This window comes from Rhodococcus sp. BL-253-APC-6A1W (assembly GCF_012843405.1).
In the GTDB taxonomy this organism is placed as follows: Bacteria; Actinomycetota; Actinomycetes; order Mycobacteriales; family Mycobacteriaceae; genus Rhodococcus.
The window spans coordinates 57,403-115,073 of sequence record NZ_JABAFB010000010.1; the positions used below are offsets into that span (position 1 = coordinate 57,403).

The 57,671-nt window shown below is 69.3% G+C and carries 52 protein-coding genes (2 of these 52 only partly in view); 32 read left to right on the forward strand and 20 right to left on the reverse strand.

Annotation, left to right across the window (positions count from 1 at the left end; translation table 11 throughout):
• Positions 1-776: the 3' portion of an aminopeptidase N gene (gene pepN, locus HF877_RS16315; RefSeq protein WP_169622248.1), read on the forward strand. Its footprint begins 1,714 nt before the window's first position; the window shows 776 of its 2,490 coding nt (coding positions 1,715-2,490); its start codon lies off the left edge, out of view; it ends in the stop codon at positions 774-776.
• 92 nt (positions 777-868) lie between these two features.
• Positions 869-1,933, forward strand: a complete 1,065-nt coding sequence (locus HF877_RS16320; RefSeq protein ID WP_169622371.1) for a tyrosine-type recombinase/integrase — start codon at positions 869-871, stop codon at positions 1,931-1,933.
• 45 nt (positions 1,934-1,978) lie between these two features.
• Here the strand turns inward: HF877_RS16320 and HF877_RS16325 are convergent, their stop codons facing one another.
• Complete coding sequence (locus tag HF877_RS16325) at positions 1,979-3,385, reverse strand: PLP-dependent aminotransferase family protein (protein ID WP_169622249.1); 1,407 nt, start codon at positions 3,383-3,385, stop codon at positions 1,979-1,981.
• Between HF877_RS16325 and HF877_RS16330 the strand changes: the two genes are divergently transcribed.
• The 5 genes from HF877_RS16330 to HF877_RS16350 all read left to right on the forward strand — a co-directional run bounded on the left by HF877_RS16330 (position 3,384) and on the right by HF877_RS16350 (position 9,634).
• Positions 3,384-4,376, forward strand: a complete 993-nt coding sequence (locus tag HF877_RS16330) for a DMT family transporter (protein WP_169622250.1) — start codon at positions 3,384-3,386, stop codon at positions 4,374-4,376. The genes HF877_RS16325 and HF877_RS16330 overlap by 2 nt on opposite strands.
• 44 nt (positions 4,377-4,420) lie before the next feature.
• Positions 4,421-4,828, forward strand: a complete 408-nt coding sequence (locus HF877_RS16335; protein ID WP_169622251.1) for a YciI family protein — start codon at positions 4,421-4,423, stop codon at positions 4,826-4,828.
• Between the two features lie 22 nt (positions 4,829-4,850).
• Positions 4,851-6,041, forward strand: coding sequence for a DUF6596 domain-containing protein (locus HF877_RS16340; protein ID WP_169622252.1), 1,191 nt, complete (start codon positions 4,851-4,853; stop codon positions 6,039-6,041).
• An 84-nt stretch (positions 6,042-6,125) separates the two neighbouring features.
• Positions 6,126-7,100, forward strand: coding sequence for a pirin family protein (locus HF877_RS16345; protein WP_169622253.1), 975 nt, complete (start codon positions 6,126-6,128; stop codon positions 7,098-7,100).
• Positions 7,101-7,210: 110 nt separating this feature from the next.
• Positions 7,211-9,634, forward strand: a complete 2,424-nt coding sequence (locus tag HF877_RS16350) for a phosphoketolase family protein (protein ID WP_169622254.1) — start codon at positions 7,211-7,213, stop codon at positions 9,632-9,634.
• A 22-nt stretch (positions 9,635-9,656) separates the two neighbouring features.
• Here the strand turns inward: HF877_RS16350 and HF877_RS16355 are convergent, their stop codons facing one another.
• The 4 genes from HF877_RS16355 to HF877_RS16370 all read right to left on the reverse strand — a co-directional run bounded on the left by HF877_RS16355 (position 9,657) and on the right by HF877_RS16370 (position 15,012).
• Positions 9,657-10,463: an HAD-IA family hydrolase gene (locus tag HF877_RS16355; protein WP_169622255.1), complete on the reverse strand. Its 807-nt coding sequence runs from the start codon at positions 10,461-10,463 to the stop codon at positions 9,657-9,659.
• A 19-nt stretch (positions 10,464-10,482) separates the two neighbouring features.
• Complete coding sequence (locus HF877_RS16360; protein ID WP_169622256.1) at positions 10,483-12,936, reverse strand: glycoside hydrolase family 65 protein; 2,454 nt, start codon at positions 12,934-12,936, stop codon at positions 10,483-10,485.
• A 35-nt stretch (positions 12,937-12,971) separates the two neighbouring features.
• Complete coding sequence (gene otsB, locus HF877_RS16365; protein ID WP_169622257.1) at positions 12,972-13,787, reverse strand: trehalose-phosphatase; 816 nt, start codon at positions 13,785-13,787, stop codon at positions 12,972-12,974.
• A 142-nt stretch (positions 13,788-13,929) separates the two neighbouring features.
• Positions 13,930-15,012 (reverse strand): helix-turn-helix domain-containing protein, encoded by a 1,083-nt coding sequence (locus HF877_RS16370; protein WP_346765210.1) that lies wholly within the window; start codon positions 15,010-15,012, stop codon positions 13,930-13,932.
• Positions 15,013-15,124: 112 nt separating this feature from the next.
• Here HF877_RS16370 and HF877_RS16375 point away from each other — a divergent pair, with 112 nt between their 5' ends.
• Positions 15,125-15,586, forward strand: a complete 462-nt coding sequence (locus HF877_RS16375; RefSeq protein WP_169622258.1) for a 6,7-dimethyl-8-ribityllumazine synthase — start codon at positions 15,125-15,127, stop codon at positions 15,584-15,586.
• 26 nt (positions 15,587-15,612) lie between these two features.
• On the opposite strand, the gene HF877_RS16380 is transcribed toward HF877_RS16375, so the two are convergent.
• Positions 15,613-16,527 (reverse strand): SDR family oxidoreductase, encoded by a 915-nt coding sequence (locus HF877_RS16380; protein ID WP_169622259.1) that lies wholly within the window; start codon positions 16,525-16,527, stop codon positions 15,613-15,615.
• A 128-nt stretch (positions 16,528-16,655) separates the two neighbouring features.
• On the opposite strand from HF877_RS16380, the gene HF877_RS16385 reads away from it, so the two are divergent.
• Complete coding sequence (locus HF877_RS16385; RefSeq protein WP_169622260.1) at positions 16,656-17,669, forward strand: AraC family transcriptional regulator; 1,014 nt, start codon at positions 16,656-16,658, stop codon at positions 17,667-17,669.
• Positions 17,670-17,887: 218 nt separating this feature from the next.
• Here the strand turns inward: HF877_RS16385 and HF877_RS16390 are convergent, their stop codons facing one another.
• Genes HF877_RS16390 through HF877_RS16410 form a run of 5 tightly spaced genes read right to left on the reverse strand, consistent with a single transcriptional unit; the run spans position 17,888 to position 23,386 of the window.
• Positions 17,888-18,385, reverse strand: coding sequence for a hypothetical protein (locus HF877_RS16390; RefSeq protein ID WP_240952582.1), 498 nt, complete (start codon positions 18,383-18,385; stop codon positions 17,888-17,890).
• Between the two features lie 33 nt (positions 18,386-18,418).
• The gene (locus HF877_RS16395) at positions 18,419-18,760 is read right to left on the reverse strand and encodes a Rieske 2Fe-2S domain-containing protein (protein ID WP_169622261.1); all 342 of its coding nucleotides are present in this window, start codon (positions 18,758-18,760) and stop codon (positions 18,419-18,421) included.
• Entirely contained in the window at positions 18,757-21,267 is a 2,511-nt protein-coding gene (gene nirB / locus HF877_RS16400) for a nitrite reductase large subunit NirB (protein WP_169622262.1), read from the reverse strand. The genes HF877_RS16395 and nirB overlap by 4 nt, the downstream gene beginning before the upstream one ends.
• A 56-nt stretch (positions 21,268-21,323) precedes the next feature.
• A complete protein-coding gene (locus tag HF877_RS16405) occupies positions 21,324-22,490 on the reverse strand; it encodes an MFS transporter (protein ID WP_169622263.1) in 1,167 nt (388 codons plus the stop codon).
• A complete protein-coding gene (locus tag HF877_RS16410; RefSeq protein ID WP_169622264.1) occupies positions 22,487-23,386 on the reverse strand; it encodes a PAC2 family protein in 900 nt (299 codons plus the stop codon). Before HF877_RS16410 ends, HF877_RS16405 begins: the two co-directional genes overlap by 4 nt.
• A 51-nt stretch (positions 23,387-23,437) precedes the next feature.
• On the opposite strand from HF877_RS16410, the gene metH reads away from it, so the two are divergent.
• The 6 genes from metH (at position 23,438) to hisG (ending at position 30,750) form a co-directional block, all read left to right on the forward strand.
• Positions 23,438-27,007 carry a methionine synthase gene (gene metH, locus HF877_RS16415; RefSeq protein ID WP_169622265.1) on the forward strand — a complete coding sequence of 1,190 codons (3,570 nt, stop codon included), beginning with the start codon at positions 23,438-23,440 and terminating at the stop codon, positions 27,005-27,007.
• Positions 27,000-27,716, forward strand: coding sequence for an HAD family phosphatase (locus tag HF877_RS16420; protein ID WP_169622266.1), 717 nt, complete (start codon positions 27,000-27,002; stop codon positions 27,714-27,716). Before metH ends, HF877_RS16420 begins: the two co-directional genes overlap by 8 nt.
• A 1-nt stretch (position 27,717) precedes the next feature.
• Complete coding sequence (locus HF877_RS16425; protein ID WP_169622267.1) at positions 27,718-28,578, forward strand: rhodanese-related sulfurtransferase; 861 nt, start codon at positions 27,718-27,720, stop codon at positions 28,576-28,578.
• A gap of 1 nt (position 28,579) precedes the next feature.
• Positions 28,580-29,467, forward strand: coding sequence for a pseudouridine synthase (locus HF877_RS16430; RefSeq protein WP_169622268.1), 888 nt, complete (start codon positions 28,580-28,582; stop codon positions 29,465-29,467).
• 50 nt (positions 29,468-29,517) lie between these two features.
• A complete protein-coding gene (locus HF877_RS16435; protein ID WP_206037218.1) occupies positions 29,518-29,799 on the forward strand; it encodes a phosphoribosyl-ATP diphosphatase in 282 nt (93 codons plus the stop codon).
• An 87-nt stretch (positions 29,800-29,886) separates the two neighbouring features.
• Positions 29,887-30,750 carry an ATP phosphoribosyltransferase gene (gene hisG, locus HF877_RS16440; protein ID WP_169622269.1) on the forward strand — a complete coding sequence of 288 codons (864 nt, stop codon included), beginning with the start codon at positions 29,887-29,889 and terminating at the stop codon, positions 30,748-30,750.
• 62 nt (positions 30,751-30,812) lie between these two features.
• Here hisG and HF877_RS16445 read toward each other — a convergent pair whose 3' ends face one another.
• Positions 30,813-31,643 carry a thioesterase family protein gene (locus tag HF877_RS16445; protein ID WP_169622270.1) on the reverse strand — a complete coding sequence of 277 codons (831 nt, stop codon included), beginning with the start codon at positions 31,641-31,643 and terminating at the stop codon, positions 30,813-30,815.
• 246 nt (positions 31,644-31,889) lie between these two features.
• Here HF877_RS16445 and HF877_RS16450 point away from each other — a divergent pair, with 246 nt between their 5' ends.
• On the forward strand, positions 31,890-32,741 hold the full coding sequence (locus tag HF877_RS16450; protein WP_169622271.1) for a tRNA (adenine-N1)-methyltransferase: 852 nt from the start codon (positions 31,890-31,892) through the stop codon (positions 32,739-32,741).
• A gap of 59 nt (positions 32,742-32,800) precedes the next feature.
• Here the strand turns inward: HF877_RS16450 and HF877_RS16455 are convergent, their stop codons facing one another.
• Positions 32,801-33,289 (reverse strand): nuclear transport factor 2 family protein, encoded by a 489-nt coding sequence (locus HF877_RS16455; RefSeq protein WP_169622272.1) that lies wholly within the window; start codon positions 33,287-33,289, stop codon positions 32,801-32,803.
• 266 nt (positions 33,290-33,555) lie between these two features.
• Here HF877_RS16455 and arc point away from each other — a divergent pair, with 266 nt between their 5' ends.
• The 5 genes from arc (at position 33,556) to prcA (ending at position 38,868) form a co-directional block, all read left to right on the forward strand.
• Positions 33,556-35,259 (forward strand): proteasome ATPase, encoded by a 1,704-nt coding sequence (arc, locus tag HF877_RS16460; RefSeq protein WP_240952606.1) that lies wholly within the window; start codon positions 33,556-33,558, stop codon positions 35,257-35,259.
• Between the two features lie 121 nt (positions 35,260-35,380).
• The gene (dop, locus tag HF877_RS16465; protein WP_169622274.1) at positions 35,381-36,874 is read left to right on the forward strand and encodes a depupylase/deamidase Dop; all 1,494 of its coding nucleotides are present in this window, start codon (positions 35,381-35,383) and stop codon (positions 36,872-36,874) included.
• Between the two features lie 154 nt (positions 36,875-37,028).
• A complete protein-coding gene (locus tag HF877_RS16470) occupies positions 37,029-37,220 on the forward strand; it encodes a ubiquitin-like protein Pup (RefSeq protein WP_169622275.1) in 192 nt (63 codons plus the stop codon).
• A 44-nt stretch (positions 37,221-37,264) separates the two neighbouring features.
• On the forward strand, positions 37,265-38,071 hold the full coding sequence (prcB, locus tag HF877_RS16475; RefSeq protein WP_206037236.1) for a proteasome subunit beta: 807 nt from the start codon (positions 37,265-37,267) through the stop codon (positions 38,069-38,071).
• Positions 38,068-38,868, forward strand: a complete 801-nt coding sequence (gene prcA / locus HF877_RS16480; protein WP_169622277.1) for a proteasome subunit alpha — start codon at positions 38,068-38,070, stop codon at positions 38,866-38,868. The genes prcB and prcA overlap by 4 nt, the downstream gene beginning before the upstream one ends.
• Here the strand turns inward: prcA and HF877_RS16485 are convergent.
• A complete protein-coding gene (locus tag HF877_RS16485; RefSeq protein WP_240952607.1) occupies positions 38,853-40,277 on the reverse strand; it encodes a phosphatase PAP2 family protein in 1,425 nt (474 codons plus the stop codon). The genes prcA and HF877_RS16485 overlap by 16 nt on opposite strands.
• A gap of 122 nt (positions 40,278-40,399) precedes the next feature.
• On the opposite strand from HF877_RS16485, the gene pafA reads away from it, so the two are divergent.
• The 7 genes from pafA to HF877_RS16520 all read left to right on the forward strand — a co-directional run bounded on the left by pafA (position 40,400) and on the right by HF877_RS16520 (position 49,003).
• Positions 40,400-41,758 (forward strand): Pup--protein ligase, encoded by a 1,359-nt coding sequence (pafA, locus tag HF877_RS16490; protein WP_296549363.1) that lies wholly within the window; start codon positions 40,400-40,402, stop codon positions 41,756-41,758.
• Positions 41,759-41,825: 67 nt separating this feature from the next.
• Entirely contained in the window at positions 41,826-42,878 is a 1,053-nt protein-coding gene (locus tag HF877_RS16495) for a YafY family protein (protein WP_169622279.1), read from the forward strand.
• Complete coding sequence (locus HF877_RS16500) at positions 42,875-43,855, forward strand: YafY family protein (protein ID WP_169622280.1); 981 nt, start codon at positions 42,875-42,877, stop codon at positions 43,853-43,855. The genes HF877_RS16495 and HF877_RS16500 overlap by 4 nt, the downstream gene beginning before the upstream one ends.
• A 122-nt stretch (positions 43,856-43,977) precedes the next feature.
• A complete protein-coding gene (tatA, locus tag HF877_RS16505) occupies positions 43,978-44,265 on the forward strand; it encodes a Sec-independent protein translocase subunit TatA (RefSeq protein ID WP_169622281.1) in 288 nt (95 codons plus the stop codon).
• 108 nt (positions 44,266-44,373) lie between these two features.
• Positions 44,374-45,303 carry a twin-arginine translocase subunit TatC gene (gene tatC, locus HF877_RS16510; RefSeq protein WP_169622282.1) on the forward strand — a complete coding sequence of 310 codons (930 nt, stop codon included), beginning with the start codon at positions 44,374-44,376 and terminating at the stop codon, positions 45,301-45,303.
• Positions 45,304-45,317: 14 nt separating this feature from the next.
• The gene (locus tag HF877_RS16515) at positions 45,318-48,056 is read left to right on the forward strand and encodes a DEAD/DEAH box helicase (protein WP_346765212.1); all 2,739 of its coding nucleotides are present in this window, start codon (positions 45,318-45,320) and stop codon (positions 48,054-48,056) included.
• 131 nt (positions 48,057-48,187) lie between these two features.
• Positions 48,188-49,003, forward strand: coding sequence for a DUF4333 domain-containing protein (locus HF877_RS16520; RefSeq protein ID WP_169622284.1), 816 nt, complete (start codon positions 48,188-48,190; stop codon positions 49,001-49,003).
• Between the two features lie 15 nt (positions 49,004-49,018).
• Here HF877_RS16520 and HF877_RS16525 read toward each other — a convergent pair whose 3' ends face one another.
• Positions 49,019-50,002, reverse strand: coding sequence for a 5'-3' exonuclease (locus tag HF877_RS16525; RefSeq protein WP_169622285.1), 984 nt, complete (start codon positions 50,000-50,002; stop codon positions 49,019-49,021).
• Positions 50,003-50,037: 35 nt separating this feature from the next.
• Between HF877_RS16525 and HF877_RS16530 the strand changes: the two genes are divergently transcribed.
• The gene (locus HF877_RS16530) at positions 50,038-51,168 is read left to right on the forward strand and encodes a Xaa-Pro peptidase family protein (RefSeq protein WP_169622286.1); all 1,131 of its coding nucleotides are present in this window, start codon (positions 50,038-50,040) and stop codon (positions 51,166-51,168) included.
• A gap of 15 nt (positions 51,169-51,183) precedes the next feature.
• Here the strand turns inward: HF877_RS16530 and HF877_RS16535 are convergent, their stop codons facing one another.
• A complete protein-coding gene (locus HF877_RS16535) occupies positions 51,184-51,579 on the reverse strand; it encodes a PPOX class F420-dependent oxidoreductase (RefSeq protein ID WP_169622287.1) in 396 nt (131 codons plus the stop codon).
• 88 nt (positions 51,580-51,667) lie between these two features.
• On the opposite strand from HF877_RS16535, the gene HF877_RS16540 reads away from it, so the two are divergent.
• Both HF877_RS16540 and HF877_RS16545 read left to right on the forward strand, forming a co-directional pair.
• Complete coding sequence (locus tag HF877_RS16540) at positions 51,668-52,414, forward strand: SDR family NAD(P)-dependent oxidoreductase (RefSeq protein WP_169622288.1); 747 nt, start codon at positions 51,668-51,670, stop codon at positions 52,412-52,414.
• Between the two features lie 330 nt (positions 52,415-52,744).
• Complete coding sequence (locus HF877_RS16545; RefSeq protein ID WP_346765200.1) at positions 52,745-53,113, forward strand: GNAT family N-acetyltransferase; 369 nt, start codon at positions 52,745-52,747, stop codon at positions 53,111-53,113.
• Positions 53,114-53,293: 180 nt separating this feature from the next.
• Here HF877_RS16545 and HF877_RS16550 read toward each other — a convergent pair whose 3' ends face one another.
• The 4 genes from HF877_RS16550 to HF877_RS16565 form a co-directional block, all read right to left on the reverse strand.
• The gene (locus HF877_RS16550) at positions 53,294-54,463 is read right to left on the reverse strand and encodes a zinc-dependent alcohol dehydrogenase (protein ID WP_169622376.1); all 1,170 of its coding nucleotides are present in this window, start codon (positions 54,461-54,463) and stop codon (positions 53,294-53,296) included.
• Entirely contained in the window at positions 54,463-54,990 is a 528-nt protein-coding gene (locus HF877_RS16555) for an SRPBCC family protein (RefSeq protein ID WP_346765201.1), read from the reverse strand. Before HF877_RS16555 ends, HF877_RS16550 begins: the two co-directional genes overlap by 1 nt.
• 137 nt (positions 54,991-55,127) lie before the next feature.
• A complete protein-coding gene (locus HF877_RS16560; protein WP_169622289.1) occupies positions 55,128-56,621 on the reverse strand; it encodes an NAD(P)/FAD-dependent oxidoreductase in 1,494 nt (497 codons plus the stop codon).
• Positions 56,622-56,693: 72 nt separating this feature from the next.
• Positions 56,694-57,464 carry a precorrin-3B synthase gene (locus tag HF877_RS16565; protein WP_169622290.1) on the reverse strand — a complete coding sequence of 257 codons (771 nt, stop codon included), beginning with the start codon at positions 57,462-57,464 and terminating at the stop codon, positions 56,694-56,696.
• A gap of 104 nt (positions 57,465-57,568) precedes the next feature.
• On the opposite strand from HF877_RS16565, the gene HF877_RS16570 reads away from it, so the two are divergent.
• Positions 57,569-57,671, forward strand: the 5' end (the start) of a protein-coding gene (locus HF877_RS16570; RefSeq protein WP_169622291.1) for a PPOX class F420-dependent oxidoreductase. It continues 323 nt past the right edge of the window; 103 of the gene's 426 nt are visible here — the first part of the coding sequence; it begins with the start codon at positions 57,569-57,571; its stop codon lies beyond the right edge, outside the window.

Consider the following 57,671-nt stretch of genomic DNA (forward strand, 5'->3'; position numbering starts at 1 on the left):
CACAACGCTTCTCGCCGAGCGAGGAGAACCTGGCACTGCTCGCATCGGTCCTGGCGAACGCACCGGCCGCCATCGAGCACTACCTTCCGGCCGCCGAGCGGCCGTCGGCGCGCGCCGACTGGCTCGAGGCCGTGTGGGCGGGCCTGTTCGCTGCGGAACCCGGCAGCGGGGCGCAGCTGTCCTTCGCGCGGGCGGTGGCCGCGGCGGCCGAGACCGCGGACCATCGCGCCGCCGATATCCGCGGCATCCTCGAAGGCAGCGGGGCGCCGACCGGGCTGGCGCTCGACCCCGATCTGCGCTGGGCACTGTGGACGGCGCTGAGCGCGACCGGGAACGCCGACGAAAGCGACCTCGCCGAGGAGTTGCGCCTCGACGACACCGCAACCGGACGCACCGCCTACCTGCAGGCCCAGGCCGCGCGACCCCGCGCCGACGTGAAGGCCCACGCGTGGGCGTCGGTCCTCGCGGACCGCACTCTCACCAACGATCACCTCGACGCCGTCATCGGGGGTTTCCGGGCGGGTGCGCGGCGCGACCTCACGGCCCCGTACGACGCCGACTACTTCGCGGTGCTCCGCGACACCTGGGCCGACCGGAGCATAGAAATCGCCCGCCGGATCGTCGTCGGGCTCTTCCCGCCCGCCGATACCCTCGACCCGGTGGACGCCTGGCTGGCCGCCAATTCCGAAGCGCCGGCGGCGTTGCGGCGGCTGGTCGTCGAGCAGCGCGACCACCTGGCCCGGGACCTGCGCGTCCAGAAACTCAACACGCCGTGACCGGACTCGATCCGCGGGCCGTCCCGGACGTCGTCTCGGGCGACGTCCCTGCGTCGTCGGCTCCGGCCGTGCCCGACACGGTCGCGGACGCGATGCGTCGTCTGCGGGACAAGGCGGCGTCCGGCAACACCCGCGCGGCGCACCTGAGCGATTGGGCGATCTTCACGCGCTGGTGCGAGAGCACCGGGCACGCACCTCTCCCCGCCACGCCCGAACAAGTGGGATGGTTTCTCACCGAGAAAGCCGCCGAACTCCGGCCCGACGGCCGCTGGGCATACGCACCGTCGACCCTGTCCCGCTGGGTGTCGACGATCAACAAACTCCACGCCCTCGCCGGTCACCCGCGACCCGGCCAACACGAAAGCGTGCGGGATCTGCTGCGCGGCATCCGCCGTGAGCGCGCCACCCCGCCGGCCCGGCGGACACCGCTGCTCACCGACGACATCCGCAGCATCCTCGCCGACATGCGGACCACCGCGCGCGAGGGCGGATGGCCGGGCCGTGCCGCCGAGCGGCGCGATTCGGCGCTGCTGCTCATCGGCCTCGCCGGTGCGCTGCGCCGCAGCGAACTGTCCGCACTCGCCGTCTCGGACGTGGTGCCGCACCGTGCCGACGGGCTGTACGTGACGGTGCGCCGCTCCAAGACGGACCGCGAAGCCCGGGGCCGCACGGTGACCGTGCCGTACGGGTCCGATCCGCACACCTGCCCGGTGTGCGCGTACCGGCGCTGGCGGGAGGTTCTCGACGCGTGGGACGACGGGGGCCGCGCCGCGGTCGCCGAACTCCTCGCCGCGGACGCCGCTCCTGTCGACAACCATTGCTGCCGCGGCTTTTCCGTCGACACGACGGATGCGGACCGGCCGTTGTTCCGGCCCGTCCACCGCTCCGGGTCGCTCGGTGGGGGAGCGCTGACCGGGCAGTCGGTGCACTCGATGATCCAGCGCCGCGCGCTCCGGGCGGGGTTCAGCCCCGATCTGGTCGCGACCCTCGGCGGGCACAGTCTCCGCGCCGGGTTCGTCACCCAGGCGGTCCGCAACGGGGCGACCACGCAGACGATCATGACGCAGACCGGTCACGCCGACGAACGCATGGTCGCGCTCTACAGCCGGCACCACGCCGGACTGGTGGGCAACGCGGTCACGCACCTCGGACTCTGACGGATCCGCTCTCTGCGCAACCGAGCCGCCGCACACTCCGGGGGACTAGCGACCCGCCAGCACGTCGCCGAGGACCCGGGCGGCGTCGGGGAACGATCCGGGGTTCGCTCCGGAATAGTTGAGCCGCAGGTGCGGAGCGGTGGGCTCGGCAGGAAACCACTCGTCGCCCGGCGCCACGACGACACCCCTGGCTTCGCAGTCGCGGACGAGCGCGGGCAGGTCGGTACCGTCGGGAAGCCGCGCCCACAGGTGGAGGCCACCGGGCGGCACCGCCTCGATGTGCGCGGACGGTGCGTGCTCCCGCACCGCCGTGACGAGAAGGTCCCTGCGCGACGCGAGTTGGTGCCGGACCCCGCGAAGATGGGTACGCCAGGCCGGTTGTGAGACGACATCCCAGGCCACCGCCTGAAGCATCCCGCTGACGTACATCGACTGAGCCTGCACCTCGGCGAGGATGCGGTCGCGGGCCGGTCCGCGGGCGACGACGGCAGCGACACGCACGGACGGCGACACACTCTTGGTCAGGGACCGGAGGTAGACGACATGCCCGCTGTCGTCGAGGGCGGCGACCGGGTGCGCGTCGGTGGTGATCCCGAAGTCGTGCGCCCAGTCGTCTTCGATGAGGAAGGCGCCCGCGTCCCGGACCAGGTCGAGTACGCGCTCGGTCAGCGCCGGCGACCATTGCGCGCCGCTCGGGTTCGCGAAATTGGGCTGGGCATAGAACGCCCGGGCGCCGGTCCGCTCGAACGCCCGGGCGAGTACGTCGGGATCGGGACCGGCGGGGCCACCGGCAACGGGTACGAGGCGGACCCCGGCGCGGGCCGCCGCGAGCATCGCGCCCCAATACGTGGGGGACTCCACCAGCAGCGGGTTCCCGGTTCCGACGAGGGCATGGAACGCGGCGCCGAGGCCGCCCTGACTTCCCGGAGTGATGATGACGTCGCTCGCGGACGGGGCAGCCACCCCGAGCGGAGTCGCCGCGCCGAGCTCGCCCGCAAACCACGCCTGAAGCTCCGGAATCCCCGCTGCGGGTGGGCGGGCGATGGCGGCGTCGCTGCGTGCGGCACGCCCGAACGCACCCCGAACGAGTCGCTCCGGGAGCAGTTCTCGATCCGGGTAGCCCGAGTGCAGGGCGATCACGTCGTTCGGGACGCTGCGCAGGGCCGAGGAGAAGCGAGGGATGCGGTGCTGGGGCGTGCCCAGGGCCGCGGTCTGCCAGCCGAAGTCGGTGGAATGCGCGAGGCGGGCGGCGCGCACGAAGGTGCCGACACCCGGACGGCTCTCCACCGCGCCCGTGGCCTGCAGCGCGCGGAGGGCTTTCTGCACGGTCACCGGACTCACGCCGTACTGCTCGACGAGTGCCCGCGTCGACGGCAGTTGCGCGCCGGGCGACGCCGAGGCGATCCAGCGCTCGAGTCCGGCGACGATTCGCGCACTGCTACTATCATTCATGAGACACAAGAGTAGCGCTATCGTTCCCAGTAGGCTTGCGTTATCGTCGCCCGAGCACGGACTCCGGTGGGGGCTGCTCGGAGTGGTCGCATTCTCCTTCACGCTCCCGATGACCCGCTTCGTGGTCGAGAAGGGTGCGATGACACCGTTGTTCGTCGGCGCCGGCCGTGCGGTGGTCGCCGGACTGCTGGCCGCGATCGCCTTGCTGCTCACCCGTCAGGTGCGCCCCCGCGGCTCCCAATGGATACGGCTGACCGCCGTCGCGGGCGGGGTGGTCATCGGCTTCCCCTTCCTGACGTCGTACGCCCTGACGACCGTGCCGGCGAGCCACGGCGCCGTGGTGGTGGCGATCCTGCCCGCCGCGACCGCCGTGGCAGCAGTTCTGCGCGGACGGGAGCGGCCGCCCGCCGCGTTCTGGGCCACCGCGGGTATCGGGACCGTTGCCGCGCTCGTGTTCGCGAGCCTGCAGACCGGCGGATTCGCCGGTCTCGAGGGAGCCGACGTACTGCTCTTCGGCGCCGTGATCGCGGCTGCCGTCGGCTACGCCGAAGGCGGATTGCTCTCCCGGGAACTCGGCGCGTGGCAGACCATTTCCTGGGCGCTCGTGCTGAGTACACCGTTCACCGTTGCGCTCACCGGGCTGTCGATGGCAGATCGGATGCCCACCGGCACACTCCCCGAATGGGGCGCTTTCGCGTATCTGGGAATCGTGAGCATGTTCCTGGGTTTCTTCGCGTGGTACCGGGGACTGGCGATCGGCCCCATGGCGCAGGTCAGCCAGATCCAGCTCACCCAGCCCGTCATGACCATCTGCTGGGCCGCGCTGATCCTGCACGAACACCTCACCTGGCCGGTCGTCGGCGGAGGACTCGTCGTGATCCTGTGTGCCGCGACCGCCGTACGCACACGCGCCACGACCACGTCGCGGTCCCGTCCCGAAGAAAGTTCGCGCCGCGATGTCGAGAATCCGTCACCTGCTCCGTCTCCGTAGTGAGTGCGACCACAATGGGTCACACCGGACGCGAGGAGAAGACGATGGCCAAGTACCTCTTGCTCAAGCACTACCGCGGCGCTCCGGCGGCCGTCAACGACGTACCGATGGATCAGTGGACACCGGACGAAGTGTCCGACCACATCCGGTATATGAACGACTTCGCCGCACGACTCGAACAGACCGGCGAGTTCGTCGACGGACAGGCGCTCGCCCCGGAGGGCACCTTCGTCCGGTACGACGGAGAGGGCCGCCCACCCGTCACGGACGGACCGTTCGCCGAGACCAAGGACCTCATCGCCGGCTGGATGGTGATCGATGTGGACAGCTACGAGCGGGCTCTCGCTCTGGCCGGGGACCTTTCCGCCGCCCCCGGCGCCGGAGGAAAGCCGATTCACGAATGGCTCGAAGTACGTCCGTTCCTGACGGCGCCACCCACCGTCACCGAGTGACCCCGCAGTAGACGAAAACGAAGTGAACGACACCGAACTCCGTCACCTCACTCCGGTGGTGCTCGGCATCCTCGTCCGCCGCGGAGCAGAATTCGCGGCGGCCGAGGATGCCGTCCAGGACGCACTGATCGAAGCCCTCAGGGTGTGGCCGGACGATCCGCCCGACGACCCCAAGGGGTGGCTCGTCGCAGTCGCCTGGCGGCGGTTCCTCGACGCGACCCGTGCAGACGTGGCACGTCGGCGGCGTGAAGCGCTCGTCGCCCATGACCTCGAGAGGGCCGAACGCGGTTCCGGTGGTGGAGCATCGGACGCGCGCAGCGCTGCGCCACCGGCTGGGGTGGACGACACCCTCGCGCTCTACTTCCTGTGCGCTCACCCGGTGCTGACTCCGTCGTCGGCGGTCGCACTGACCTTGCGCGCGGTGGGCGGTCTGACCACGCGGCAGATCGCGCAGGCGTATCTGGTGCCCGAGGCGACGATGGCACAGCGCATCAGCAGGGCGAAACGCACGGTCTCCGGCGTGCGTTTCGACCGGCCCGGCGATGTCGCCACCGTGCTTCGGGTGCTCTACCTGGTGTTCAACGAGGGATACTCGGGGGACGTCGATCTCGCCGGCGAAGCGATCCGGCTCGGGCGGCAACTGGCAGCGGTGATCGATCATCCCGAAGTGCAGGGTTTGCTCGCCTTGATGCTGCTGCATCACGCGCGGCGCACTGCCCGGCTCTCGGCGGAGGGCAGCCTGATCCCGCTTGCGGAGCAGGACCGCACCCGGTGGGACACCACGTTGATAGCCGAGGGGATCGACATCCTGCAGGCGGCACTCGCCCGCGACCGGCTCGGCGAGTATCAGGCCCAGGCGGCGATCGCGGCTCTCCATGCCGACACTCCCACCGCCGAGGAAACCGACTGGGTGCAGATCGTCGAGTGGTACGACGAACTCACGCGGTTGACCGGCAATCCTGTCGTCCGGCTCAACCGGGCGGTGGCGGTCGGGGAGGCGGACGGACCGCGTGCCGGGCTGGCGGCGCTCGCCGAACTGGACGACTCGCTGCCCCGGTACCGGGCGGTCGCCGCGTATCTCCACGAACGTGACGGCGACCCGGCAACGGCGGCCCGGATGTATGCCGAGGCCGCCCGCGCCGCGCCCAACCTGGCCGAGCGCGAGCACCTCGTGCGGCAGGCCGCGCGGCTCAACACCGGCCTGTCGCGCTGACCGGGGAACAAAATCGACACCGCGGTGTTGAGGTGGGCAAGATAGTTGAGAAATCAATTATTTCCGCATCGAGGGAGGATCCACATGCCCGCCGTGACCGTAGACAACATCCTTGCCCTTCCGCGCATCACCGATCCGGTGCCCACTGCGCAGCCTCGACCGGTGCTGTCGGTGACCACCGCTCCTCGCGGCTTCGAGGGCGACGGGTTTCCCGTCCACCGCGCCTTCGCCGGCATCGAGATGCGGCACCTCGACCCCTTCATCCACATGGACCAGATGGGGGAGGTGCACTACGCACCCGGCGAACCGAAAGGTACCCCGTGGCATCCGCACCGCGGCTTCGAAACCGTGACCTACATGATCGACGGAACCATGGAGCACCAGGACTCGCACGGGGGAGGAGGCACCATCGCGAACGGTGACACCCAATGGATGACGGCCGGTGGCGGCATCCTGCACATCGAAACGCCACCGGAGCGCCTGGTGACCAGCGGCGGCCTGTTCCACGGCGTGCAGCTGTGGGTGAATCTGCCTCGTGAGGACAAACTGGTTGCGCCTCGCTACCAGGACATCTCCCGTGACCGCGTCACCTTGCTGTCCTCACCGGACGGTGGAGCGCTCATCCGGGTGATCGCCGGCGACCTCGACGGGCACCGCGGACCGGGCTCCACCCACACCCCGATCACCCTGCTGCACGTGAGCCTGGCGCGCGGTGCGCGCGTGACGGTGCCGTGGAATGCGGAGTTCAATGCCCTGGCGTACGTGCTGGAGGGAGACGGCTCCGCCGGTGCCGACCGCCGTCCGATCCACTCCGGGCAGACGGTGGTCTTCGGGCGCGGCGACACCCTGACGATCGACGCGGCCGACGAGCAGGACTCGCGTACCGACACGCTCGAGGTGTTCGTTCTGGGCGGCAAGCCGATTCGTGAACCTGTGGCGATGGCGGGGCCCTTCGTGATGAATACGAAGGCGGAGGTGATCGCCGCGTTCGAGGATTTCCAGGCGGGACGCTTCGGCTCCGTCCCCGCGACCGGCGGACTCCCAGGGCCGGCGCAGTAACTCGGTGCACGCCGTCGCGGGGGCGCGTCGCACCCATGCGTGAGGCGCGCACCCGGCGGGTACCCGGTCCGGGCACGGACCGATCTGCCGCCGGGCGACCGAGGAGAGCAATGGAGTCACGTACAGCGGAGTCACCACGAACAGCGACGAGCAGCGAGGCGGCAGTTCCGGTCGACTCCGAGTTCCACGACCTCGACGCATGGTGGCGCGCAGCGAATTATCTGTCGGTAGGTCAGATCTACCTCATGGACAATCCGCTTCTGCGGGAACCGCTCCGGCCCGATCACATCAAACCCCGTCTGCTGGGGCACTGGGGGACCACCCCCGGACTCAACTTCATCTATGCGCACCTCAATCGGGTCATCACCGCCCGCGATCTCGACATGATCTACGTGATGGGCCCCGGCCACGGTGGCCCGGGCCCGGTCGCGGCGGGGTGGCTCGAAGGCACCTACAGTGAGCGTTATCCGGAGGTCTCACAGGACGAGGCCGGGATGGCTCGCCTGTTCACCCAGTTCTCCTTCCCCGGAGGCATTCCGAGCCACGTCGCCCCCGAAACGCCGGGGTCCATTCACGAGGGCGGCGAACTGGGGTACTCGCTCGCCCACGCCTACGGGGCTGCGTTCGACAATCCCGATCTGGTCGTCGCTGCGGTGATCGGCGACGGCGAAGCCGAAACAGGTCCGCTCGCCGCGAGTTGGCACTCGACCAAGTTCGTCGACCCGCGCCGGGACGGCGCCGTCCTCCCGATCCTGCACCTCAACGGTTACAAGATCGCCAACCCCACGGTGCTTGCGCGCATCGACCCCGGGGAACTCGACTCTCTGCTGCGCGGCTACGGCCACGACCCGATCGTGGTGGCCGGCTCCGACCCGGCCGAGATGCACCGGGCCTTCGCGTCGGCACTCGACCGGGCACTGAACCGTATCGACGAGATCCAGGAGCGCGCGCGCCGGACCGGCGATACGGAGCGTCCGGCATGGCCGATGATCGTGCTGCAGTCGCCCAAGGGGTGGACGGGTCCCGCCGAGGTCGACGGCACTCCGATCGAAGGCAGCTGGCGCGCGCACCAGGTGCCGTTCGGCAACGCCCGCAACGACGCCGGGCACCGCATGATCCTCGAAGAGTGGATGCGGAGCTATCGACCGGGAGAACTGTTCGACGACAACGGGGCTCCCGTCCCGCAGATCCGTGACCTGCATCCTTCGGGCGCACGGCGGATGAGCGCCAACCCCCACACCAACGGCGGCGCGATCCTGCGGGATCTCGCGTGCCCCGATTTCCGCGACTACGCCGTCCGCATCGGCACACCCGGAAACGAGACCGCCGAAGCGACCCGGGTGCTCGGCGACTTCCTCCGCGACGTGATGGTGCGCAATCCGAGCACCTTCCGGATGTTCGCGCCGGACGAGAACAATTCGAACCGGCTCAACGCCGTTCTCGAGGCCACCGACCGGACCTGGAATGCCCGGACGGTGCCGGGAGACGACCACCTCGCGCCCGACGGACGCGTAATGGAAGTGCTCTCCGAACACATGTGCCAGGGCTGGCTCGAGGGCTACTTGCTCACCGGACGGCACGGGCTCTTCTCCTGCTACGAGGCATTCGTCCACGTCGTGGATTCGATGTTCAACCAGCACGCGAAGTGGCTGCGCACCACCAACCGCATCGAGTGGCGCAAACCGATCCCGTCGCTCAATTACCTGCTGACCTCACACGTGTGGCGGCAGGACCACAACGGCTTCTCCCATCAGGACCCCGGCTTCATCGACCACGTCGTCAACAAGAAAGCCGAAGTCATCAGGGTCTATCTGCCGCCGGACGCCAACACCCTGTTGTCCGTCGCCGATCATTGCCTCCGCAGCCGCCAGTACGTCAACGTGATCGTCGCGGGCAAGCAACCGGAATTGCAGTACCTCGACATGGATGCGGCCGTCACCCACTGCACCAAGGGAATCGGCATCTGGGAGTGGGCTTCGACCGACGACGGCGCGGAACCGGACGTGGTTCTCGGATGCGCCGGAGACGTACCCACGAAGGAAACGCTCGCGGCGGTCGACATTCTTCTCGGATACTTCCCGGACCTGAAGATCCGCGTCGTCAACGTCGTCGATCTCATGAGACTGCAAGACGACCGGGAACATCCCCACGGTCTGCCCGCCGCCGACTTCGATGCCCTGTTCACCACCGACAAGCCGGTCATCTTCGCCTACCACGGATACCCGTGGCTGATTCACCGCCTCACCTACCGCCGCGCCAACCACGACAACATCCACGTGCGCGGTTATATCGAGGAAGGCACCACCACGACACCGTTCGATATGTGCGTCCTCAACCGGATCGACCGATTCCATCTCGCGAAGGACGTCATCGACCGGGTCGACCGCATCCGTCCCATCGCCGGTCACGCCCGCGAACACCTGCTGAACACGCTGGCCGAGCATCACCGCTACATCCGCACCCACGGTGAAGACATGCCGGAGGTCACCCAGTGGACATGGCGCGGGACGGACGCCGCACGATTCTCGTCGTGAACCGCAGTCCCGCGGGCCCCGTTCAGGCGAGATCTGTTTCCGGCCGCCGCAAGACGGGCTCACCGCGGACGAGACGGGCGATGTCGACCTGGTCGAGTGAGGTGACCACGAGGTCGGCACCCGCCTCGGCGAGGCCGACCTCGTCGTCCGCGCGCGCGACCCCGATCGAGAGCATGTGTCCGGCTTCGGCGGCTTCGATTCCGCTCACCGCGTCTTCGACGACCACACATGCTTCCGCCTGGACACCGAGTTCGGCGGCCGCGGTGACAAATATTTCGGGATCGGGCTTCCCGCGGGCGAAATCGCGACCGGAGAGGTCTGCATCGAACATGTCGCTCAGCGTGGCGCCTTCGTCGATCGAGGCGGTGTCGAGGCCCTCGTCCCGCGCGAACACGTCCATCCGGACGGCCCGCAGGAACCGGAACGCGTTCTTCGACGACGACGCCGCGGCGAGGGGGACCCCAGCGGCCCGCATCGCGAGCACGAACCGCAAGGCATCCGGGTACGCCCGGAACCTGCCGTCGTCGATCAAGCGGATCAACAGATCCTGCTTGCGGTCCGCATAGGTGTGGAGATGTTCGTCGTCGTCCGGAATCCCGAAGTACCGCAACGCGGCACCGGCGCCCTCCATGCGTGGCCGGCCCGACATCACCTCCTGGTAGACCACGGGCGTGAACGCGTCCTCCGACCACGAGCTGCGGTCGCGGATCGGCGCCCATTCGCCGAGCATCAGGTCCCGGAGGCTCTCTCGCCAGGCGTGCTCGTGTGGCGAATCGACGAGCACCCCGTCGACATCGAAGATCGCGCCGCGCAGTCCGTGCTCGCTCATCGTCGCTCCCGTGGTCCGGTCAGGCCGGCAACTCGTGGTGATCCGGTGCCGCCGGCGCTGCCGGCACCGGCGGAATATGGAACACGTGCGACGCGCCCGCCCCGAGTTCGACGATGTTGTCGGCGACGCCCACCCGCACCGGCACCCGGAAACCTTCGACCTCGGCGAGGACGGTCAACTTGTCGCCCACGATGCGCACGCGCAGGGGAGTGCCGCGATACCGCATCGAGAACGACACCCCGTCGAGCCGGTCCATCAGGCGAGGGCGGAACATCAGCGCGCCGCCGTAGATACGGGCGCCGACGTAGTAGCGCTGCACCAGGTCCAGCGTTCCGGCCATCACCCCCATGTGGATGCCTTCTTTGGTGGTGCCGCCCTGCAGGTCGCTCACATCGCTCTCGAGCGCCACCATGAACCGCTCCCACGACGACTCCGGATCGAACGCCGCCAGCACGCCGGCGTAGGTGAGGAAACTCAGCGTCGACCCGTGTGAAGTCCGCTGGTCGTAGTACTCGACCGTCCGCACAGCGAGTGCGCGGTCGACGTCGTAGCCGAGTCGCGCGAACAACGGTTGCAACTCGTTGAAGTCGAACAGGAAGAACAACATCACCGCGTCGGCCTGCTTGGAGACCTTGTACCGGTTCGGGTCCTTGCCCTCCGCCCGCAGGATGCGGTCCATCCGCTGGATGTTGCCGTACTTCTGCCGGTAGTGGTCCCAGTCGAGTTCTTCGAGGTCTTCGTATCCCTCGAACTGACTGATTACCCCGTCGTGGAACGGCACGTACATCTTGGTGGTCATTTCCGACCACGTCTCCAACTCCTCGTCGGTCACGCGCAAGCGGGCGCGCAGCGCGGTCTGGCGACTCGCGGACAGGCGTTCGAGCACGTCGAGTGCTTTTCCGGCGATCCACGCGACCATGACGTTGGTGTAGGCGTTGTTGTTCAGTCCCGCTGCCTCGACATCCGGGTATCGCTCGTGAAATTCGTCGGGCCCCATCACGCCGTGGATTTCGTAGCGGTCCCGTTCGGGGTTGTACCGGGCGATGGACGACCAGAACCGTGCGATCTCGAGCATCAACTCGGCTCCGAAATCGGCGAGGAAATCGAAGTCGTCGGTCGCCTGGTAGTACCGCCACACGTTGTAGAAAATCGCTGCGCTCACATGGCGCTGGTTGCGGCTCAGGTCCGGATCCCACTGTCCCGACAGGGGATTGAGGTGAACGGTCTGGGTTTCCTCGGTGCCGTCGCTACCGCTCTGCCAGGGGAACATCGCACCGTCGTACCCGGCGTCCCGCGCCGCGGCCTGGGCCTCACCCAACCGGCGGTACCGGTAGCCGATCAGGCCTCGTGTCACGTCGGGCATGCGCAGGTCGAGGAACGGATAGACGTACAACTCGTCCCAGAACACATGCCCGCGATACGCCTCGCCGTTGAGCCCGCGCGCCGGCACGCCGGCATCGTGCCGCGCGGTGTGCCGCGAACAGACCTGCAGCACGTGCGCGACGTGCAACCGCAGCAACATCTGGACGCGGGGTTCACGGGGCACCCGGATATCGCAGATGTCCCACAGTTCGTCCCATGCGGCCTCGTGCTCGGCGTAGGCCTCGTCGAAGCCCGGATACCGCACCACGTGGCGTCCGGCCGCGGCGAGGGGCTCGGTGATCGCGTCGTCGCGGGCGGTGAACATCGCCACGAGCTTCTCGACCCGCACGGGCGTGCCCTGGGTGACATCGAACGCCAGCACCTGCTGGATGTAGTCCTCCATCTGGTACAGGTCGCGCTCGACGTCGAGGCAGTCCTGCTCGCCTTCGTAGAAGACCTGCGTGCGGGCAGCCTGCGCGATGTAGATGTCGGATTGCCGTGTCTGCACCTTCAGGGCGATCGTGTCGGCGCTGAAGGTTCGGGGGGAGACCGGATCGAGGTGGCGACCCTCGAGTTCGCGGTAGCGCGCGACCGCTCGGTTGGTCATGCGTCCGTCGAGCGCCGACACCAATTCGATGCGGCCGGACCAGTTCTCGGGGGTGATGGTCCAGGACAGGCCGCTCTGGTGCCGGTGCGCCATACTCACGAAGCGCCGGCTGTGCAGGGTGGTTTCACGGCCCTTCCGGTCCCGGAACCGGATCTTGCGCATCACGGTGGCGGTGCGGATGTCGTAGATGTGCCGGTACGACAGGATTTCGACGTTCGACAGCCGGATCGCGTCTTCGCCCTCGATGCGCATTTTCAGCACCAGCCAGTTGGGGAGGTTGACCAGATCCTCGTTGAGGACGGGGCGACCCCCCATGATGGTGGTCTCACGGTTGTAGCAGCCGTGGGAGTACGTGCCGGGATAGTGGACTTCGCCCATGTCCTCCCACTCCGCCGTGCCCCGCGTGCAGAAGTATCCGTTGCCGGTGGACGTCATCGCCTCGCGGAGTCCTTCTTCGTCCGCATCGAAGGTGGTGTACTCGAGAGTGAACTCCGGGTCGAACACGCTTACCTCCAGGGCGAGTAGCGGTGGGCGACGGATCAGCGGGCCAGGCCGGTCAGGAACTTCTCGACGTCCTGCACCGAGTCGAGCACGAAATCGGCGGCCGTGGTGCGGCCCGCCATCTCCGGGTCGTCGGGACGGCCCACGAGGATGCCGATACCCCGGCCGCGCAGGGCCCGGAACGCGCTTTCGTCGGTGATGTCGTCGCCGAGATAGAGCGGAACGATGTCGTCGGAGTCGAGCCCGAGAACGTCGATGAGGTGCAGGACGGCTTTGCCCTTGTTCCAGTCGATCGCCGGGGTGAACTCGTAGACCATCTTCCCCGGGACCAGAGTCAGACGATCGCTGTTCCGGTCGCGCAATTCGTGGATGATCTCGTCGACGCGGGCGCGGGTATCCGGTGCGGCCTGCCGGTAGTGCACGGCGACCGACGCGTGTTTGGCTTCGATGGAGACACCGTCGAGACCGTGGAGCCTCTCACGCAGGGTGGCGGTCGTTTCCGCGATCAGGTCCGTGAAGTCGGTGAGCGCCTCGTGCACCACCGGCCCCTGCTCGGGACTCCAGATGTCGAACCCGTGGCTTCCGGCGACGATCAGGTCGTCGACGCCCATCAGTTGCTGCACGACCTGGCGGTCGCGCCCGGTGACGATGCACACCGAGCACCGGTCCGCCAGATCGAGCACGGTCCGGCGCATGCTGTCGGCCCAGACCGCGTCCTCGGGGCGGGAAACGATGGGTGTGAGCACGCCGTCGTAATCCAGGAACACTGCCGGCCGGCGGCCCTCCAAACGCTGCCGCAATGCTTCAGAGCCGAGGGCCGGGGGCAGATCTCCCACGGTCGACACCGTTTCCATGTCGTCCGTACCTCCTGCAGTCGGGGTCGTCGTCAACGGGTTCACGGCTCCGGGCGGTACCTGTCCGCCGGGGGCCGCCCTCCCCGAACCGTACACCTCACGGACTTGCGTCCGGAGGCATTGGAAGGGGCGCGATCCGCCGTCAGCGGATCGGGCGCCGCCACCGGGCGTCGTCGGCGGTCAGTTGCGTGACCAGGTGCTCCGACGCGTCGGCATTGCGGAACGGGCCGGCGAGCAGATCGGCGTAGACGTGGGACGGTGCGACGTACCGCAATCCTCCGCGACGGTCCATGCGATCGAACACGACGGGCGACCAGGGGATCGCGACGACGACGTCGCCTCCCCGGTCCACCGGGCGCAGGCCGAGGACGGCCGCGAACTCGTCCGGATCGTCGGCGTAGACCTCGAGGAGCGCCGGTTCGGCGTAGTCGGTCGCTCCTACTCCGGTGAGCGCGTAGGGGATTTCGACGTGCTCGGCGAGCCGGTTGCGGATTGCTGCCACGCCGTCCGGCGCCGCGAAACGGCGGATCGGGCAGACCTTCCGGTCGTCGGCCCACGCACGCAGCATCGGCTCCCACCGCACTTCGGTGATGGCACCGCGGGGAATGCGGCGGATGAGTTCGCGTTCGACCAGGACCTCGACGACGCGGTAGGTGGCGCCGGTCGACGCTCCCGACAGCTTGATCAGCTCGGGAACGGTGATCTCGCCCTCGTGGTCCGCCAGCGCGCGGACCACCCGATCGGACGGTTCACCGGTGAGGACTCCGGAGGGTCTGCCCGGGCCACGCCACGGATCGGCGTCGGCGCCGCGGTTACGCACCCAGATGGCCGGGCGTGCCGCCACGAGGGCGAGGTTGCCGGTGGCGTCGGCATAGGAGATGCCGTGCTGGTCGAGCTGGCGACGGACCGGATCGGACAAATAGTGGGCACAGACGAATCCCCGGTCGGATTCGGTCAATTCGGCCGTGATGCGCGCGACGTCACCGCTGAGCACTCCGCGCGAAGGTATGACCGCGAAGGACACCGACTCGCCGTCGGGTGCGGTGACGAGGAGCCGGCGGGGCGCCTCGGGGGAGCGGGACCGGTCGGCGCTCAGACTCCATCCGAGCGGCAGGCAGGCTTCGAGACCCGCGGCGGCGCGCCGGTAGATGTCGATGTGGCGTTCGGGGCGCGGCCCGGCCGGATTCTCGACGGTGGTCAGGGAGTCCAGTTGTGTCACATCCACCACAGTAGTCACTCTGTGCACGACGGAAAAGGCTTTTTCTCGAATTTCCGATGCGGCGGTCCACCCGGTGCCCTCGACGAAGACGAACAATCCATGCGCTAGCGTCTTTCGCATGACTGACAGCGCCGGCCGGATCGCATTCATCCAGGCCACATGGCATCGCAACATCGTCGACCAGGCCAAGGCCGGGTTCACCGACGAGATCGTCTCGCTCGGATGGTCCGCCGAGAACATCGACTACTTCGAGGTCCCCGGGGCGTTCGAGATCCCCCTGCACGCCGCACGTCTGGCGCGCACCGGCCGGTACGCCGGCATCGTCGCCGCGGGACTGGTCGTCGACGGCGGGATCTACCGCCACGACTTCGTGGCCACCGCCGTCATCGACGGCTTGATGCGCGTGCAGCTCGACACCGATGTACCGGTGTTCTCCGTCGTGCTCACTCCGCATCACTTCCACGAGCACGACGAGCACGTCTCGTACTACACCCGCCACTTCGTGACGAAGGGCGCCGAAGCGGCTCGCGCACTCGATGCCACCGTCACGTCGCTGCGCGCGTTGCCGACCGCGGACTGATCCGCGGCCGGCAACGCGTCGGGCATTTACCGCACCGGTCGCTGCGTCTCACTCTCGATGACGGGACTGCCGGCGACGGGAGAGACAGCGGGGGTGGACTCGGTGCGATTCCGGTAGGCGGCCCGGGCGTTCTCGTCCGATTCGAGAACGACGGACTGCAGTCCGAACGCGCCGGAGATCCGGTGCCGGGCCGCCTCCGGCATCAAACGCAGGACGGCGAGGATGGCGCCCGCGGTCCGGGGCACGTAACGCAGACCCGGACGTCCCGAGCCGATCACCGCGGTGATCGCCTGGGCGACATCCTCGGGACCCACCATCGCGACGCGCTGGATCAACGCGTTGGGCTTGATGCCCGCGATCAGTTCGGTGCGTACGAATCCCGGCGCGATCGTCGAGACCGTGACGCCGGAACCGGCGAGTTCCTGCCGCAGCACGGAGCCCAGACCGATCACCGCATGCTTGGTGGCCGAGTACACGGCGATCCCCGGTGCGCCCTCGATGCCGACGATGGACCCGAGGTTGACGATGTGACCGTGCCCCTGCTCGGTGAAGCGCGCGGCCGCGAGTTTGCAGCCGATGATCACGCCCCGCACGTTGATGTCGATCTGGCGGTCGGACACCGCGTCGGACTCGTCGAGGAACCGTCCGGTCGGCATGATGCCGGCGTTGTTGACCACGACGTCGAGTCCGCCGAGTTCGATTGCGGCGAGATCGAGAAACTGCTCGAACGAACCGCGGTCGGTGACGTCGAGTGGCAACCCGAGGACGGTCGAACCGAATCGTGCGGTCAGCGCGGCAGCCGTTTCCTCCACCAGGGCCGTATCGATGTCGCCGATGACGACCTGTGCTCCGGCGCGGAGAAGGGCCTCCGCGGTCGATCGTCCGATACCGCGTGCGCCGCCGGTGATCGCGACGCGCTTGCCCTGTGCACCTCGGGTCATGTGTTGCCGTCCTTAACTCTCGAGCGGGTATTGCCGTGTGCTCACGCTAGAAAGCGGATCGCCGCAGATCCATGCCGAAAGCGGCTGTTTCTTGTGAATTTCGGCCACGTGGCCGATGATGGCACGTCGTGACGACCTTGGTCCCTCGCCGTGCCGCGACCAGCGCACGGCTTCTCGTGGACTTCGCCCGGGAACGCGGTATCGACACCCATCTGGTTCTCCGCGGCACCGGACTACCGGCCGAGGGACTCTCGGATCCCACGAGCGAGATCACGGACGAACAGGAACTTGCGCTGATCCGGAATCTGGTGGCGGAACTCGACGATGCTCCAGGGTGCGGGTTCACGCTCGGTGCGTCGTATCAGGCCGCCGTGCACGGCATCTACGGGTACGCGTTGATGAGTTGTGCGACCGTCCGAGAGGGGATCGAGGTGGGAACGCGCTACTTCGACCTCTCGTACGCGTTCTCGCGGGCAACGTTGGCGTACGCCGACGGTGAGGTGCGGTTCTCGCTCGACGATCGTGAGGTGCCGCGCGATGTACGGGGATTCCTTCTCGAACGCGACCTGTCCGGAATCCTGGCGCACTGGACGGCGTTGTGGGGCAACCCGGTCGAGGTGCGGCGGATCGAAGTGAACGAGTCGCTGTTCGGTCGCATCGCACCGATGGTGCGTGAACACGGCTACGAGGTGGTGTCTGTATCCGGGCCGCACACGGTCGTGGTGGACGCGGCGGCGGTGGAACGTCCGATGCCCACCGCCAGCGCGGCCGCGTCGTCGGTGCTGCTCGAAGAGTGCGCAGAACTCCTTCAGCGGCGGCGATTCCGCAGTGGAACCGCATTCCGGGTCCGTGAGATCCTGCTTCGTGCCGCGTCGTCGGGTGCGACGCAACAGCGTGTCGCGGGGGAGTTGGGGCTCAGCGTGCGGACGCTGCGGAGGAGGCTCGAGGAGGAAGGAACGTCGTACCGGGAGGTCGTGGCGGAGACGTACAGCGCGGTGGCCGAAGAACTTCTCGGTGCGGGGCTGTCGGTCGAGCGGGTGGCGCACCGCCTGGGGTATTCCGACGCGTCGAGCTTCACGGTAGCTTTCACGAGGTGGACGGGAACGACTCCGGGCCGGCGGGCCAGGGGAGCGCGTGGATGAAGGATAGGCAGCTTGATCCTTTTCCGGGGGAACGGTATTCGCGGCGGGGAAGGACGACGACATGGGAGTAGGGCGCACCCGACATGCGGGTTCGGCGGAGGACGCGACCCTGGATATTCTGGATCGGACGGAATAAACAAATAACAGAAGTATCCGCCATTTCCACCACCAACTCGTCTCGATCCCGCCACTCACCAACACTTCACGTCACTCGCAACCTACGCCGGAGGTCTGTCGAAGTAGCGGGCGAGCCTGCGATGCCGGTGAGCGAACAGTCCCGCGATCACACGGTGCGCCACGGAATCGACGATCGGTACACCCGACAAGGGCGCGCGCAACTCGAAGGTGAGGCGATCGTGGACACGGGTTCCGCCGGACGGCAGCGGTTGTAGTTCGCGTTCGTGCTCCCATCGGCGCAGGAGCACCATGCTGGACTTCTCGTGGAACCGGCGACCGGGTTCGACGGCAGCGACGGTGAGGTCATCGAATTCGACCGGCAGTACCCCGAAGAGCAGGAGCGGTGCACGGCCCAGGCGCACGCCGACCGGCACCTCGTCGATGGACAGGCCCCGGACCGCACGCGGCATGCGCATCGACAGCACGGGAGCGAGTTCGTCGTTGATACCGCCGGGATCTGTGATGCGGGCCCAGACCGCGGGGATCGTGGCGGGAAGGACCGACTCGTGTTCGACGACGACACATCCCACTGTGGGCACCCTTCCCTCGGGGGAAGGACGATAGCAGGAGTGTTACTGCGATCCCGAGAAGGACGAGGACAGCAGGATTCGGCCTTCGCTCACCTGCACCGCGTAGGTGCGTACCGATCCGATCCCGTGCGCGGCGCACGCACCCGTGTCGAACGAGAACGCGTACTGATGCAGCGGGCACACCACACCGGTGTGGTCGATCTGCCCGTCGGCCAACGGCCCTCCCTTGTGCGGGCACACGGCGTCGGTCGCGCGGACCGAACCGTCGGACAACAGGAACACGGCGATCTGTCGGCCGTCGACCGTATAGGTGCGCCCCTCGCCGCGGGTGAGATCCGAGACCGGTCCGAGGCCGACGACGGCACTGTCGTCCACGGCGGTCATCGAACGGGGACCTGGGGGAGGGCCAGCAACGGCAGCGACGGCGCAAACTGCGCGGGAGACTTGGGGTCCGAACGGTCGAGCCAGGGATCACGGTAGCCGGCGACGGCGACCTCGACGCGTTCGTCCAGTCCGGACACCAAGTTCTCCTCGTCTCGAATCAGCAGGTCCTGTAGTCGGTCCAGACCGATGCGCGGCACGAAGGCGTAGGTCCGCTCGAGCCACTGCGCGTTCTCGCGGTAGTACTGGATGAACCGTCCCGCCACGGAAAGCACCTCGTCGGCGGAGCCCACCGTCGCGAGAAGGTCACCTTTGCGGACGTGTGCACCGGCGGCGCCGCCGACGTAGATCTCCCACCGCCCGTCGCCGACGGCGACCACCCCGAGGTCCTTGCACAGCGCCTCGGAACAGTTGCGGGGACACCCCGCCACCGCCAATTTGAGCTTGGCCGGTGTCTCGAGCCCCTGGAAGCGTTCCTCGAGTGCGATACCCAAATTCGTGGAGTCGCCCAGACCGAACCGGCAGAAATCGCTGCCCACGCAGGTTTTCACAGTGCGGAAACTCTTGCCGTAGGCGAAGCCCGACGGCATATCGAGATCTGCCCAGACCTTCGGCAGGTCCTCCTTCTTGATGCCGAGGAGATCGATCCGCTGACCACCGGTGACCTTCACCATGGGCACCCGGTACTTGTCGGCGACATCGGCGATCCGGCGCAACTGATCCGGTGTGGTCACCCCGCCCTTCATCTGAGGCACCACCGAAAATGTGCCGTCCCGCTGGATATTGGCGTGCACACGGTCGTTGATATAGAGCGCGCCACGCTCGTCGACCCAGTCGGGGCCCCACAGTGTGCGCAACAGCGACGCCAGCGGCATCTTCGCGGAGGCGTCCTCGCGGCCCCCGGTCGCGAGTTTCGCGAACACCTGCGACACCGCGCGCAGGTCGTGCTCGCGGATAGCGGCGATCAGGTCGGGTTTGGTCAGCGGGATGCACGGCACATACCAGTTCGCGGCGGGGTCCTCGGCGAGCGCGCCGCCGGCTGCGCACGCGACGATGTCACCCACGAGCGCCTTGCACGACCCGCAGCCCTTGCCCGCCCGAGTGGTGGCGCAGACGTCCGCGAGGCTGGCCGCTCCGCCGTGGACACAGGCCACGATGTCGCCCTTGGTGACGCCGTTGCAGTTGCACACCTGGGTGCTGTCGGGCAGATCTGCCGCCACGTCGGCGCCCTGGGGCTCTCCGATGTCGAACAGCAGGGCCGCGCGATCCTGGGGGACCTCGATCATTCCGTCGAAGGCCTGTCCGAGCATCGACGCCCGGCCGATGTCGCCGAGCAGCATCGCGCCGATCAGTTGGTCGTCACGCACGACGACGGCCTTGTACACACCGCTGCGCGGGTCGTAGAACTGCACGAACTCGTCGTCTTCGCGTTCGGGTCCCTTCACGCCCATCGCGGCGACGTCGATACCGGCGACCTTGAGCTTGGTGGTGGTCCGCGAGCCCTCGTACGCGGCGTGCGGGTCGGTGCCGGTGAGATGCTCGGCGAGCACGACGGCCTGCTCCCACACGGGTGCGACGAGTCCGTACACCTCGCCGCGGTGCTGCACGCATTCCCCGACGGCGTACACGCTCGATTCGCCGTCGCAGCGCAACTGATCGTCGACGACCAGGCCGCGCTCGACGAGAAGACCTCCGGTGCGCGCGAATTCGGTGTTGGGGCGGATACCTGCCGCGACGACCACCATGTCCGTCGGGACGACGGTGTCGTCGGCGAACCGGACCCCGACCACCTCGCCGTGGCCGTCGCGCTCGATGCCGATCGTGCGTGTACCCGTGTGCACCGTGACCCCGAGTTTCTCGATCTCGGTGCGCAGGACGCGGCCGCCGCGCTCGTCGAGTTGCTGGTTCATCAGGTGCCCGGGCGAATGCACGACCGTCACCTCGAGTCCCTGGGTGCGTAACCCGTACGCGGCCTCGAGGCCGAGCAGGCCGCCGCCGACGACCACTGCCGACACGTCGTCGCGGGACTCCGCCATCTGGAGCATGCCGTTGGTATCGGCGAGGGTGCGGAAACCGAAAACGCCGCGCCCGAGGCGGCCGTCCGCTTCGCGCAGGCCGTCCATGTTGGGGAAGAAGGTCGACGATCCGGTGGCGACGACAAGCACGTCGTAGCCCGCCACCCGGCCGGATTCACAGGTGACCGTCTTGGCGAACCGGTCGAGGCGGACCGCGCGGTCGCCCGCGAAGAGGGTGATGCCGTGCTCCCGGTACCAGCTCATCGGATTGAGCACGAGATCGTCGTCGTCGGCGGTCGCTTCGCCGGACAGGACGTGCGAGAGCATGATCCGGTTGTAGTTGCCGTACGGCTCGTCGCCGATCATGGTGATGTCGAAGAGCTCTCGTCCACCTCGCGCGAGGATCTCTTCGACGGTGCGTGCACCTGCCATGCCGTTGCCCACGACGAGGAGCCGCCGACGCGGTGTCTCCGGTTGGGGCTGGGTCGATGTCATGCTTCGAGGGTCGGCCGCGTCGGTGACGGATCGGCTGCCGGCGCGTTACATGCCGATCAGGAAGACCTCACCCCGTCCTTGCCGGAACTGTCAGGTCGCGGCGACGCAGGCATCGCGAGCGGGGTGACGACGGCGAGCAGCACCGCGGGCACGAGGAACGCGGCGGTCGGATCCGCCGAGTACACGGGCGTGAGTGCCAGCGGAGCGAACGCGCCACCGCCGAACCGGAAGGCCTGCACCACCGACACCGCGCCGCCGCGGTTGGCTCCGGGATCGCCCAGGACGGCGGCATTGACGCCGACGAGCACGCATTGCGAGGCGACGCCCGCGAGGAACCAGGCGACGGCGACGACCATGAGATTCGTCACCGTACCGACGGTGACCACCAGCACTGCGCCGACGACGGCACCGATGAGGACGGTGCGCCGCGCGCCGATCCGGTCGACGAGGATCCCGACGCGCCGGGCGGTGAGGATGCCGGCGAACCCGAGGACGGTGAGCAGCGCGCCGCGCTCGGACGGGGTGAGGGCGAACACGTCCTCGGCGCGGAAGGCGAGGAGGAAGTTGAGTCCGCCGATCGCACCCCAGCCGAGCAACGCCACGATGCCGACGCGGACGATGCGGGGACGCAGCGCGTCGCGAAGCCGGGCGGGTTCGCCGGCGGTGTCCTCGTCGACGGTGCCCGGTAGTCCGATGCACGCGAGCGCCAGTGCGGCGGCGGCGAGCACCACGAAGGCCCATCGCCAGTCGATCTCGGCGGCGAGCCCGCCGACGAGCGGCGCGAAGGTCAGCCCGGCGGCTTGCAGGGCACCGAAGAGACCCAGTGCGCGACCGAGCCGATTCTGCGGTGTCAGGGACGCGAGGGCCGCGAGCAGCAGCGGTGTGGTGAAGGCGTTGGCCGCGCCCTGGAGCATGCGGGCACCGAGCAGCACGGTCAGAGTGGGGGCGAGCGCGGCGGCGACGGACACCACCGCGTAGGCGAGGTAGGCGAGGCGGACCGTGCGGGCCCGGCCCCAGCGGGCACCGAGGGTGCCGGAGAACAGCATGGCGGCGGCGAAGACACCGAGGTAGGCGGTCACGGAGGTGGCCGCGGTGGCGGCCGTGACGCCCAGGTCGGCGCCCATCTCGGGAAGCATCGAGACGACGACGCTGCCGCCGAACGGGCCGAGGAAGCCGCCTGTGTAGAGCGCCGCGCGCGGGAGTGCCGCGCGCAGGGCGCTCACTGGGCGAGTCCGCCGGGACCGCGTCGACGCAGGTAGCGCTCGAATTCGGCGGCGATGGCATCGCCGTCGATGTTGGAGATGTCGTCGGTGATGTCGGATTCGGCTTCGGCGTCGCCGCGTTCTTCGAGTCCGCGGACGTAGTCGGCGACGTCTTCGTCGTCGTCGGTCATCTCGGTGACGGCCTCTTCCCATTCTTCGGCGAGGACGGGCAGTTCGCCGAGGGGAACTTCGACATCGAGGATGTCTTCGAGCCGGCGGAGGAGTTCGACGGTGGCTTTGGGGTTGGGCGGGTGCGAGACGTAGTGGGGGACCGCTGCCCAGAAGGACACGGCGGGGATGCCGGCGCGGACGCAGGCGTCCTGGAGGACGCCGGTGATCCCGGTGGGTCCTTCGTAGCGTGATTTTTCGAGGTTGAAGCGTTTGGCGGCTTCGGCGCTGTACGCGGTGCCGGTCACCGGGACGGGCCGGGTGTGGGGAGTGTCGGCGAGCAGGGCGCCGAGGAGGATGACGGTGTGGACGCCGATGTCGTCGATGAGTTCGATGATGGCGTCGCAGAAGCTGCGCCAGCGCATGTTGGGTTCGATGCCGCGCAGCAGCACGATGTCGCGCTCGCTGCCGGGCAGTGCGCAGACCGACAGCCGGGTGGCGGGCCAGTCGAGTTCGCGGCTGACGCCGTCGACGAGCCGGACCTGGGGACGGTTGACCTGGTAGTCGTAGTAGTCCTCGGAGTCCAGTTCGGCGAAGGGTTCGGCGTCCCAGATCAGTTCGAGGTGTTCGACGGCTCCGCTGGCGGCGTCGCCTGCGTCGTTCCATCCTTCGAACGCGGCAACGAGCACCGGATCACGGAGGACGGGTACGTCCTGGTCCGGGGTGTCGGAGTTCTCGCGTGCATTCACTCGTCCAGCCTACGACCCGGGCCGGTTCGTCCGCCCACTAGTCTGGTGGGCATGTCCACCCCATTGCACTCTGTCTTGCTCGATGCGTTGAAGCGGCGCGTTGTCATCGGAGACGGGGCGATGGGCACGATGTTGCAGGCCGCGGATCTTTCGCTCGACGATTTCCGCGGTTTGGAGGGGTGCAACGAGATTCTCAACGAGTCTCGGCCCGATGTGATCCGGGGGATCCATCGGGCGTATTTCGAGGCCGGCGCAGATGTGGTCTCGACGAACACCTTCGGTTGCAACCTGCCCAATCTCGCCGACTACGACATCGCCGACCGCATCCGTGACCTGTCCGAACGTGGCACCCGTCTGGCCCGTGAGGTGGCCGACGAGATGGGCCCGAGCGACGACGGGATGCCCCGGATGGTGATCGGCTCGATGGGGCCGGGCACCAAGCTGCCGAGCTTGGGGCACGCGCCCTACGCGGTGTTGCGGGATGCCTACGCGGAGGCCGCTCTGGGCATGATCGACGGCGGCGCCGATGCGATCCTGGTGGAAACCTGCCAGGACCTGTTGCAGGCGAAGGCCGCGATCGTGGGTAGCCGCCTGGCGATGGAGCAGGCGGGCCGGCGACTGCCGATCGTCACCCATGTCACGGTGGAGACCACGGGCACGATGCTGCTCGGTTCGGAGATCGGTGCGGCGCTGACGGCGCTCGAGCCGCTGGGCATCGACCTGATCGGGCTGAACTGCGCGACCGGCCCGGCGGAGATGAGCGAACACCTGCGGTACCTGACGCAGCACGCACGGATTCCGGTGTCGGTGATGCCGAACGCGGGGCTGCCGGTGCTGGGGCCCAACGGCGCCGAGTACCCGCTGGGTCCGGAGGAACTGGCGTCGGCGTTGGCCGGGTTCGTCGCCGACTACGGGCTCGCGTTCGTGGGCGGGTGCTGTGGCACGACTCCCGAGCATGTCCGGCAGGTGGCCGCGGCGGTGCGTGAGGTGACGCCCGCCCCGCGCACGCCGGTGCCGGAGCCGGGTGTGTCGTCGCTCTACACGGCGGTGCCGTTCGAGCAGGACGCGTCGATCCTGATGGTCGGCGAGCGCACGAACACCAACGGGTCGAAGGCGTTCCGGGAGGCGATGCTCGCCGCGGACTGGCAGAAGTGCCTCGATATCGCGAAGGACCAGATTCGCGACGGCGCGCACATGCTGGACCTGAACGTCGACTATGTGGGACGTGACGGTGCCGCCGACATGGCGGAACTGGCGTCCCGGTTCGCGACGGCCTCGACGTTGCCGATCATGATCGACTCGACGGAGCCGGACGTGATCCAGGCCGGTCTCGAGCACCTCGGTGGCCGGTGCGCGGTGAACTCGGTGAACTACGAGGACGGCGACGGCCCCGGCTCGCGGTTCCAGCGGATCATGCAGCTCGTCGTCACGCACGGCGCGGCCGTGGTCGCGCTGACGATCGACGAGGAGGGTCAGGCCCGTACCGCCGAACACAAGGTGCGGATCGCGGAGCGCCTGATCACCGATCTGACGGAGAACTGGGGGCTCGCGCCGGAAGACATCATCGTCGACGCGTTGACCTTCCCGATCTCGACGGGGCAGGAGGAAGTCCGCCGCGACGCGATCGAGACGATCAGCGCGATCCGCGAACTGCACCGGCGACATCCCGAAATCCACTTCACGCTCGGCATCTCGAATGTGTCGTTCGGTTTGAATCCGGCGGCCCGGCAGGTGCTCAACTCGGTGTTCCTGAACGAGTGCACCGAAGCGGGGCTGGATACGGCGATCGTGCATGCGTCGAAGATCCTGCCGATGGCACGCATCCCCGAGGAGCAGCGGCAGGTCGCGCTGGATCTGGTGTACGACCGTCGCCGCGAGGGATACGACCCCCTGCAGAAGCTGATGGAACTGTTCGAGGGTGTGTCGGCGGCGTCGGCGCGGGAGTCGCGCGCGCAGGAGCTGGCAGCGCTGCCGCTGTTCGAACGGCTCGAGCGGCGCATCGTCGACGGCGAGCGCAACGGCCTCGAGGACGATCTGACGGAGGCGATGACGACGACGCCGCCGCTGACGATCATCAACGACACGTTGCTGTCGGGAATGAAGACGGTCGGTGAGCTGTTCGGGTCGGGGCAGATGCAGTTGCCGTTCGTGCTGCAGTCCGCCGAGGTGATGAAGACGGCAGTGGCGTTCCTCGAACCTCACATGGAGTCCACCGGCGCCGACGGTAAGGGCCGGATCGTGCTGGCGACCGTCAAGGGCGATGTGCACGACATCGGCAAGAACCTCGTCGACATCATCTTGTCGAACAACGGCTACGAGGTGGTCAACCTCGGGATCAAGCAGCCCATCGCCACGATTCTCGACGCGGCCGTCGACAAGCGAGCCGACGTGATCGGGATGTCCGGTCTGCTGGTGAAGTCGACCGTGGTGATGAAGGAGAACCTCCAGGAACTCAATGCCCGCGGGGTGGCCGAGCAGTTCCCGGTGATGCTCGGCGGCGCGGCACTGACCCGCAGCTATGTGGAGAACGATCTCGCGGAGGTCTACGAGGGTCAGGTGTCGTACGCGCGCGATGCGTTCGAGGGCTTGTCGTTGATGGACAAGGTGATGGCCGTCAAGCGCGGCGAGGCTCCGGCACCCGACAGCCCGGAGACGCTGGAAGCTGCCCGGAAGGCCGCCGAGCGCAAGGAGCGGCACGAGCGCAGCAAGAGGATCGCGGAGAAGCGCAAGGCCGCGGAGGCACCGGTGGTGGTGCCTGCGCGCAGCGATGTCGCCGCCGATCTTCCGGTGCCGACCCCGCCGTTCTGGGGTACCCGCGTGGTCAAGGGCATCCCGTTGGCCGAGTATGCGTCGCTGATCGACGAGCGCGCGCTTTTCCTCGGACAGTGGGGTCTGCGTGGGCAACGGGGCGGCGACGGCCCGAGCTACGAAGAGTTGGTGGAGACCGAAGGCCGGCCGCGGTTGCGGTACTGGCTGGACCGGTTGGCAACCGAGGGGATCTTGCAGCACGCCGCCGTGGTGTACGGCTACTTCCCGGCGGTGTCCGAGGGCGACGACGTGGTGGTACTCACCGAGCCCCGCCCGGACGCGCCGGAGCGATTCCGGTTCACGTTCCCGCGGCAACAGCGGTCCCGGTTCCTGTGCATCGCCGACTTCGTGCGGTCCCGGGAGGATGCGCTCGCGTCGGGGCAGGTCGATGTGTGGCCGTTCCAGCTGGTGACGATGGGGCAGCCGATCGCCGACTTCGCGAACGAGTTGTTCGCCGCGGACGCGTACCGCGACTATCTGGAGGTGCACGGTATCGGCGTGCAGCTCACCGAGGCGCTGGCGGAGTATTGGCATCGCCGGATCCGGCAGGAACTGGCATTCGCCGGGGGCGGCACCGCCGCCGACGAGGATCCCGACGAGATCGCCGAGTACTTCAAGCTCGCCTATCGCGGGGCCCGGTTCGCGTTCGGGTACGGCGCGTGCCCGAATCTCGAGGATCGCATCAAGCTCGTCGAGTTGCTCGAGCCCGAACGTATCGGCGTGGAATTGTCGGAGGAATTGCAGTTGCATCCCGAGCAGTCCACCGACGCGTTCGTGCTGCACCACCCGGAGGCCAAGTATTTCAATGTCTGATCAGCTCGAATCCGGTTGCGCTGCACCGTCGATCGGGGCCACCCGACTGCAGGCGGTGCTGTGGGACATGGACGGCACGTTGCTCGAGTCCGAGCAGTTGTGGGACATCGGGATGCGGGAGCTGTCGCTGCATCTCGGTGGCCCGATGAGTGAGGAGACCCGGCGCGCGACGATCGGCGGACCGCTCGACCTGTCGGTGTGGCGAGCGTTCGCCGGTCTCGGTCTCGAACCGACCCCCGACGAGCAGACCGCCGCCGAGGACTGGCTCAACGCGTACATGGCCGGGTTGTTCGCTCAGGGTCTGCGGTGGCGGCCCGGCGCGCAGGCGGCACTCGATGCGGTACGTGCGGCGGGACTGGGCCAGGTGCTGGTGACCAACACCGGCCGCCGGTTGTGCGACGTCGCGCTCGAGACGCTCGGCCGGGACCGCTTCGACCACACGGTGTGCGGTGACGAGGTGCCGGCGGGCAAACCCGACCCGGCGCCGTACCGGCGGGCCGCGGAGTTGCTCGGGCTCGATCCGGCACAGTGCCTGGCCATCGAGGATTCCCCGACCGGCGCGACGTCCGCCGAGGCCGCGGGCTGCGCGGTGTTGGTGGTGCCGTCGCTGGTGGAGGTGCCCGGCTCGCCGCGCCGGGTGTTCCGGTCGACGCTCGAGGGCCTGACGGTGGCGGACCTGCGCGAGTTCCACGGGTCGGGATCGCGCTGACATGGCAATTCCCAAGATCGTGTTGTTCTACGCGTTCACGCCGCTGCCCGACCCGGAGGCGATCCGGTTGTGGCAGCACACCCTCGCGTCGTCGCTGGGGCTGACGGGCCGGATCCTGATCTCCGAGCACGGCATCAACGGCACCGTCGGTGGGGACATCGCCGCGGTGAAGCGCTACGTGCGCGGACTGCGCGGCTATCCGGCGTTCAAGGACACCGACGTCAAGTGGTCCGACGGCACCGGCCACGACTTCCCGCGCCTGTCGGTCAAGGTGCGCCCGGAGATCGTGACGTTCGGGGTGCCCCACGAGGTGAAGGTCGACGACCACGGTGTGGTGGGCGGCGGCACCCCGCTCTCGCCGCGCGCCGTGCACGAGTTGGTCTCCGAGCGCGGCGACGAGGTGGTGTTCTTCGACGGCCGCAACCGGTTCGAGGCGGAGATCGGCCGGTTCCGGAATGCGGTGGTGCCCGAGGTGGAGACCACCCGCGATTTCGTCGCCGAACTCGACAGCGGCCGTTACGACCATCTCAAGTCCCGTCCGGTGGTGACCTACTGCACCGGCGGGGTGCGGTGCGAGGTGTTGTCGGCGTTGATGCGCAACCGCGGTTTCGAAGAGGTGTATCAGCTAGACGGCGGAATCGTGCGCTACGGCGAGACATTCGGTGACGACGGGCTGTGGGAAGGTTCGCTGTACGTGTTCGACGGCCGCATGAACGTCGAATTCAGCCCGGCCGCAACCGTGTTGGGCCGGTGCACCGAGTGCGGAACGCCGACGTCGCGGTACCGCAACCACCCCGATCGCGACGGCCGCGACCTGACGCTGGTCTGCGCGGGGTGCGTACCGGACCCCGTCGAGGCCTGAGGTGCGCGGAGCCCCGCTGCCGGTGCGGGACGGTCTCGGCCCGGACCGGCTGCGTATGCCCGCCGAGACGGACGCGGCCACCATCGTCGAATTTCTGCAGTCCCGTCACCCGGGGGAGGACTGGCAGGCCCGCGTGAGCGCCGGTGAACTCGTCGACGAACACGGCCGGCCGGTGGACGCCGGCACCCGCTATCAGCCGACCCGGTTCGTGTACTTCTACCGCGACCCGCCGCCGGAGGTGCCGGTGCCGTTTCCGGTGGAGGTGCTGCACCGCGACGACCGACTGGTGGTGGTGGACAAACCGCACTTCCTGGCGACCATCCCGCGGGGCACCCACATCCGGGAAACGGTGGTCGTGCGGCTGCGCCGGGAACTGGACCTGCCGCATCTGGTGCCGGTGCACCGGCTCGACCGGATGACCGCCGGTGTGCTGCTGTGCACCACCGACCCGCGCTGGCGGCGGCCCTACCAGGAACTGTTCGAGCGGCACCTGGTGGTCAAAGAGTACGAGGCGGTCGCCGGGTTCCGGCCGGAGCTCGCATTCCCGCAGGTCGTGCGCACCCGCATCGACAAGCAGCACGGTGAGCTGACCGCCGTGCAGAGCTTCACCGACCCGAACTCCGAGACCCGCATCGAACTGCTGGAGCGACACGGAGATCGGGCCCGGTACCGGCTGCACCCCCGCACCGGGCGCACACACCAGTTGCGTCTGCACCTGACGGCGCTGGGGATCCCGATCGTGGGGGACAACTTCTATCCGGTGTTCCGGCGCCGCGACCCGGACGACTTCACCGATCCGCTGCGGTTGCTGGCACGCGCGCTCGAGTTCCCAGATCCGATCAGCGGGGCGACGCGGCGGTTCGTCAGCGCCCGGAACCTCGGGTGGTGAGCCGCGCGCCGGGCGCGGTGGTGTCCTGAATTCGGGGGGAGCGGCGCGGCATGAAACAATCAACCCCTGTGAAGACCTTCGATTCCCTGTTCGCCGAGCTGTCCGAACGTGCTGTGACCCGTCCTGAGGGGTCCGGCACCGTCGCCGCGTTGGACGCCGGTGTCCACGCGCAGGGCAAGAAGGTGATCGAGGAGGCCGGCGAGGTATGGATCGCCGCCGAGTACCAGTCCGATGAGGAGCTCTCCGAGGAGATCTCGCAGTTGCTGTACTGGGTGCAGGTTCTGATGGTGGGGCGCGGTCTGAAGCTCGAGGACGTCTACAAGCATCTGTGACGGCCGGCGCCGCCGCTTCGAGGTGGCTGCCGTCCGTGCCCGTGGACCTCGTCGATTCTTCCCTCCCTTTCCGAAAGGACGTTCGTCATGCTGCGCGTCGCAGTTCCCAACAAGGGCTCGTTGTCCGAGTCTGCCGCCGAGATTCTGCAGGAGGCCGGGTACCGGCGCCGCACCGATTCGCGGGATCTGACAGTCATCGATCCCGTCAACGACGTCGAATTCTTTTTCCTGCGCCCGAAGGACATCGCGATCTATGTCGGGTCCGGTGAGCTGGACCTGGGGATCACCGGCCGTGACCTGGCCCTCGATTCGGGTGCGCCCGTCGCGGAGCGGCTCTCGCTCGGGTTCGGGCGGTCCTCGTTCCGGTACGCCGGCCCCAAGGGCCGCGACTGGACGGTCGAGGACCTGCACGGGCTGCGGATCGCCACGTCGTACCCGAATCTGGTGCGCCGGGACCTCGAGTCCCGTGGTCTCGACGCGACCGTGATCCGGCTCGACGGGGCGGTGGAGATCTCCATCCAGCTCGGGGTGGCCGACGCGATCGCCGACGTGGTCGGGTCGGGTCGCACGCTGCGGCAGCACGATCTCGTGGCGTTCGGTGACTCGCTGTGCGATTCGGAAGGTGTGCTCATCGAGCGGGAAGGCTCCGATCGTGCCGATCGGGCCCGCAATCAGCTCATCGCCCGGCTCGAAGGCGTGGTCTTCGCGCAGCAGTACGTGATGCTCGACTACGACTGCCCGAAGCACCTGCTCGAGCAGGCGGTGCAGGTCACGCCGGGACTCGAGTCCCCGACGATCTCCCCGCTGGCGAACGACTCGTCGGTCGCGGTGCGGGCCATGGTGCCCCGCAAGGGCCACAACGCGGTGATGGATCGTCTCGCCGAGATCGGGGCGCACGCCATCCTCGCGTCGAACATCCGGTCGTGCCGCGCGATGCGCGCCGCCGAATAGCTCTCCGGAGAAGAACTACCGGCGGGCACATCCCGTCTCTCACCTCAGGTGCGGTCTCGCGATCAGCGGGACCGCACCTGCACGTTCTGGGCGATGCGGCCGAGTGCACCGGCCTCGTCGTAGAGCACCCCGGCGGTCATACCGACGCCGTCGGGACCCACGGACGTCTCGGCGGAGATCCCGACCCAGGTGGGGTCGGGAGCGCGGAACAGGTGCACGGTCAGTTCCGTGTTGAGGAACAGCCAGCGGGTGGGGTCGAGCTTGGAGCCGACACCGTTGGCGACGTCGGCGACGGTCATCAGCCGGTCCAGCCCGGTGGGGGTTTCGCCGTCCACCAGCGGCAGCGGGGCACACACCCACGCCGCGGAGGGGCCCGGCACCCCGAACTCGGTGACGACCCGCCACTCGAGGGTAGAGATGTATCCGCCCGACCACGCCGGGTGACCGACCGAGCCCGCGGGAACGGTGTCGACCGGCGGCAGCGGCGGCTCCGAGGTGCGAGCGACGTCGGGCAGGTCGACGGTCTCGAGCCGCCAGCCGGTGCCCCGCGCGACCGCCCGGGCGGTGCCGTCGGGGGCGGTGGCCCACAGTTCGGCGACGACCAGTTCGATCTTGCGGCCCGGCCGGTCGATCCGGGTGCGCACCTCGAGGTCGGTGAGCGGAACCGGACCGAGCAGGTCGACGGTGATGCGGGTCAGCCGGGTGCCCGGGCGCGGCCGGTGCCGTTCGAGCGCGCGGGCGAGCAACGCGGACGGCGGCGCGCCGTGCTGCAGGTCGGGTCCCCAGGTGCTCACGGTGTGCTCGGTGGGCCGGAAACGTTCGATGCTCACGTCGGGGTCGGCCCCGGGATCGGTGGGGACGGGGACGGGCACGTAGTACGAGGCGGCGCTCACTGCGGGAACTCCTTGTGGGGATGGGACGGCACGGCGCCCGGTGGGAACCGGGCGCCGGATCCGATGATGGCAGTCGCGGCGCCGTGCGGCGCACACCGGGTGCGCCGCCGCCGGTGAGGGCGTGGTCGGTGGGGGGCGTGGTCGGTCGCCGGGCGCGACCTGGCACGCTAGAGACCCGGGACCGGCACCATGCGGGGTCCCGCGCGCCGAGGTCGGCGCGGTGATCGGACGAAGGTGGACACGGTGATGGCAGAAGGCGGACTCGGGCGCAGCGGACCCTTCCAGGTCGGGGACCGGGTGCAGTTGACCGACGCCAAGGGCCGCAAATACACCGTGGTGCTCGAGGCGGGCAAGGAGTTCCACACCCATCGCGGCGGAATCGTGCACGACGCGCTGATCGGCGCGGACGAGGGTTCGGTGGTGACCTCCACGAACGGCACCCCGTATCTGGCGTTGCGGCCGCTGCTGGTCGACTACGTGCTCTCGATGCCGCGGGGCGCGCAGGTGATCTATCCGAAGGACGCAGCGCAGATCGTGCACGAGGGTGATGTGTTCCCCGGTGCGCGGGTGCTCGAGGCGGGCGCCGGATCGGGCGCACTGACGTGCTCGCTGCTGCGGGCCGTCGGCCCGGAGGGCACCGTCATCTCGTACGAGGTGCGCGACGACCACGCGGTCCACGCAGTGCGCAATGTGGAGACGTTCTTCGGGGAGCGGCCCGCCAACTGGAATCTGACGCTCGGGGATGTCGCCGACTACGACCTCGAGGCGCACGGACACGTCGACCGGGCGGTGCTGGACATGCTCGCGCCGTGGGATGCGCTGCCGGCGGTGGCCGACGCGCTGGTACCGGGCGGGGTGCTGATCGTGTACGTGGCGACGGTGACGCAGTTGTCGAAGGTGGTCGAGGCGATGCGGGAGCAGGCGTGCTGGACCGAGCCGCGCTCGTGGGAGTCGATCGTGCGGGGCTGGCACGTGGTGGGGTTGGCCGTGCGGCCGGAGCATCGGATGCAGGGGCACACGGCGTTCCTGGTGTCGGCGCGCAAACTCGCCGAGGGCACCGTCACCCCGAAGCCGCAGCGCCGGGCCGGTAAGGGCTGACCCAGCGGCTGCGAGTCCGTCGGGCCGGGAGTCCGAGGGGCCGGGGGGCCGGGGGGCGATTATGCGCAGGTGATCCGGCCCATTTCGAGGATCGAGCAGGCGGCGTCGTCGTCGAGGACCCAGCGCCCGTCGTCGGTGCGGCTGAATTGCAGAGGCATCGGGGCGCCGCCGTGCGGCCCGGCGACCTCGGTGGTCGCGGTGACGGTGTCGTCGTCGACGACGGTGACCTCGCCGACGGTGCCGGTGAGCGGGTAGCCGGCGAGCACGCCCGTGAACTGGTCGAGTTCGGCGCGGTGCTCGTCGCCGTCCTCGACGACGGCGACGCGGTCGTCGGTGGTCGCGGCGGGGTCGAAGAACACGTCCACCGGCTGCTGCAGGACCGCCGCGTCGACCGGGGCCGCCGCGGTGGCAGTCGTCGTGGTGGCGGTGGTGGTCGCGCTCGTCGCTGTGCTGTCGGTGGTGGTGGTGTCCGACGACGAGTCGGAGCAGGCGGGCAGCAGTGCCACGGCGGCCACCGCGGCGGCGGCCAACAGGGTTCGGGTGGTCACGGAGTGGGTCCTTTCGGGACAAGGGACGAAACAGATAGTTAGGTTAGCCTAACAGCGCTGACCGGGTGCCGGGGAGGTGCCGGTCGAGCACACCGACACCTGTTCGGTACCCGACGATTTCGTGTCGTCGTACACATTCGGCCAACGCCCGGTAGCGTGGAATAACCACATGGAGGGAGTCGCTCATGAACTCACAGAATCCGGATGCGGTTGCGGCGGCACGGGAGATCGACGAGATGCGCGCGGAGGTTGCCACGCTGCGCCGCATGCTCGCCGAACCGTCCGATCGGGTACGCGACCTCGAAGCCCGCCTCGAGTCCCTCACCGTGCGCAACGGCAAGCTGCTCGAGACCCTCAAGGACGCCCGCCAGCAGTTGATCACGCTGCGGGAGGAAGTCGACCGGCTCGGACAGCCGCCCAGCGGCTACGGAGTGATGCTCGAGACCTACGACGACCACACCGTCGACGTGTTCACCTCGGGCCGCAAGATGCGGGTGGCGGTGTCGCCGAATCTCGAACTCGACGACTTCCGTCCCGGGCAGACCGTACGGCTCAACGAAGCTCTGACCATCGTCGAAGCAGGCGAGTTCGAGCGCGTCGGCGAGATCACCACCTTGCGCGAACTGCTCGACGACGGGCGCCGCGCGCTGGTGGTCGGGCACGCCGACGAGGAACGCGTCGTGTGGCTGGCCGCGCCCCTGGCCGCCGCGGCGGCCCGCACCCTCGACCCGGCGAGCACCTCGAACACCGACGAGACCGACGGGCCGGACAACTTCAAGCTGCGGCCGGGCGACTCCCTGCTGGTCGACAGCAAGGCCGGGTACGCCTTCGAACGCGTACCGAAGGCCGAGGTAGAAGACCTGGTGCTCGAGGAGGTCCCGGACGTCGATTACGGCGACATCGGTGGCCTGGGCCGGCAGATCGAGCAGATCCGCGACGCGGTGGAACTGCCGTTCCTGCACAAGGACCTGTTCCACGAGTACGCGCTGCGGCCCCCGAAGGGCGTGCTGCTGTACGGGCCGCCCGGCTGCGGAAAGACGCTGATCGCCAAGGCGGTCGCGAACTCTCTCGCGAAGAAGATCGCCGAGGCCCGCGGCGAGGATTCCAAGGACGCCAAGTCCTTCTTCCTCAACATCAAGGGCCCCGAACTGCTCAACAAGTTCGTCGGTGAAACCGAGCGGCACATCCGGATGATCTTCCAGCGGGCGCGGGAAAAGGCGTCCGAGGGCACTCCGGTGATCGTGTTCTTCGACGAGATGGATTCGATCTTCCGTACCCGCGGCTCGGGGGTGTCCTCCGATGTGGAGACCACCGTCGTGCCGCAGTTGCTCAGCGAGATCGACGGCGTCGAAGGACTCGAGAACGTCATCGTCATCGGCGCGTCCAACCGCGAGGACATGATCGACCCGGCGATCCTGCGGCCCGGCCGGCTGGACGTGAAGATCAAGATCGAGCGGCCCGACGCGGAAGCGGCACTGGACATCTTCTCCAAGTACCTCACCGAGACCCTGCCGGTGCACGCCGACGACATCGCCGAATTCGGCGGCGACCGCGCCGCGTGCATCCGGGCGATGATCGAACGGGTCGTCGACCGCATGTACGCCGAGTCGGAGGAGAACCGCTTCCTCGAGGTCACCTACGCCAACGGCGACAAGGAAGTCCTGTACTTCAAGGACTTCAACTCCGGCGCGATGATCCAGAACATCGTCGACCGCGGCAAGAAATACGCGATCAAGTCGGTGCTCGAGACCGGCGCGCCGGGTCTGCGGGTGCAGCATCTGCTCGACTCGATCGTCGACGAGTTCGCGGAGAACGAGGACCTGCCCAACACCACCAACCCGGACGACTGGGCCCGGATCTCGGGCAAGAAGGGCGAACGCATCGTCTACATCCGCACGCTGGTCACCGGCAAGAACGCCAGCGCCAGCCGGGCGATCGACACCGAGTCGAACACCGGTCAGTACCTGTAGGAACACAGAGAGTTCCGATCGGCACCGAGGGCCGGTGCCCGCCACGCGCGGGCACCGGCCCTCGGCCCACCGGATCGGCGTCCCGACGCCGCGCGCACCCGCATCGCCTAGGCTCGACGCTATGCAGCGGATCATCGGTATCGAGGTCGAATACGGGATCTCTTCGCCTCACGACCCCACAGCGAACCCGATTCTCACCTCCACCCAGGCGGTGCTTGCCTATGCCGCCGCCGAAGGGGTGCCACGCGCCAAGCGCACCCGCTGGGACTACGAGGTGGAATCCCCCCTCCGCGACGCCCGCGGCTTCGATCTGGGCCGGTTCAACGGTCCCGCCCCGGTGATCGACGCCGACGAGGTCGGTGCCGCGAACATGATCCTCACCAACGGGGCCCGGCTGTATGTCGACCACGCCCACCCCGAATATTCCGCGCCCGAAGTGGCCGACCCGCTCGACGCGGTGATCTGGGACAAGGCCGGCGAGCGGGTGATGGAAGCCGCCGCCCGGCATGCGTCGAGCGTGCCCGGCGCACCGCGACTGCAGCTGTACAAGAACAACGTCGACGGCAAGGGCGCCTCGTACGGCACCCACGAGAACTACCTGATGGCACGGCAGACCCCGTTTTCGTCGATCGTGGCGGGCCTGACCCCGTTCTTCGCCTCCCGGCAGGTGATCTGCGGGTCGGGCCGGGTCGGGATCGGCCAGAACGGCGACGAGGCCGGGTTCCAGCTGTCGCAGCGCTCCGATTACATCGAGGTCGAAGTGGGTCTGGAGACGACCCTCAAGCGCGGCATCATCAACACCCGCGACGAACCGCACGCCGACGCCGACAAGTACCGGCGCCTGCACGTGATCCTCGGCGACGCCAACCTCGCGGAGATGTCGACATACCTCAAGGTAGGCACCACGGCGCTGGTCCTCGACCTGATCGAAGCGGGCGTGGACCTGAGCGACCTGCAGCTCGCCCGCCCGGTGACCGCCGTGCACCACATCAGTCACGATCCGACGCTGCGCAAGACCGTCGCGCTCACGGACGGCCGGGAACTGACCGGGCTGGCACTGCAGCGGATCTACCACGAGCGGGCCGCGCGGTTCCACGACGGTACCGACGACAAGCGCATTCTCGACATTCTCGAGAAATGGGCGATGGTGCTGGACCTGCTCGAACGCGACCCGATGGAGTGCGCGGATCTGCTGGACTGGCCGGCGAAGCTGCGGTTGCTCGAGGGATTCCGGCAGCGTGAGAACCTGGCGTGGTCGGCTCCGCGACTGCACATGGTGGACCTGCAGTACTCCGACGTGCGACTCGACAAGGGGCTCTACAACCGGCTCGTCGCGCGGGGCTCGATGCAGCGGCTCGTCACCGAACAGCAGGTGCTCGACGCGGTGCACACCCCGCCGTCGGACACCCGGGCCTACTTCCGCGGCGAGTGCCTGCGCCGGTTCGGCGCCGACATCGCCGCCGCGAGCTGGGATTCGGTCATCTTCGATCTCGGTGGGGAATCGCTGGTCCGCATCCCCACCCTCGAACCGTTGCGGGGCAGCCGCGCCCACGTCGGGGAACTGCTCGACAATGCGCAGTCGGCCGCCGAACTGGTCGATCAGCTCACGCACTGACCGCGACCCACCGGGACGGGACGCACGCGAGCCTCGCCGTGTCGTCGCCCCGGACGGGTGCGGCTCGGTAGGGTGGGGGTCTGAAGTAGCGGTGGCCTCACCGATCGTCGACCGGTGACGGGAATCGCACGGATACAGGAGGAGGTCGGCGGCTATGGCGCAAGAGCAGACCACACGCGGTGGCGGCGGAGACGACGACGAGGGCGTCGGCGACGGCGGTGCCGGTCAGGAACGTCGCGAGAAGCTCGCGTCGGAAACCGACGGTCTTCTCGACGAGATCGACGACGTGCTCGAGGAGAACGCCGAGGACTTCGTGCGGGCATACGTACAGAAGGGTGGCCAGTGACAGCGGACCGGTCGTCGTTTTCTTCTCGCGAGGTGCAGCCCCGGCTGCACCTCGCGTCACCTCTGTCCTCGTTTTCCGATCACCTGCGGATCCACGCTCCGGAGCTGCTGCCGGAGAACCGGTTCCGGTTCGAAGCGGCTGACCGGGTGGACATGGCACCGCACGGCACCACGATCGTCGCGCTCACCTTCGCCGGTGGCGTGCTGATCGCCGGGGACCGGCGGGCCACCATGGGCAGCATGATCGCCTCCCGCGACGTGCAGAAGGTGTTCGTCACCGACTCGTACTCGGCGGCGGGTATCGCCGGTACCGCCGGGCTGGCGGTCGAATTGGTGCGGCTGTTCGCGGTCGAACTCGAGCATTACGAGAAGATCGAGGGCGTACCGCTGACCTTCGACGGCAAGGCCAACCGCCTCTCGTCGATGGTGCGCGGCAACCTCGGTGCGGCCATGCAGGGCCTGGCCGTGGTGCCGCTGCTCGTCGGATTCGATCTGGACGCGACCGACGCGATGCGCGCCGGCCGGATCGTGTCGTACGACGTGGTCGGCGGCCGCTACGAGGAACGTGCCGGGTACCACGCGGTGGGGTCCGGATCGTTGTTCGCCCGGTCTTCGCTCAAGAAGTTGTACCGGGCGGAGGCAGACGAGCCGGCGGCGTTGCGCAACGCGGTGGAGGCGTTGTACGACGCGGCCGACGACGACACCGGTACCGGGGGGCCGGACACCACCCGCGGGATCTATCCGACCGCGGTGGTGATCACCGCGGCAGGCGCCGTGGAGGTGCCCGAGGAAACGTTGTCCGCGCTGGCCCGGGAGATCGTGGCCGAACGTACCGCTGGAGGTGACCTGTGACGCTTCCCTACTATGCGTCCGCCGAGCAGATCATGCGCGATCGCTCGGAGCTCGCGCGCAAGGGCATCGCCCGGGGACGCAGCGTGATCGCGCTGATCTACTCCGAGGGCGTTCTGTTCGTCGCGGAGAACCCGTCGAAGGCGCTGCACAAGATCAGCGAGTTGTACGACCGGCTGGGGTTCGCCGCGGTGGGCAAGTACAACGAGTTCGAAAGCCTGCGCCGGTCCGGCATCATGCACGCCGACATGCGCGGCTATTCGTACGACCGGCGGGACGTGACGGGGCGGGCACTCGCGAACGCCTACGCGCAGACCCTCGGGTCGATCTTCACCGATCAGCCCAAGCCGTTCGAGGTGGAGATCTGTGTGGCGGAGGTGGCTCGGGCCGAGGGGGACGAGGTGTCGCAGCTGTACCGGATCACCTACGACGGGTCGATCGTCGACGAGCCGCAGTTCGTGGTGATGGGGGGCAACACCGAACCGATCCTCACGGCGTTGCGGTCGTCGTACCGTCCCGGGATGTCGCTCGAGGACGCCGTGGGCGTGGCGGTGCGGGCCCTGCAGCAACCGGTCGGAAACGACGCGACGCCGCGGGCTCTGGGCCGCGGCGAACTCGAGGTCGCGGTGCTCGAGAGGGCGCGGCCACGCCGAGCGTTCCGCCGGATCTCCGGGGCCGCGCTCGAGGCACTGCTGCCAGCCGGTACCGAATCCGGCACCGGCGAGTCCGGGGCAGGGGAGTCCGGGGCGGGGGAGTCCGACTCCGGCCCGGACGGCACGTCGAGTCAGAGCGCGGACTGATCGGCCGGCGGCCGGTACACCCGCAACGCGGACGGTAGCGCCCGGAAACCGAAGACGGTGCCGTCGCCGGGCGCTTCTCCGTCGGTGGCCAATGCCACGGCGGGTCCGTCGACGCGCACCGTCAGGGTGGCGGTGTCGTACTGCCGGTACACCGGGGACGCCCCGAGTGTGCCGGTGGCCGCGGCGTAGATCAGCCGCACCCGCGACCAGCGGCGATCCGCGCTCAGATACCGGACATCGAGGGTGCCCGTATCGAGCGCCGTCCGCGACATCGGCACCTGGTCACGGGGCGTGTACCGGCCGTTTCCGGCGAACAGCAGCCACCAGGCCGCCGGCGCGCCGTCGAGCCGGCCCCGCATCGGTTTCGCGGTCCGCAACACGTCGATCATCGCCAGTGCCGCCGCCGGCCACTTGCCGATGCGCGGTTCCCACCGTTCCCGCAGCCGCACGGTGTCGGGATAACCACCGATGCCGGCGGTGTTGACGAACACGCGGGTGCTGGTGCCGGCCGCGCCGGTGACGGTGACTTCGCCGAGTCCGACCGCGATGGCGTGCCCGCCGGTCACCGCCCGCATCGTGGCGGCGTGATCGTCGGAGCCGAGATCCCGGGCGAAATGATTCAGGGTGCCCCCGGCGAACACCGCCAACGGCAGGTCGTGTGCCCGTGCCGCAGCCGCGACCGCGGCGACGGTGCCGTCGCCGCCGCACACTCCCAGGGCCCGGGGCCGGTGGGTGGCGACGAGTGTGTCGAGTTGACCGGCCGGGTCGGTGTCGGTGTCGAGCGCGATCTGCTCGGCGCGCGGAAGTCCCTGCCGCAACAACTCCGCGGTCTCGTCGCTGCTCCCGGCACCCGGATTGACCACCAGCAGTAAGCCGTCGCCGCCGTCGAGGGCGGGCGCGGCGACCACGGTGCGGACCGCGGCGGGCTCGTCGTCGCGCACCGCCCACCAGCGGCGCGTCGACAACGCCACGGCCGCACCGACCGCGGCGCCGACCACCACGTCGCTGGGCCAGTGCACCCCCGTGTGCACGCGGGAGTAGGCGACCGCCGCCGCGACCGGGGCGAGCACCGCACCCGCGACCGGCGATTCCAGGGCGACCCCGGTCGCGAACGCCGCGGCAGAGGCCGCGTGCCCGGACGGGAACGACGAGGACCGCGGGGTCGGCACGATCCGGCGGGCGAACTTCGGGTCGGTGCGCGCCGGGGGACGCCGCCGCGGCAACAGCGGTTTGAGGACGCCGTTGGCGAGGCCGCTGGCCGCGGCGACCGACAACAGTCCCCGGACGGCGCCGCGGCGTGCGCGGCCACCGGCGGCCGCGCACACCGCGGCGCACCCCACCCACAGCACGCTGTGGTTCGCGGCGCGCCCCAGGTCGCGGAAGAACGGATCCGCGGGGGAGGCGCGCAGCGCTCCGCTGCGGTGGAACAGGGCCCGGTCGGCGGACCGGCGGCGCTCGCGAAGGGTCACACGTTGAACCGTAGATGTCGTTGCGACCCATGGTGGTCGGACCCGCGCGGTACTGTCGAAGTGTGCAGCGACGAATCATGGGTATCGAGACGGAGTTCGGCGTCACGTGTACCTTTCACGGGCACCGCAGGCTCAGTCCGGACGAGGTGGCCCGCTACCTGTTCCGGCGGGTCGTGTCCTGGGGGCGCAGCTCCAACGTGTTCCTGCGCAACGGTGCGCGGCTGTACCTCGATGTCGGGTCGCATCCGGAGTACGCCACCGCCGAGTGCGACAACCTGCTCCAGCTCGTCGAACACGACCATGCCGGGGAGCGGGTGCTCGAAGAGTTGCTCGTCGACGCCGAGCAGCGGCTCGCCGAAGAGGGCATCGGCGGCGACATCTACCTGTTCAAGAACAACACCGACTCCGCGGGCAACTCCTACGGCTGTCACGAAAACTTCCTGGTCGCGAGGGTGGGGGAGTTCTCCCGCATCTCCGACGTGCTGCTGCCCTTCCTGGTGACCCGGCAGCTGATCTGCGGAGCCGGGAAGGTGCTGCAGACCCCGAAGGCCGCCACGTTCTGCCTGTCGCAGCGCGCCGAGCACATCTGGGAAGGGGTGTCGTCGGCGACGACCCGGTCCCGCCCCATCATCAACACCCGCGACGAGCCGCACGCGGACGCCGAGAAGTACCGCCGCCTGCACGTGATCGTGGGCGATTCGAACATGTCCGAAACCACCACGATGCTCAAGGTGGGGTCCGCGGCGCTGGTGCTGGAGATGATCGAGGCGGGGGTGCAGTTCCGCGATTTCGCGCTGGACAACCCGATCCGCGCGATCCGCGAGGTCAGCCACGACCTGACGGGCCGGCGACCGGTCCGGCTGGCCGGTGGCCGGCAGGCCAGCGCCCTCGACATCCAGCGGGAATACCACGCGCGTGCGGTGGAGTACCTCGACACCCGCACACCGGATCGGTACGTCTCGCAGGTCGTCGACCTGTGGGGACGGGTGCTCGACGCCGTCGAAACGCAGGATTTCGCGAAGGTCGACACCGAGGTCGACTGGGTGATCAAGCGCAAACTGTTCCAGCGCTACCAGGACCGGTACAGCATGGAGTTGTCCGATCCCAAGATCGCGCAACTGGACCTGGCGTATCACGACATCAAACGCGGCCGCGGAGTCTTCGACCTGCTGCAACGCAAGGGCCTGGCGGCACGCGCCACCGACGACGAGGCGGTCGAGGCGGCGGTCAACACCCCGCCGCAGACCACCCGGGCCAAACTGCGCGGCGATTTCATCGCCGCGGCGCAGGCCGCCGGCCGCGACTTCACCGTCGACTGGGTGCATCTCAAGCTCAACGATCAGGCGCAGCGCACCGTGTTGTGCAAAGACCCGTTCCGGTCCGTGGACGAGCGGGTCGAGCGGCTCATCGCGTCGATGTGACGGTTCTGCGCGCTCCGGTGAGAGATTCCGGGGCGGCGCCGGGGCGACGGGGCATTAGGGTTGGGCCGTGGCGATCTCGAAAGTCGAACGGCTGGTCAATCTGGTCATCGCGTTGCTGTCCACCCGGCAATTCCTGACGGCGGAGAAGATCCGCACGTCGGTGGCCGGATACTCGGAGTGCGCGAGCGACGAGGCGTTCAGCCGGATGTTCGAGCGCGACAAGAACGAACTGCGCGATCTCGGGGTGCCCCTGGAAACGGGGATGCCGTCCCGGTTCTCCACCGTCGAGGGCTACCGCATCAACCGCGACGCGTACGAATTGCCCGAAATCGACTTGACCCGTGAGGAAACGGCCGCGGTCGCGGTGGCATCCGCGTTGTGGGAGTCGCCCGAACTGACCTCGGCGGCGCAAGGCGCGTTGCTGAAACTGCGGGCCGCCGGGGTGCAGGTCGACGTGGATCCGGGGACGGTCGCCCCGATCCCGGCGCGGGCCCGCGGCTCGGAACCGGCACTGCAGGAACTGCTCGCCGCGATCGATGCGCGGCGCGCGGTGCGGTTCTCGCACCGCAGCTCGCCCACCGAACCGTGGACCACCCGCACCGTCGACCCGTGGGGAGTGGTCACGGTGCACGGCCGGTGGTATCTGGTGGGCCACGACCGCGATCGGGATGCGCCGCGCACATTCCGGCTCTCCCGCATCGGCGACGACGTCACCGCGATCGGTCCGGCCGGAGCAGTACAGATCCCCGCGGGGATCGACCTGCGGGCCCGGGTCCTCGCCACCACCAGCCAGGGGGAGATCTCCGGCTCCGCGCGGGTATGGGTGGCAGCCGGGAAGGCCTACGAGTTACGCCGCCTCGGAGACGAAATCGAGCAGCGGCAGATCGGTGGCCACGACGGCAGTGCCCCCCGCGACGGCACGGTCCTCGAGGTGCCGGTGCGGTCCTGGGAATGGATCGGGCGGATCATCGCCGGGCAGGGCGCCGACGCGCTGGTGCTCGAACCGGCGGAATTGCGGGCCGAAGTGCAACGCATCCTGGCACGGGTGGTCGGCGACGGGGCCGCCGCCGAGAGGGACGAGACAGCGGGGGACGACACGGAGGGGGACCACGCGCCATGAGTGCACGACTGTCCGGGCGGTTGGCCCGGCTGCTGAACCTGGTGCCCTACTTTCAGGCGCACCCGGGGATCAGTGCGGCCGAAGCCGCCCGCGACCTGGGAGTCACCCCCAAACAGATCATGGACGACCTGAACCAGCTGTGGGTGTGCGGGCTGCCCGGGTACGGACCCGGTGACCTGATCGACCTGTCGTTCTCCGAAGACAGCATCGTCGTCACGTTCACCGCCGGCATCGACCGGCCGCTGCGGTTGACCTCCACCGAGGCGACCGCGCTGCTCGTCGCGCTGCGGTCGCTGCTGGAGATGCCCGGTGTGGTGGAACCCGCGGCGGCGCAATCGGCGATCGCGAAGATCGAAGCGGCCGCCGGCACCGCCGCGACCGCGCACACCCCGGACGGCGCCGGTGCCGCAGTCACGGAGAATCCCGTGGCGGGACGGGTACGCGATGCGGTGCGCCGCGGCCGGGCACTGCACCTGACCTACTATTCGGCCTCCCGCGACACCGTGTCCGAACGTGTCGTCGACCCCATCCGCATCGTGCTGATCGACGAGCACACGTATCTGCAGGCCTGGTGCCGCACCGCCGAGGGAGTGCGGCTGTTCCGCTTCGACCGCATCGACGAGGCGACGGTGCTCGACGAGGCGGCGCAGCCGCCGCAGCAGGCGCTGAGCGGCGACGAGCACCTGGAATTGTTCGAGGGCGACCCCGCACTGCCCGCCGCCCGGCTGCGTCTCGAACCCGGCTACACGTGGCTGCTGGACTATTACCCGCTCACCGATGTGGAGGTGTTCCCGGACGGTAGCTGCGAGGCGGTACTGCGATATGCGTCGCGGGACTGGATGGTGCGACTGCTGGTGGGCCTGGGCAGCGGCGTGACGGTCCTCGCGCCCGCCGAGTTGGTGTCCGCGGTGCGGACCCGCGCCGGTGAGGCCCTCGAGGCGTATGCGGCGCTCGACGACGCGGGACGGCCCGCGTGAACGCGCCGGCAGGAAACGTTCGTGTGAACCTTGCGCAAACTCCCTGCGGATTCGGTTCACCCGCGAAAACGGGCCGTACGGGTCCGGTAGCATCGACACCAGCCGATTTGTGGAGGTTGTAAATGGGTGCAATGAGCCCGTGGCACTGGGCCATCGTCGCGTTGGTCGTGGTGATCCTGTTCGGTTCGAAGAAGCTGCCCGACGCCGCACGCGGTCTGGGTCGTTCGCTGCGAATCTTCAAGAGCGAAGTCAAGGAAATGCAGAACGACGACGCGCGTTCCGCCGCGCCGCAGCAGCCGCAGGTCCAGCAGCCCCTGCCGCCGGTGCAGCAGCAGCCGCAGCCGGTGGAGCCCACCGTCGTTCCGCCGCAGCAGCAGACCGCGCCTCACAGCGAACCGCGGTCCTACTGACCGTGCTCTCCCCTCCGGGGCACCCACACGGGTGTCCCGGTTCCGCTGGTCCCGAGGGGCCCGGATTTCGAACCCCGGCGGCCATTATCAGGAGCTGAGAACCGCACCGTGCGCATCCCGTTCGATCCCCGCCGCAGTCGGCGCAAGACCAACCCCGACGGCACGATGTCGCTGGTCGAGCACCTGTACGAACTGCGCACGCGGCTGCTCATCGCGGTCGCCGCGGTGCTCCTCACCAGCATCCTCGGGTTCCTCTGGTACAGCCGCGGCGTGTTCGGCTTCGACAGCCTCGGTGAGATCCTGCGCGGACCGTACTGTGCGCTGCCGCCGTCGTCGCGCGCGGATCTGAGCACCGACGGGGCCTGCCGGTTGCTCGCGACCGGCCCGTTCGAACAGTTCATGTTGCGGTTGAAGGTCGCGATGACCGCGGGCATCGTGATGGCCTGCCCGGTCTGGCTCTATCAGCTGTGGGCGTTCGTCACCCCCGGCCTGTACAGCAAGGAGCGGCGGTACGCGATCGGGTTCGTCGTCTCCGGGGCGGTGCTGTTCGTCGCCGGCGCCGTGCTCGCGTACCTGGTGGTCTCGCACGCCTTGTCGTTCCTGCTCACCGTCGGTAACGACGTGCAGGTCACGGCCCTCTCCGGTTCCGAATACTTCGGTTTCATCATCAATCTGCTGGTGATCTTCGGGGTGTCCTTCGAGATTCCCCTGGTGATCGTCGCCCTCAACGCGGTGGGCGTGCTGCCGTACGAGAAGCTCAAGGCGTGGCGCCGCGGCCTGATCATGGCGATGTTCGTGTTCGCCGCGATCGCCACCCCCGGCCAGGATCCGTTCTCGATGATCGCCCTGGCGATGGCGTTGACATTGCTGCTCGAAGTGGCCATCCAGATCTCCCGGATCACCGACCGGCGGCGTGCGCGCCGTCGCCGCGCGGAAGGCTGGGGTGAACTCGACGACGACGAGAGTTCCACCATCCCGGCACCGGCACCGGTCGAACCGTCCGGCCCGGCCCGGACCGACTTCTCGGACACTCTGTGAGCGAGCACCCGCACGTGGAACCGGCCGTCCCGCAGAGCCCCGGACCCCGGCTCACCGATTTCGCCGCGTCCCTCGACTTCCCCCTCGACCCGTTCCAGCAGGACGCCTGCCGCGCACTCGAGGACGGCCATTCGGTGCTGGTGTGCGCGCCGACCGGCGCGGGGAAGACCGTGGTCGGCGAGTTCGCGGTGTACCTGGCGTTGCAGGCCGGCAGCAAATGCTTCTACACGACTCCGATCAAGGCGCTGAGCAACCAGAAGTACGCCGATCTGTGTGCCCGGCACGGTAGGGACGCCGTGGGATTGCTCACCGGCGACCAGTCCATCAACGCGGATGCGCCGGTGGTGGTGATGACCACCGAGGTGCTGCGCAACATGATCTACGCGTCGTCGACCTCGCTGATCGGTTTGACGCATGTGGTGATGGACGAGGTGCACTTCCTGGCCGACCGGTTCCGCGGCGCGGTGTGGGAGGAAGTGATCCTGCACCTGCCCGAGGACGTGCGGCTCGCGAGCCTGTCCGCGACCGTCTCGAACGCCGAGGAATTCGGCGACTGGATGACCACCGTGCGCGGTGACACCACCGTCGTCGTGGACGAGGTGCGGCCCATCCCGCTGCATCAGCACATGATGGTCGGACCCCGGATCTACGACCTGTTCGACACCAGCGCCGAACCCGCCGACCTGCCGAGGCGTGAACGCCGCCGCGGCATCGTCGTCAACCCCGAACTGCTCGCGGCGGTGCGCCGCCGGCTGAGCGCGGACGGGGCGGATCGGTGGCAGGGTCGGGGAGGCCGCGGCTTCGGGTCACGCAACTTCCGTCCGCTGCCGCGCCCCGACGTCATCACCCGGCTGGACCGGGACGGGTTGCTGCCGGCGATCACGTTCGTGTTCAGCCGCGCCGGGTGCGACGCCGCCGTGCTGCAATGCCTGCGGTCCGGGTTGCATCTGACCACCGACGAGGAAGCCGCCGAGATCGGCCGGATCGTCGACGAGCACACCCGCGAATTGCCTGCCGCCGATCTCGAAGTCCTCGGCTACAGCACGTGGCGCACCGCCCTCGAACGCGGTATCGCCGCGCACCACGCGGGCATGCTGCCCGCGTTCCGGCACACCGTCGAAGAGTTGTTCGTCCGCGGCCTGGTGCGCGCGGTGTTCGCCACCGAAACCCTCGCGCTGGGCATCAACATGCCGGCCCGCAGCGTGGTGCTCGAAAAACTCGTCAAGTTCAACGGCGAAACCCATGCCGAACTGACCCCTGGTGAATACACCCAGCTCACCGGCCGTGCCGGACGCCGCGGCATCGACATCGAGGGGCACGCCGTGGTGTTGTGGCAGCCCGGTGTCGAGCCGACGACGGTCGCCGGTCTCGCCTCCACCCGCACCTTCCCGCTGCGCAGTTCGTTCAAGCCGTCCTACAACATGGCGGTCAATCTCATCGACGCGGTCGGCGTGGACCGGTCCCGGGCACTGCTCGAGATGTCGTTTGCGCAGTTCCAGGCGGACAAATCGGTGGTCGGCCTGACCCGCAGCATCGAACGCAACGAGGCGACGCTGGCGAAGCTGCGCGAAGAACTCGGCGGCGCCGACAGCGAGATCCTCGACTACCTGACCTTGCGCGCGGATCTGACCGCCGCGGAGCGCGAGCACGAACGACGCAGCCGGCAGGACCGCCGGCAGGCGGCGGTGGCCTCGCTCGTCGGGTTGCGCGCGGGCGACATCATCACCGTGCCGGCCGGGAAACGCACCGGGCTCGCCGTCGTCGTCATCCCCGATCAGGACGTCACCGACCCGCGTCCGACGGTGGTCACCACCGACGGGTGGTCCGGACGGTTGTCGGCGGGCGATTTCCCGTCACCGGCAGAAGTGCTCGGACGGCTCCGGCTGCCGCGGCACATCGACCATCGCACCGGCCGCGGTCGCCGCGATATCGCGTCGGCGCTGCGGTCCAAGGGGTTGTCGGCACCGCGCCGCCCGAAGCGCGGCAAATCCAAGGGACACAACCGGGAGATCGACGCGTTGCGACGCCGGTTGCGCAGCCACCCGGCGCGCGACGAACCCGACCTCGAGTCGCTGGCGCGGCTCGGTGAGCGGTACCACCGGTTGCTGCGCGAAACCGAGCAGCAGCGGCGCCGCGCCGAGGCGACCACCGATTCGCTGGCGCGCACGTTCGAACGGATTGTCGCGCTCCTGACCGAACGCGGCTACCTCACCGGCGGCGACGACCCGGAGACCACCGATGCCGGCGACCGGCTCGCCCGGGTGTACACCGAGGCCGATCTGCTGGTCGCGGAATGCCTGCGGCACCGCATCTGGGCGGGGCTGTCCCCGGCCGAGCTGGCGGCGGTGGCGTCGTCGGTGATCTACGAGTCGCGCACCGACGACGTGGTCACGGTGCGTGGCCCGACCGGGCCGATCCGCACTGCGCTCGTGGAGACCATCCGGATGTGCGACACGTTGCGGGCCGACGAGGTGCGGCACCGGTTGCCGCCCACCCGCGAACCCGACCTGGGGTTCGTCACCGCCGCATACACCTGGGCGAACTCCGGTTCGCTCGCCGAGGCGCTGATCGCGGCCGACGTCGCAGGCCGGGAGTTGTCCCCGGGCGATTTCGTGCGGTGGTGCCGGCAGTTGATCGACATCCTCGACCAGGTCCGGACGTGCGCCGACGACCCGGAACTGGTGCGGACCGCGGGCCGGGCGGTCGGGGCGATCCGGCGCGGCGTGGTCGCCATCGATCCGGCCGCGGCGTGAGCGTCCGCGCCGCGACCCTCCGGGGCGCGACCGGTCCGGCTGGTGTGATTTGATACGCGCTGCCGTACCGGTGCCATGTGGTCCGGTGGCGCTACGGTGAGACAACACGTGAAGGGCAGCTGGAGGCGACGATGACCGGGCCGAACGAACCGCAGGACCCGGACGGACAGCAACCGTCCCGACCGGCCGATCCGTGGGCGAACCCGGCTTCCGGCCGGGCGTGGGACGCCGCTCCCGGCGGACAGTCCTGGGCACCGCCGCCCCCGCCCGGTAACTGGGGACAGCAGCACCCCGCCCAGCCGAATCCCGGCCCGTCACCGTGGCAGCAGGGTGGCGCCCAGCCCGGCTCTTCCGCCGGGCAGTGGGGACAGCCCGGTGGTCCGCCGCAGCAGCCCTGGGGACCGGCGCCCCAGCAACAGTCTCCGCAGCAACCCGGCCCGCAGGGCTGGGGACCGCAGCCGGGACAACCGGGGTGGGGCGCACCGCAGCCCGGACCGGCCGCGACACCCGGCTGGGGCCCACCGCCCGGCGGGGCGCAGCAGTGGGGCCAGCAGCCCCCGCCGCCGCAGCCCGGACAACAGTGGGGACCGCCGCCCGCCGGCGCGCAGCAGTGGGGCCAGCCCACCCCGCCGCCGAAGAAATCGAAACTGCCGCTGATCATCGGTGGCGTCGTCGCGCTCGTCCTCGTCATCGGCGCGGTGATCGCCGTCGCGACCCTCGGCGCCAAGACCACCCTCGATGCGGCAGCCGCCGAAGCGGGCGTGGCGAAGGTGCTCACCGAGTCGTACGGTGCCACCGAGGTCGGCGACGTGTCCTGCCCGACCGGCCAGGAAGTCGAGGCGGGCAACAGTTTCGCGTGCACCGTCACCGTCGACGGCCAGTACCGCTCGGTGACCTTGACCTTCACCGACGACGCGGGCACCTACGAGGTCAGCCGCCCCAACTGACCGGGCCGCCGCCGGTCACTGACCGGCGAGCGCCGCGACGAGCGAGGTCACCGGCCGTTCCACACCCCAGCGGCGCGCCAGTTCGTCGAGCCGGTCCGGGTGGGCGGGCACCGTCGGCAACACGTCGGGCCGCGACATCTGCACGTGCGCGTCGGTGGCGACCTGCACCACCGGCAACGCGGCGTCGAGGTAGTCGGCGGCTGCCGCGAGTTTCGCGCGCATGCCCTGCGAGAGCCGGGACGTCTCGTCGGTGACCGCCGTGCGGACCGCTGCGAGCGATCCGTACTGCATGAGCAATCCGGAGGCGGTCTTCTCGCCGACGCCCTTGACGCCGGGCAACCCGTCGGACGGGTCGCCGCGCAGCACCGCCAGTTCGGCGTAGGCGACGCCGGCGCGATCGGCGGGAACGCCGTAGCGCTCGGCGACCTCGGCGGGACCGAACAGTTCTGCCTTGGCCAGTCCGCGGCCCACGTACAGCACCCGCACCGGCACCGGTGTGTCGGTGACGACCTGCAGCAGGTCGCGGTCACCACTGACCACGATCACCGGGTCGGTGCGTTCCTGCGCGGCGAGCGTGCCGAGCACGTCGTCGGCCTCGAATCCGGCGGCGCCGCCGGTCGCGATTCCGGCGGCGGCGAGCAGGTCCAGGATCACCGGGACCTGCGGAAGCAGCGCGGGCGGGACCTCTTCGACGGTGCCGTCGGACCCGGCCGCGACCCGGTGCGCCTTGTAGCTCGGCACCGCGGCGACCCGGAACGCCGGGCGCCAATCCAGATCCAGGCACACCACCAGTCGGCTGGGCCGGTGCCGCCGGATCAGCGACGCGACCATGTCCACGAAACCCCGGACCGCGTTGACGGGCGTGCCGTCCGGCGCGGTCATCGACTCGGGCAACGCATGGAAGGCCCGGAACCACAGGCTGGCACCGTCGAGCAGCAGCACCACCGGTTGCGGGGCGGTCGGCGGCGGGGACGTCTCGGATGGGGTCACGGACCACATCCTGCCATCCGTGCGCGACCGATACGCTGGGGATCATGAGCACCGCCGACTCCCGATTTCCCGCCGCCCGCTACGGAACACGCCTGACTCGCGCCGCCGAGTTGGGGGCCGCCGCCGGGCTCGACGCGTTGCTGATCACCCCGGGACCGGACCTGCGGTACCTGGTGGGTTCACGCGCCGAGTCGTTCGAACGCCTGACCTGCCTGGTGATCCCCACCGACGGGTCGGCCGCCACCGTGGTGGTGCCGCGCCTCGAGCTGGCATCCCTCAACGAGTCGGCCGTCGCCGAACTCGCCGTGCCGGTCCGCGACTGGGTCGACGGACAGGACCCGTATGCGCTGGTCTCCGAGTTGCTGCCGGGTGCGTCCGCGGTCGCGGTCGCCGAGGCGATGCCGGCGCTGCATCTGGTGCCGCTCGCCGCGCGCTTCGGCGGCACCCCGGTACTGGCCACCCCGGTGATCCGGCAGTTGCGGATGCTCAAGGACGCCGACGAGATCGACGCGTTGCGCCGCGCGGGTGCCGCCATCGACCGCGTGCATGCCCGCATGGGGGAGTGGTTGCGGGCCGGTCGCACCGAAGCGCAGGTCGCCGCCGATATCAGCGCCGCGATCCTCGAGGAGGGGCACACCGAGGCGGCCTTCGTGATCGTCGGGTCGGGCCCGCACGGCGCCGACCCGCACCACGAGGTGTCCGATCGGGTCATCGAACCCGGCGACATCGTGGTCATCGACATCGGCGGTCCCGTCGAGCCCGGCTACAACTCCGATTCGACCCGCACCTACAGCATCGGCGAACCCGACCCGGCGATCGCCGCCCGCATCGCGGTGCTGGAAGCGGCGCAGCAGGCCGCGGTCGACGCGGTGCGGCCCGGGGTCACCGCCGAAGCGGTCGACGCCGCCGCGCGCGATCTGCTCGCCGCCGAAGGGCTGGGGGAGGTGTTCGTGCACCGGACCGGGCACGGCATCGGCCTGTCGGTCCACGAAGAGCCGTACATCGTCGGCGGCAACACCGAGACGCTCGAGCCGGGCATGGCCTTCAGCATCGAACCGGGCATCTACTTCCGCGGGCAGTGGGGGGCACGCATCGAAGACATCGTGGTGGTCACCGCAGACGGCTGCGAGCCGGTGAACCTGCGGCCGCACGGCCTGACGGTGCTGCCCGCCTGAGACCGGGCGCGCCGGTCAGTCCAGCACCGAACCCATCACGCGGGCCACGGCGATCTCCACGACGACCCGGGTCGGGTTCTCCCGCGGCTGCCGGTACCGGCGGGCGTAGCGGGCGACCCCTTCGGCGACGGCGTCGGCGTCGTCGCGGACCCGCGCGGGACCTTCCAGGGTGAGCCAGCGGCCCCCGTCGACCTGCGACACCGCGCCGTAGCCGCCGCGGGAGGCGTTGCGGGCCTTCTGCGACCCGGCGTTGGTGATCACCCGCGCCACCTGCGCGTCGGGATCCCAGGTGAACCCGACAGCGACGACGTGCGGGGTGCCGTCGGACCGCAGCGTGGTGAGGGTGCCGAGGTGGTATTCGGACAGGAACTGCAGCGCACGGTCGCCGAGCGCGCCGGGGGTGTGAACCATGCCCGGAAGCCTAGAGGGCCGGGCGCCGCCGCCGCGGAACGAGGGACCCGGCGACACCTGCGCGAGCCGTTCCCGCGACACTGGCGGAATGAACAGCGCACAGGGAACCATCGTCGTGTTCGGGGGCCGCAGCGAGATCGGAGTGGAGGTGGCTCGCCGGCTCGCGCCGGGGCGCACCGTGATCCTCGCCGCGCGCCGCGCCGACGACCTGGCCGGACCCCGGGACTCGGTGCTGGCCGCCGGTGCCGACGCTGTGCACACCGCAGAATTCGACGCCGACGCGCTCGGCACCCACCAGCAGGTGCTCGACGACCTGGTCGCCGCACACGGACCGATCGATCTCGCGGTACTCGCGTTCGGGATTCTCGGCGACCAGGCCCGCGCCGAAACCGATGCCGCACACGCAGCGGCGATCGTGCACACCGATTACGTCGCGCAGGTCGCGTTGCTGACCCGGCTGGCGAGCCTGCTGCGCGCGCAGGGATCGGGACGGATGGTGGTGTTCTCCTCGGTGGCAGGTGTGCGGGTGCGCCGCGCGAACTACGTGTACGGCTCGGCGAAGGCAGGACTCGACGGGTTCGCCTCCGGGCTGGCGGACGCGCTGCACGGCAGCGGAGTGTCGTTGCTGCTGGTGCGGCCCGGATTCGTGATCGGCCGGATGACCGAGGGGATGAGTCCGGCACCGTTCTCGAGCACCCCACCGCAGGTCGCCGACGCGGTGGTCCGCGCCCTGGGACGTGGTCGCGGCGAGGTGTGGGTGCCCGCCCTGCTGCGTCCGGTGTTCTTCGGGATGCGGCTGCTGCCGCGGGCGATCTGGCGGCGACTGCCGCGTTAGAGGGTGTGGATCCGGAAGACCGGGTACCGGTCGGCGACGGCGGCGAACTCGGCGGGTGTCGCGCGCCGGTCGATCGGGAAGTGTGGCCGCGCACCCGGGGCGAGGTCGAGGTAGCGGCGCAGAATGGGGACCCGCTCGCTCGGGGCGATCTCCTCGAGTGCCGCGGTCCGGCGTCCGCGGCGGTGCAGGACGGCGCGCCCGTCCGCGGCCGCCGCTCGCGGGTGAGTCGCGGCGGGGGATTCACAGCGGTAGCGTCCGGCGGGTGAATATCCGGCCCCGCCGCCCGACGACCTCGCACAGTGCGTCGAGTCGCTGTCCGAGGTTCACACAGTGGACGGCTACCCGCATCGTTGGCCCGACGACCCGGTCGGGTGGCTGAGCCCCGCGGACCTCGACAGCGCGTGGATCGCAGAGCAGGCGGGTCAGGTCGTCGGACACCTCGCTCTGGTCGGGCGCGAGGACGCTCTGTGGGTATCCCGGCTGTTCGTGCGGCCGGGGGCCAGGCGATCGCACGTCGGCGAAGGTCTGCTGGACAAGGCGCGCGAGCGGGGCGTCCTGATGCTCGACGTCATCGAGCAGTCCACGTCGGCGATCGCACTGTACGAGCGCACCGGCTGGACACTGCTCGAGCGGCGGCCCGCAGACTGGACGATGTCCGACGGCACCAGACCGATGGAGCGGCTCTACATTTCGCGGTGATCTCGGGACCGGCGCGTTGCGCTGGGCGGTGTTTGGCCTGGTGGTGTCGGCGGGCGATGTCTCCGGTCGTCGCGGGTCAGCTCCGATCAGGTTGAAAACTGCCCGCTATGCGGGCACTGATCCACCAAAGATGACCTCAATCGCGGACGAAGCGCGGAACCTCGGGTCGAACCGCGATGCTCACGGGCGGAACACCGACCGCAGGCAGTTGTCCTCCTTGTTCTTGAACATCTCGTAGCCGCGCACCGATTCGCTGAGCGGCAGGTCGTGGGTCATGAGCCAACTCGGATCGAGCCGGCCCTCCGTCACGTGCTCGAACAACTGCGGCATGTAGCGCTGGCCGTGCTGCTGCGACGTGCGGAGAGTGAGGCTCTTGTTGGTCAGTGCGGCCATCGGGAACTTGTCGGTCAGCCCGTAGATGCCGAGGACGGAGACCACACCGCCCTTGCGGCACGCCAGGATCGCCTCCCGCAGCGAAGTCGCGCGGTCGGACTCCATGCGCAACGCCTGCTTCACCTTGTCGTAGACCTGGCCGACGCCGGTACCGTGCCCTTCCATGCCCACCGCGTCGATGCACGCATCCGGCCCGCGACCGCCGGTGCGCTCACGCAACGTTTCGTAGACGCTGTCGGCGACGGTGTAGTCGACCGTTTCGGCGCCGACCTTCTGCTCGGCGAGATCGAGCCGGTCGCGGAACCTGTCGAGCACGATCACGCGTTCGGCGCCCATGATCTTCGCGCTCGCGGCGGCCATGAGCCCGACCGCTCCCGCACCCCACACCGCGACGGTGTCGCCCGGCGAGATGTCGCAGAAGTCGGCGCCCATGTAGCCGGTGGGCACCGCGTCGGACAGAAACAGGGCCTGTTCGTCGCTCACACCGTCGGGCACCGGAAAACAGTTCACGTCGCCGAAGGGCACTCGGATGTACTCGGCGTGGGAACCCTGGTAGCCGCCGAACGGATGGGTGTAGCCGTAGATCCCGCCGGTGGGGTAGCCGAGGACAGGTTGCTGCATCGCGGCGTTCGGGTTGGTGGTGTCGCACACCGCGTGCATCCCGTCCTCGCAGTACGGGCAACTGCCGCACCCGATGAACGACGGCACGACGACGCGGTCACCGACCCGCACCGACGTCACCTCGGGGCCGGTCTCGACGATCTCGCCCATGAACTCGTGGCCGATGACGTCGCCTTCCCGCATGCCGGGCAGGTACCCACCGAGGAAATGCAGGTCGGAACCGCAGGTGGTGGTCAGGCGCACCCGCACGATCACATCGTGCGGGTTGACCAACCCCGGGTCGTCGACTGTTTCGACGGACAGGTCGTTGACACCCATCCAGCACAGGGCCTTCATCATCGGTCTCCTTCCGTGCCGCGTGCGCTCGGACTTCCGTGGAGTGTGGGCATCTCCCCGGTCTGCATCAGTGCCCGGGCCCGGTACAGCGCGGTGAAGGTCAGCGCTCCCGTCACCAGGTCGGGTGCCGGGGTGTCGGCACGCAGGGTCATCTCGGTGCCGCGCCCACGAGGGGCGTCGGCCACGGCCAGCACCAGACGCGGGCCCGGCGCGTCGGCGTCGTCCTCACCGGTGAAGGCGAGTCCTTCCTCGGTGACGTCGACGCGGGTGTCCCAGGTCATAGGATCTCCGCCGGTGTCCCAGTGCCACCGCAGCCGGTTCGCCTCCGCTGTCTCCACCCGGACGCGATCGCCGAACAACCGGGTCAGGTTGTCGGGATCTTGCCAGAACTGCATGACCTGCGCGCGGGGCGCAGCCACGGTGACGGTCTGCGGTCGTCCGGCGTCGGCGGGCCGGTCGGCGGCGCGGCGGACCAGGCCGCTCACCGCCTGACCGGCGTTGCCGACGGCCCTGCTGATGTCGATCACGGTCGCCTCCTCACTCGAGGTGTCGTGCAGGATTGCTGCGTCACGCTTCTCTGCTGGGACGTCTACCCGCGGACAGCGGACGCGACGACCGGGCCGACACCTCAGCCCTTGCCAATACCGTTGCGATCGAGAGTGTTTCAGGCCCTGCGGGATTCGAGCAGCCGCAACCACACTTCGCTGACCGTCGGGTAGGACGGCACCGCATGCCAGAGCGTGTCGAGGGTGACGTCCCCGACGAGGGCGACGGTGGCGGCATGGACGAGTTCACTCACGTCGGTGCCGACGAAGGTGGCCCCGACGAGGGTGTCCGTGGCGCGGTCCACGACCAGCGCGGCGTGGCCGGTGAAGTCGTCGCGCGACAACGCGGCGCCGGCCACGTCGATGTCCGCTTCGAGCACCTCCACGTCGAAGCCGTCGGCGCGGGCCTGCTCGGCGGTGCGCCCCACCGCGGCGATCTCCGGGTCGGTGAAGATCACCTGGGGGACCTGGTGATGGTCGGCGCTCGCCCGGTAGCGGGGCCCACCGAGGGGGCGGCCTTCGGCGCGGGCGGCGATCACGCCGCCGCACACCCGCGCCTGATATTTGCCCATGTGGGTCAGCGCGGCGCGACCGGCGACATCGCCGACGGCGTAGAGCCAGTCGCCGTCCACGCCCTCGACGGTGAGATGGTCGTCGACGGTGACGGCCGCATCGGCGGGCAGACCGACCGTGTCGAGCCCGAGCGCGGCGGTGGTGGCGCGACGGCCGGTCGCCACCACGATCTCGTCGACGTCGAGGGTGCTGCCGTCGTCGAGGTCGACAGTAACCGGGCCGCCGTGGATCCGGCCGATGCCGGTTTCCCGCACGTCCGGTCGGCTGACCTGCCTGATCGCCGCGCGGTAACGCACCGCGACGCCGTGGACGCGGAGCGACTCGGTGACCATGTCCGCCGCGAACGGTTCGACGCGGGGCAGCAGGCGCGAGCCGCGCACCACCATGGTCAACTCTTCGACGCCGAGCTGCCGCAACCAGGTGGCGGCTTCGCACGCGACGACACCGCCGCCGACCACCAGCACACGGCGGGGGATCTCCAGCAGATTGGTGGCGTCGCGCGAGGTCCACGGCAACGCCGCACGCAGGCCGGTCGTGTCGGGAATCGCGGCGACGGTGCCGGTAGCCAGCACCACCGCATGCCGGGCACGGAGGGTGCGGGGCTGATCGGGGTGGGCGTCGGTGACGGTGACGGTGCGTTCCCCCGCGAGGCAGCCGCGCCCGCGCACCACATCGATGCCCGCGGAGCGGGCCCACTCCACCTGCCCGCTGTCGTCCCGGTGACTGGTGAAGCCGTCGCGGCGGGCAAGGACGGCGGGCACATCGACGCCGTGTGCGCTGACCTTGTCGCCCACACCTGCCACGTGCCGCGCCGTCGCGAGCACCTGGGCGGGGCGCAGCAGCGCCTTGGAGGGCATACACGCCCAGTACGAGCATTCCCCACCGACGAGTTCGTGTTCGACAAGGGCGACGGTGCGGTCGCTTCCGGCGACGGCATACTGCGCGGCGTTCTCGCCGGCGGGCCCACCTCCGAGCACGATCACGTCGTAGGTGTCGTCATCGGGGTCGCGGGGCCCGGAAGGACTGTCGGCGCGGGTCACCCGTTTCACGGTAGGCGGCGAGGAGCGTCGGCGGACCGGTTCCGGAGGATCGACCGGGCAATTCCGGCGCGGTCAGTCCAGTTGCGGGGACCGGGCGTCGAACACCAGCCCCATCGGTGCGAGCACCCGCACCACCTGCTCGGCGGTCCACTCGTCCAGGTCGCACAGCAACACCGATCGCCACGGGGTGATCACGACCGGCCGTTCCACCGCGGCAAGGAACTCGGCGAGCCGCGCCGGCAACACCCCGCCGGGGAGACCGCCGGCGAGCGTGACCGCGCCGTCGGTCTGGTCGAGCCACCCGATCGGAGCCGGCGGCGGCGACGGCAACGGTTCCGCCGCATCGGGTTCCCCGGAGGGCGGGGTCCCGGCGAGCAGGATCTCGGCGGCGGTGTCCGGGTCGATGCGCAGGCCGGTGTCGACGCCGTCGCGCACCAACGCCATTCGCCCGTCGGGTCGCGCGAGGACCGCGACGTGCGGGGCCAGCGCGACGATGTCGCCGGTGCCGTCGTCGATGCCGTAGATCCGGGCGGCGCGGTCGGGGGAAGCGTGCAGCCGCGCCGCGACCGCCCGGACGAGAGGACGGATGTCACGGTGCCCCTCGAGGCGGCCGCTCAGCGGTGAGGCGAGGACGCGGGGCCGGGTCGGCGCGTCGACGGTGAGCCCGATCGCGTCGAGCCGCGAGACGATCGGTTCGGCGTCACCGCGCAGCAGGATCTGTGCCCGCTCGGTCAGGTGTAGTTCGCCGCCGCCGTGCGACTCGGCGAGTTCCGCGAGCGCACGCAACTGCGCTGCGGTGACCACGCCACCGGACAAGTGGACTTCGACCTCGGCGTCGGGCATGTCACCAGGCTAGATCGTCGTGCGGTCACCGACCACATCTTCCGCTGCGTCCCGTCCGGTGTCGATGCACGTCCGGGCCGGGAAAAGACCGTAGGGTGTCGGCCATGTCCGACACTCGCTCCGAGCGCCCCTCGTTCGCAGAGCTCTCCGAGGCCAAGTACATCCTGCTCACCACCTTCCGGAAGGACGGGACCCCGGTGGGCACCG

Coding starts and splice junctions, on each gene's coding strand:
- hisG (WP_169622269.1), top strand. CDS start 29,887: ATGCTGCGCGTCGCAGTTCCCAACAAGGGCTCGTTGTCCGAGTCTGCC.
- HF877_RS16565 (WP_169622290.1), bottom strand. CDS start 57,464: ATGCCCGACGCCGAGGTCGAAGTCCACTTGTCCGGTGGCGTGGTCACC.
- HF877_RS16350 (WP_169622254.1), top strand. CDS start 7,211: ATGGAGTCACGTACAGCGGAGTCACCACGAACAGCGACGAGCAGCGAG.
- HF877_RS16325 (WP_169622249.1), bottom strand. CDS start 3,385: ATGAATGATAGTAGCAGTGCGCGAATCGTCGCCGGACTCGAGCGCTGG.
- HF877_RS16450 (WP_169622271.1), top strand. CDS start 31,890: ATGGCAGAAGGCGGACTCGGGCGCAGCGGACCCTTCCAGGTCGGGGAC.
- HF877_RS16540 (WP_169622288.1), top strand. CDS start 51,668: ATGAACAGCGCACAGGGAACCATCGTCGTGTTCGGGGGCCGCAGCGAG.
- HF877_RS16470 (WP_169622275.1), top strand. CDS start 37,029: ATGGCGCAAGAGCAGACCACACGCGGTGGCGGCGGAGACGACGACGAG.
- HF877_RS16355 (WP_169622255.1), bottom strand. CDS start 10,463: ATGAGCGAGCACGGACTGCGCGGCGCGATCTTCGATGTCGACGGGGTG.
- tatA (WP_169622281.1), top strand. CDS start 43,978: ATGGGTGCAATGAGCCCGTGGCACTGGGCCATCGTCGCGTTGGTCGTG.
- otsB (WP_169622257.1), bottom strand. CDS start 13,787: ATGGAAACGGTGTCGACCGTGGGAGATCTGCCCCCGGCCCTCGGCTCT.
- HF877_RS16335 (WP_169622251.1), top strand. CDS start 4,421: ATGGCCAAGTACCTCTTGCTCAAGCACTACCGCGGCGCTCCGGCGGCC.
- HF877_RS16380 (WP_169622259.1), bottom strand. CDS start 16,527: ATGACCCGAGGTGCACAGGGCAAGCGCGTCGCGATCACCGGCGGCGCA.
- HF877_RS16345 (WP_169622253.1), top strand. CDS start 6,126: ATGCCCGCCGTGACCGTAGACAACATCCTTGCCCTTCCGCGCATCACC.
- HF877_RS16420 (WP_169622266.1), top strand. CDS start 27,000: ATGTCTGATCAGCTCGAATCCGGTTGCGCTGCACCGTCGATCGGGGCC.
- HF877_RS16525 (WP_169622285.1), bottom strand. CDS start 50,002: ATGTGGTCCGTGACCCCATCCGAGACGTCCCCGCCGCCGACCGCCCCG.
- arc (WP_240952606.1), top strand. CDS start 33,556: ATGCTCGCCGAACCGTCCGATCGGGTACGCGACCTCGAAGCCCGCCTC.
- nirB (WP_169622262.1), bottom strand. CDS start 21,267: ATGACATCGACCCAGCCCCAACCGGAGACACCGCGTCGGCGGCTCCTC.
- HF877_RS16530 (WP_169622286.1), top strand. CDS start 50,038: ATGAGCACCGCCGACTCCCGATTTCCCGCCGCCCGCTACGGAACACGC.
- HF877_RS16425 (WP_169622267.1), top strand. CDS start 27,718: ATGGCAATTCCCAAGATCGTGTTGTTCTACGCGTTCACGCCGCTGCCC.
- dop (WP_169622274.1), top strand. CDS start 35,381: ATGCAGCGGATCATCGGTATCGAGGTCGAATACGGGATCTCTTCGCCT.
- HF877_RS16520 (WP_169622284.1), top strand. CDS start 48,188: ATGACCGGGCCGAACGAACCGCAGGACCCGGACGGACAGCAACCGTCC.
- HF877_RS16535 (WP_169622287.1), bottom strand. CDS start 51,579: ATGGTTCACACCCCCGGCGCGCTCGGCGACCGTGCGCTGCAGTTCCTG.
- HF877_RS16435 (WP_206037218.1), top strand. CDS start 29,518: ATGAAACAATCAACCCCTGTGAAGACCTTCGATTCCCTGTTCGCCGAG.
- HF877_RS16550 (WP_169622376.1), bottom strand. CDS start 54,463: ATGAAGGCCCTGTGCTGGATGGGTGTCAACGACCTGTCCGTCGAAACA.
- HF877_RS16395 (WP_169622261.1), bottom strand. CDS start 18,760: ATGACCGCCGTGGACGACAGTGCCGTCGTCGGCCTCGGACCGGTCTCG.
- HF877_RS16330 (WP_169622250.1), top strand. CDS start 3,384: ATGAGACACAAGAGTAGCGCTATCGTTCCCAGTAGGCTTGCGTTATCG.
- HF877_RS16500 (WP_169622280.1), top strand. CDS start 42,875: ATGAGTGCACGACTGTCCGGGCGGTTGGCCCGGCTGCTGAACCTGGTG.
- HF877_RS16320 (WP_169622371.1), top strand. CDS start 869: ATGCGTCGTCTGCGGGACAAGGCGGCGTCCGGCAACACCCGCGCGGCG.
- HF877_RS16375 (WP_169622258.1), top strand. CDS start 15,125: ATGACTGACAGCGCCGGCCGGATCGCATTCATCCAGGCCACATGGCAT.
- metH (WP_169622265.1), top strand. CDS start 23,438: ATGTCCACCCCATTGCACTCTGTCTTGCTCGATGCGTTGAAGCGGCGC.